General features: G+C 74.7%; 52 protein-coding genes and 7 tRNA genes (2 of these 59 running past the window's edge). 39 read left to right on the top strand and 20 right to left on the bottom strand.

What is annotated here, in order from left to right:
* On the top strand, positions 1-611 hold the 3' portion of the coding sequence (locus tag ACH4SE_RS08460; RefSeq protein ID WP_398542534.1) for a methyltransferase. 550 nt of this gene lie to the left of the window's left edge; only the last 611 of its 1,161 coding nucleotides appear in the window; its start codon lies off the left edge, out of view; its stop codon occupies positions 609-611.
* 18 nt (positions 612-629) lie between these two features.
* Here ACH4SE_RS08460 and ACH4SE_RS08455 read toward each other — a convergent pair whose 3' ends face one another.
* Complete coding sequence (locus tag ACH4SE_RS08455) at positions 630-1,259, bottom strand: DUF4232 domain-containing protein (RefSeq protein WP_398542533.1); 630 nt, start codon at positions 1,257-1,259, stop codon at positions 630-632.
* Positions 1,260-1,536: 277 nt separating this feature from the next.
* On the opposite strand from ACH4SE_RS08455, the gene argC reads away from it, so the two are divergent.
* From argC to argH, 6 genes are all read left to right on the top strand, one after another.
* On the top strand, positions 1,537-2,565 hold the full coding sequence (gene argC, locus ACH4SE_RS08450; RefSeq protein WP_398542532.1) for an N-acetyl-gamma-glutamyl-phosphate reductase: 1,029 nt from the start codon (positions 1,537-1,539) through the stop codon (positions 2,563-2,565).
* A 118-nt stretch (positions 2,566-2,683) separates the two neighbouring features.
* On the top strand, positions 2,684-3,838 hold the full coding sequence (gene argJ, locus ACH4SE_RS08445; protein WP_398542531.1) for a bifunctional glutamate N-acetyltransferase/amino-acid acetyltransferase ArgJ: 1,155 nt from the start codon (positions 2,684-2,686) through the stop codon (positions 3,836-3,838).
* Complete coding sequence (gene argB, locus ACH4SE_RS08440; protein WP_398542530.1) at positions 3,835-4,809, top strand: acetylglutamate kinase; 975 nt, start codon at positions 3,835-3,837, stop codon at positions 4,807-4,809. Before argJ ends, argB begins: the two co-directional genes overlap by 4 nt.
* Positions 4,806-6,035 (top strand): acetylornithine transaminase, encoded by a 1,230-nt coding sequence (locus ACH4SE_RS08435; protein WP_398542529.1) that lies wholly within the window; start codon positions 4,806-4,808, stop codon positions 6,033-6,035. The genes argB and ACH4SE_RS08435 overlap by 4 nt, the downstream gene beginning before the upstream one ends.
* A 24-nt stretch (positions 6,036-6,059) precedes the next feature.
* The gene (locus ACH4SE_RS08430) at positions 6,060-6,593 is read left to right on the top strand and encodes an arginine repressor (protein ID WP_398542528.1); all 534 of its coding nucleotides are present in this window, start codon (positions 6,060-6,062) and stop codon (positions 6,591-6,593) included.
* A 98-nt stretch (positions 6,594-6,691) separates the two neighbouring features.
* A complete protein-coding gene (argH, locus tag ACH4SE_RS08425) occupies positions 6,692-8,119 on the top strand; it encodes an argininosuccinate lyase (protein ID WP_398542527.1) in 1,428 nt (475 codons plus the stop codon).
* Between the two features lie 100 nt (positions 8,120-8,219).
* Here the strand turns inward: argH and ACH4SE_RS08420 are convergent, their stop codons facing one another.
* On the bottom strand, positions 8,220-8,888 hold the full coding sequence (locus ACH4SE_RS08420) for a lysophospholipid acyltransferase family protein (protein WP_398542526.1): 669 nt from the start codon (positions 8,886-8,888) through the stop codon (positions 8,220-8,222).
* 190 nt (positions 8,889-9,078) lie between these two features.
* Here ACH4SE_RS08420 and ACH4SE_RS08415 point away from each other — a divergent pair, with 190 nt between their 5' ends.
* The 3 genes from ACH4SE_RS08415 to ACH4SE_RS08405 all read left to right on the top strand — a co-directional run bounded on the left by ACH4SE_RS08415 (position 9,079) and on the right by ACH4SE_RS08405 (position 11,628).
* On the top strand, positions 9,079-10,272 hold the full coding sequence (locus ACH4SE_RS08415) for a glycerophosphodiester phosphodiesterase (protein WP_398542525.1): 1,194 nt from the start codon (positions 9,079-9,081) through the stop codon (positions 10,270-10,272).
* A 68-nt stretch (positions 10,273-10,340) separates the two neighbouring features.
* Entirely contained in the window at positions 10,341-10,916 is a 576-nt protein-coding gene (locus ACH4SE_RS08410; RefSeq protein ID WP_398542524.1) for a sigma-70 family RNA polymerase sigma factor, read from the top strand.
* A gap of 205 nt (positions 10,917-11,121) precedes the next feature.
* Positions 11,122-11,628, top strand: a complete 507-nt coding sequence (locus ACH4SE_RS08405; protein WP_398542523.1) for a GNAT family N-acetyltransferase — start codon at positions 11,122-11,124, stop codon at positions 11,626-11,628.
* A gap of 79 nt (positions 11,629-11,707) precedes the next feature.
* On the opposite strand, the gene ACH4SE_RS08400 is transcribed toward ACH4SE_RS08405, so the two are convergent.
* Entirely contained in the window at positions 11,708-12,196 is a 489-nt protein-coding gene (locus tag ACH4SE_RS08400; RefSeq protein WP_398542522.1) for a hypothetical protein, read from the bottom strand.
* Positions 12,189-12,557 carry a hypothetical protein gene (locus ACH4SE_RS08395; RefSeq protein ID WP_398542521.1) on the bottom strand — a complete coding sequence of 123 codons (369 nt, stop codon included), beginning with the start codon at positions 12,555-12,557 and terminating at the stop codon, positions 12,189-12,191. Before ACH4SE_RS08395 ends, ACH4SE_RS08400 begins: the two co-directional genes overlap by 8 nt.
* Before the next feature lie 427 nt (positions 12,558-12,984).
* Here ACH4SE_RS08395 and ACH4SE_RS08390 point away from each other — a divergent pair, with 427 nt between their 5' ends.
* The 3 genes from ACH4SE_RS08390 (at position 12,985) to ACH4SE_RS08380 (ending at position 15,710) form a co-directional block, all read left to right on the top strand.
* Positions 12,985-14,019 (top strand): methionine ABC transporter ATP-binding protein, encoded by a 1,035-nt coding sequence (locus ACH4SE_RS08390; protein WP_398542520.1) that lies wholly within the window; start codon positions 12,985-12,987, stop codon positions 14,017-14,019.
* On the top strand, positions 14,016-14,753 hold the full coding sequence (locus ACH4SE_RS08385; RefSeq protein WP_398542519.1) for a methionine ABC transporter permease: 738 nt from the start codon (positions 14,016-14,018) through the stop codon (positions 14,751-14,753). Before ACH4SE_RS08390 ends, ACH4SE_RS08385 begins: the two co-directional genes overlap by 4 nt.
* Before the next feature lie 84 nt (positions 14,754-14,837).
* Entirely contained in the window at positions 14,838-15,710 is an 873-nt protein-coding gene (locus ACH4SE_RS08380) for a MetQ/NlpA family ABC transporter substrate-binding protein (RefSeq protein ID WP_398542518.1), read from the top strand.
* A 28-nt stretch (positions 15,711-15,738) separates the two neighbouring features.
* Here ACH4SE_RS08380 and ACH4SE_RS08375 read toward each other — a convergent pair whose 3' ends face one another.
* Positions 15,739-16,542: a class I SAM-dependent methyltransferase gene (locus tag ACH4SE_RS08375; RefSeq protein WP_398542517.1), complete on the bottom strand. Its 804-nt coding sequence runs from the start codon at positions 16,540-16,542 to the stop codon at positions 15,739-15,741.
* Between the two features lie 188 nt (positions 16,543-16,730).
* Between ACH4SE_RS08375 and ACH4SE_RS08370 the strand changes: the two genes are divergently transcribed.
* From ACH4SE_RS08370 to galE, 6 genes are all read left to right on the top strand, one after another.
* Positions 16,731-17,417, top strand: a complete 687-nt coding sequence (locus ACH4SE_RS08370; RefSeq protein ID WP_398542516.1) for a GNAT family N-acetyltransferase — start codon at positions 16,731-16,733, stop codon at positions 17,415-17,417.
* Positions 17,418-17,641: 224 nt separating this feature from the next.
* Complete coding sequence (gene cbiE / locus ACH4SE_RS08365) at positions 17,642-18,895, top strand: precorrin-6y C5,15-methyltransferase (decarboxylating) subunit CbiE (protein ID WP_398542515.1); 1,254 nt, start codon at positions 17,642-17,644, stop codon at positions 18,893-18,895.
* Between the two features lie 302 nt (positions 18,896-19,197).
* Positions 19,198-22,803, top strand: coding sequence for a nicotinate-nucleotide--dimethylbenzimidazole phosphoribosyltransferase (gene cobT / locus ACH4SE_RS08360; RefSeq protein WP_398542514.1), 3,606 nt, complete (start codon positions 19,198-19,200; stop codon positions 22,801-22,803).
* Positions 22,804-23,069: 266 nt separating this feature from the next.
* Complete coding sequence (cobA, locus tag ACH4SE_RS08355) at positions 23,070-24,323, top strand: uroporphyrinogen-III C-methyltransferase (RefSeq protein ID WP_398542513.1); 1,254 nt, start codon at positions 23,070-23,072, stop codon at positions 24,321-24,323.
* A complete protein-coding gene (locus ACH4SE_RS08350; RefSeq protein ID WP_398542512.1) occupies positions 24,316-25,128 on the top strand; it encodes a TrmH family RNA methyltransferase in 813 nt (270 codons plus the stop codon). Before cobA ends, ACH4SE_RS08350 begins: the two co-directional genes overlap by 8 nt.
* 188 nt (positions 25,129-25,316) lie before the next feature.
* Complete coding sequence (gene galE / locus ACH4SE_RS08345; protein WP_398542511.1) at positions 25,317-26,324, top strand: UDP-glucose 4-epimerase GalE; 1,008 nt, start codon at positions 25,317-25,319, stop codon at positions 26,322-26,324.
* Between the two features lie 53 nt (positions 26,325-26,377).
* Here galE and ACH4SE_RS08340 read toward each other — a convergent pair whose 3' ends face one another.
* The 3 genes from ACH4SE_RS08340 to ACH4SE_RS08330 form a co-directional block, all read right to left on the bottom strand.
* The gene (locus tag ACH4SE_RS08340) at positions 26,378-27,544 is read right to left on the bottom strand and encodes an acyl-CoA dehydrogenase family protein (protein ID WP_398542510.1); all 1,167 of its coding nucleotides are present in this window, start codon (positions 27,542-27,544) and stop codon (positions 26,378-26,380) included.
* Positions 27,541-28,731 carry an acyl-CoA dehydrogenase family protein gene (locus tag ACH4SE_RS08335; RefSeq protein WP_398542509.1) on the bottom strand — a complete coding sequence of 397 codons (1,191 nt, stop codon included), beginning with the start codon at positions 28,729-28,731 and terminating at the stop codon, positions 27,541-27,543. The genes ACH4SE_RS08340 and ACH4SE_RS08335 overlap by 4 nt, the downstream gene beginning before the upstream one ends.
* Before the next feature lie 549 nt (positions 28,732-29,280).
* Positions 29,281-30,501 (bottom strand): serine/threonine-protein kinase, encoded by a 1,221-nt coding sequence (locus ACH4SE_RS08330; RefSeq protein ID WP_398542508.1) that lies wholly within the window; start codon positions 30,499-30,501, stop codon positions 29,281-29,283.
* A gap of 276 nt (positions 30,502-30,777) precedes the next feature.
* On the opposite strand from ACH4SE_RS08330, the gene ACH4SE_RS08325 reads away from it, so the two are divergent.
* The 4 genes from ACH4SE_RS08325 to ACH4SE_RS08310 all read left to right on the top strand — a co-directional run bounded on the left by ACH4SE_RS08325 (position 30,778) and on the right by ACH4SE_RS08310 (position 33,630).
* A complete protein-coding gene (locus ACH4SE_RS08325) occupies positions 30,778-31,038 on the top strand; it encodes a hypothetical protein (protein ID WP_398542507.1) in 261 nt (86 codons plus the stop codon).
* Positions 31,039-31,294: 256 nt separating this feature from the next.
* Positions 31,295-31,477: a hypothetical protein gene (locus ACH4SE_RS08320; RefSeq protein ID WP_398542506.1), complete on the top strand. Its 183-nt coding sequence runs from the start codon at positions 31,295-31,297 to the stop codon at positions 31,475-31,477.
* 715 nt (positions 31,478-32,192) lie between these two features.
* Positions 32,193-33,287, top strand: a complete 1,095-nt coding sequence (locus ACH4SE_RS08315; protein ID WP_398542505.1) for a phosphotransferase family protein — start codon at positions 32,193-32,195, stop codon at positions 33,285-33,287.
* Positions 33,288-33,321: 34 nt separating this feature from the next.
* Positions 33,322-33,630, top strand: a complete 309-nt coding sequence (locus ACH4SE_RS08310) for a zf-TFIIB domain-containing protein (RefSeq protein WP_398542504.1) — start codon at positions 33,322-33,324, stop codon at positions 33,628-33,630.
* Positions 33,631-33,745: 115 nt separating this feature from the next.
* Here ACH4SE_RS08310 and ACH4SE_RS08305 read toward each other — a convergent pair.
* The 5 genes from ACH4SE_RS08305 to ACH4SE_RS08285 all read right to left on the bottom strand — a co-directional run bounded on the left by ACH4SE_RS08305 (position 33,746) and on the right by ACH4SE_RS08285 (position 34,217).
* Positions 33,746-33,820 (bottom strand) — tRNA-Val (locus ACH4SE_RS08305).
* 36 nt (positions 33,821-33,856) lie between these two features.
* A tRNA-Val gene (locus ACH4SE_RS08300) sits at positions 33,857-33,928 on the bottom strand.
* A 34-nt stretch (positions 33,929-33,962) separates the two neighbouring features.
* Positions 33,963-34,034, bottom strand: a tRNA-Val gene (locus tag ACH4SE_RS08295).
* A 1-nt stretch (position 34,035) separates the two neighbouring features.
* Positions 34,036-34,109, bottom strand: a tRNA-Cys gene (locus ACH4SE_RS08290).
* A 35-nt stretch (positions 34,110-34,144) separates the two neighbouring features.
* Positions 34,145-34,217 (bottom strand) — tRNA-Gly (locus ACH4SE_RS08285).
* A 290-nt stretch (positions 34,218-34,507) separates the two neighbouring features.
* Between ACH4SE_RS08285 and ACH4SE_RS08280 the strand changes: the two genes are divergently transcribed.
* The 3 genes from ACH4SE_RS08280 to ACH4SE_RS08270 all read left to right on the top strand — a co-directional run bounded on the left by ACH4SE_RS08280 (position 34,508) and on the right by ACH4SE_RS08270 (position 37,593).
* Positions 34,508-35,656: a chorismate-binding protein gene (locus tag ACH4SE_RS08280; RefSeq protein ID WP_398542503.1), complete on the top strand. Its 1,149-nt coding sequence runs from the start codon at positions 34,508-34,510 to the stop codon at positions 35,654-35,656.
* Positions 35,653-36,474, top strand: a complete 822-nt coding sequence (locus tag ACH4SE_RS08275) for an aminotransferase class IV (protein WP_398542502.1) — start codon at positions 35,653-35,655, stop codon at positions 36,472-36,474. Before ACH4SE_RS08280 ends, ACH4SE_RS08275 begins: the two co-directional genes overlap by 4 nt.
* Before the next feature lie 315 nt (positions 36,475-36,789).
* Entirely contained in the window at positions 36,790-37,593 is an 804-nt protein-coding gene (locus ACH4SE_RS08270; protein ID WP_398542501.1) for a GNAT family N-acetyltransferase, read from the top strand.
* Positions 37,594-37,764: 171 nt separating this feature from the next.
* Here ACH4SE_RS08270 and ACH4SE_RS08265 read toward each other — a convergent pair whose 3' ends face one another.
* Complete coding sequence (locus ACH4SE_RS08265) at positions 37,765-38,280, bottom strand: DsbA family protein (RefSeq protein WP_398542500.1); 516 nt, start codon at positions 38,278-38,280, stop codon at positions 37,765-37,767.
* A gap of 123 nt (positions 38,281-38,403) precedes the next feature.
* Between ACH4SE_RS08265 and ACH4SE_RS08260 the strand changes: the two genes are divergently transcribed.
* Entirely contained in the window at positions 38,404-38,865 is a 462-nt protein-coding gene (locus tag ACH4SE_RS08260) for a hypothetical protein (protein WP_398542499.1), read from the top strand.
* A 381-nt stretch (positions 38,866-39,246) separates the two neighbouring features.
* The gene (locus tag ACH4SE_RS08255; protein WP_398542498.1) at positions 39,247-39,378 is read left to right on the top strand and encodes a hypothetical protein; all 132 of its coding nucleotides are present in this window, start codon (positions 39,247-39,249) and stop codon (positions 39,376-39,378) included.
* 16 nt (positions 39,379-39,394) lie between these two features.
* Here ACH4SE_RS08255 and ACH4SE_RS08250 read toward each other — a convergent pair whose 3' ends face one another.
* The gene (locus ACH4SE_RS08250; RefSeq protein ID WP_398542497.1) at positions 39,395-39,970 is read right to left on the bottom strand and encodes a CGNR zinc finger domain-containing protein; all 576 of its coding nucleotides are present in this window, start codon (positions 39,968-39,970) and stop codon (positions 39,395-39,397) included.
* Positions 39,971-40,170: 200 nt separating this feature from the next.
* The gene (locus ACH4SE_RS08245; RefSeq protein WP_003959770.1) at positions 40,171-40,584 is read right to left on the bottom strand and encodes an SsgA family sporulation/cell division regulator; all 414 of its coding nucleotides are present in this window, start codon (positions 40,582-40,584) and stop codon (positions 40,171-40,173) included.
* A 182-nt stretch (positions 40,585-40,766) separates the two neighbouring features.
* Between ACH4SE_RS08245 and ACH4SE_RS08240 the strand changes: the two genes are divergently transcribed.
* The 4 genes from ACH4SE_RS08240 to ACH4SE_RS08225 all read left to right on the top strand — a co-directional run bounded on the left by ACH4SE_RS08240 (position 40,767) and on the right by ACH4SE_RS08225 (position 41,974).
* Positions 40,767-41,189, top strand: a complete 423-nt coding sequence (locus ACH4SE_RS08240; RefSeq protein ID WP_398542496.1) for a TIGR02611 family protein — start codon at positions 40,767-40,769, stop codon at positions 41,187-41,189.
* 52 nt (positions 41,190-41,241) lie between these two features.
* A tRNA-Val gene (locus tag ACH4SE_RS08235) sits at positions 41,242-41,313 on the top strand.
* Positions 41,314-41,402: 89 nt separating this feature from the next.
* Positions 41,403-41,864 (top strand): SRPBCC family protein, encoded by a 462-nt coding sequence (locus ACH4SE_RS08230; protein WP_398542495.1) that lies wholly within the window; start codon positions 41,403-41,405, stop codon positions 41,862-41,864.
* A gap of 38 nt (positions 41,865-41,902) precedes the next feature.
* A tRNA-Val gene (locus ACH4SE_RS08225) sits at positions 41,903-41,974 on the top strand.
* 82 nt (positions 41,975-42,056) lie between these two features.
* On the opposite strand, the gene ACH4SE_RS08220 is transcribed toward ACH4SE_RS08225, so the two are convergent.
* Entirely contained in the window at positions 42,057-42,497 is a 441-nt protein-coding gene (locus tag ACH4SE_RS08220; RefSeq protein WP_398542494.1) for a response regulator, read from the bottom strand.
* A 225-nt stretch (positions 42,498-42,722) separates the two neighbouring features.
* On the opposite strand from ACH4SE_RS08220, the gene ACH4SE_RS08215 reads away from it, so the two are divergent.
* The 3 genes from ACH4SE_RS08215 to thrS all read left to right on the top strand — a co-directional run bounded on the left by ACH4SE_RS08215 (position 42,723) and on the right by thrS (position 47,790).
* Positions 42,723-44,354, top strand: coding sequence for an ATP-binding protein (locus ACH4SE_RS08215; protein WP_398542493.1), 1,632 nt, complete (start codon positions 42,723-42,725; stop codon positions 44,352-44,354).
* Positions 44,351-45,601: a PP2C family protein-serine/threonine phosphatase gene (locus ACH4SE_RS08210; RefSeq protein ID WP_398542492.1), complete on the top strand. Its 1,251-nt coding sequence runs from the start codon at positions 44,351-44,353 to the stop codon at positions 45,599-45,601. Before ACH4SE_RS08215 ends, ACH4SE_RS08210 begins: the two co-directional genes overlap by 4 nt.
* A gap of 206 nt (positions 45,602-45,807) precedes the next feature.
* Complete coding sequence (gene thrS / locus ACH4SE_RS08205; RefSeq protein ID WP_398542491.1) at positions 45,808-47,790, top strand: threonine--tRNA ligase; 1,983 nt, start codon at positions 45,808-45,810, stop codon at positions 47,788-47,790.
* Positions 47,791-47,811: 21 nt separating this feature from the next.
* Here thrS and ACH4SE_RS08200 read toward each other — a convergent pair whose 3' ends face one another.
* The gene (locus ACH4SE_RS08200; RefSeq protein ID WP_398542490.1) at positions 47,812-48,471 is read right to left on the bottom strand and encodes a potassium channel family protein; all 660 of its coding nucleotides are present in this window, start codon (positions 48,469-48,471) and stop codon (positions 47,812-47,814) included.
* A 66-nt stretch (positions 48,472-48,537) separates the two neighbouring features.
* On the opposite strand from ACH4SE_RS08200, the gene ACH4SE_RS08195 reads away from it, so the two are divergent.
* On the top strand, positions 48,538-49,095 hold the full coding sequence (locus ACH4SE_RS08195) for an HIT family protein (protein ID WP_398542489.1): 558 nt from the start codon (positions 48,538-48,540) through the stop codon (positions 49,093-49,095).
* Positions 49,096-49,111: 16 nt separating this feature from the next.
* On the opposite strand, the gene ACH4SE_RS08190 is transcribed toward ACH4SE_RS08195, so the two are convergent.
* Both ACH4SE_RS08190 and ACH4SE_RS08185 read right to left on the bottom strand, forming a co-directional pair.
* A complete protein-coding gene (locus ACH4SE_RS08190) occupies positions 49,112-50,782 on the bottom strand; it encodes a hypothetical protein (RefSeq protein WP_398542488.1) in 1,671 nt (556 codons plus the stop codon).
* Positions 50,783-50,940: 158 nt separating this feature from the next.
* Positions 50,941-53,157, bottom strand: a complete 2,217-nt coding sequence (locus tag ACH4SE_RS08185; protein ID WP_398542487.1) for an elongation factor G-like protein EF-G2 — start codon at positions 53,155-53,157, stop codon at positions 50,941-50,943.
* 361 nt (positions 53,158-53,518) lie between these two features.
* Here ACH4SE_RS08185 and pgsA point away from each other — a divergent pair, with 361 nt between their 5' ends.
* The 3 genes in view from pgsA to ACH4SE_RS08170 are tightly spaced (each overlapping or abutting the next) and all read left to right on the top strand, a layout consistent with a single transcriptional unit that may run on beyond the window.
* On the top strand, positions 53,519-54,184 hold the full coding sequence (gene pgsA, locus ACH4SE_RS08180; protein ID WP_398542486.1) for a phosphatidylinositol phosphate synthase: 666 nt from the start codon (positions 53,519-53,521) through the stop codon (positions 54,182-54,184).
* Positions 54,181-55,143: a phosphatidylinositol mannoside acyltransferase gene (locus ACH4SE_RS08175; protein ID WP_398542485.1), complete on the top strand. Its 963-nt coding sequence runs from the start codon at positions 54,181-54,183 to the stop codon at positions 55,141-55,143. Before pgsA ends, ACH4SE_RS08175 begins: the two co-directional genes overlap by 4 nt.
* A protein-coding gene (locus ACH4SE_RS08170; RefSeq protein WP_398542484.1) for a glycosyltransferase family 4 protein crosses the window boundary here: on the top strand, positions 55,140-55,429 show its 5' end (the start). It continues 871 nt past the right edge of the window; 290 of the gene's 1,161 nt are visible here — the first part of the coding sequence; the start codon lies at positions 55,140-55,142; the stop codon falls past the right edge of the window. Before ACH4SE_RS08175 ends, ACH4SE_RS08170 begins: the two co-directional genes overlap by 4 nt.

Raw genomic sequence — 55,429 nt, 5'->3', positions numbered from 1 at the left:
CCGATCCCGCCCTGCCGCGGACCCCCAGCCCCTGGCCGCTGCGCTACGCCCTGCCGGACGGCATCGGCCCGATGTCCGGCCGTACGGTCACCAACCACGCCGGCGTCTTCTGCGCCGACCGCCTCGACGTCGGCACCCGCCTGCTGCTCGCCCACCTCCCGCACCGCACGGGTCCTGACCGGGTCGTCGACCTCGGCTGCGGCAACGGGGTGCTCGGCACCGCGGCGGCGGTCGCCAACCCGGAGTCCGAGGTGCTGTTCACCGACGAGTCCCACCAGGCGGTCGCCTCCGCGGAGGAGACCTTCCGCGCCAGCGCCGACCCGGCCACCCGCGCGGAGTTCGTCGTCGCCGACGTGGCCTCGGGGGTGCCCGCGGGCAGCGCCGACCTCGTCCTGAACAACCCGCCCTTCCACTCCCACCGCGCCACCACCGACGCCACCGCCCGCCGGATGTTCGCCACCGCCCGCGCGGCGCTGCGGCCCGGCGGCGAGCTGTGGGTCGTCGCCAACCGCCACCTGGGCCACCACACCCGGCTGCGCCGCCTGTTCGGCAACTGCGACGTGATGTCCTCCGACCCGAAGTTCGTCGTCCTGCGCGCGACCCGCCGGTGACCCGGCCGGGGCCGGGCCTCAGCGGGACGTGACGAAGTCGAGCGCGTAGCCCTGGGCGGTCGTCCAGTAGGTGACGAGGGCGCCGTCGTCGAAGGCGGCCACCTCGGGGAGGTTGACGGAGATCGGGCCGCCCACGGTGCTGCCGGGCTCGGCGCCCTGGAGGCGCAGTGTGATGCCCTTCGTCTCGTAGGTGTCCGTCCGGTTGCCGTTGACGAGGAGGGCGGCGTAGACGTCCTCACCGGGGGAGAGGACGGCGGGGTCCACGGGGTCGCTGTCCTCGATCACCCCGACCGGCGACTTGGAGTAGGCGCCCAGCCGCACCTGGGGGTAGCCGTAGACGGCGCAGACCCTGTCACCGGTGTTGGTGAGGACCAGGAGCAGGTGCCGCAGGTCGTGGCCCTGGCCGTCCACCCCGGTCGCGGAGGACGTCAGGTCGTCCGGACCGCAGGGGCGCACCCTCTCGCCGCCGTCCGTGCGCCCGCCGGGCGCGGTGGGGGTCGCCGGGTCCGTACCGGACGGCCGCGCCGACGCCGCGGTGCCGGACCCGTCCGGCGCCCCCGCGGCGTCCCTCACCTCCGCCCCGCTCGACCGGCATCCCGCCGCGGTGAGCACCGCGGCCACCGCCGCACCCGCGAGTACGCGGGACATCGTGCGGTTTCTGCGGGCAGGTGCTGGCATGACTGTCCCCCGTGGTACGCAGTACGCGGTGCTCTCGACTCTGGTATCTCCCCGGCAAGCCGAGTATGCGATATGCCTCCGACACAACTCACGCGTGCCCGTCATCTGTTACCGACCGCGTACAGGGAACGGCGGCTTCCGCCGGCCCGGCGCTCCCGGAAGGGGTCGCGCGCGGGGGCCGGCCGCGAAGATCTTTGCATAAAAGTGCGGCTGCCCGTATAGTCATGCCATCGACGAGGAGGGTCCGATGGCATTGCGCGCGGCGGTTGCCGGAGCGAGCGGGTACGCAGGTGGTGAGGTGCTGCGGCTGCTTGTCGGGCACCCTGAGGTCGAGATCGGGGCGCTGACCGGGAATTCCAACGCCGGGCAGCGGCTCGGCGGGCTCCAGCCGCACCTGCTGCCGCTCGCGGACCGGGTGCTGGAGGCGACCTCCGCGGAGGTGCTCGCCGGGCACGACGTGGTCTTCCTCGCGCTGCCGCACGGGCAGTCCGCCGCCGTGGCCGAGCAGCTGGGGGAGGACGTCCTCGTCGTCGACATGGGCGCCGACTTCCGGCTGCAGGACGCCGCCGACTGGGAGCGCTTCTACGGCTCCCCGCACGCCGGGACGTGGCCCTACGGGCTGCCCGAGCTGCCGGGGGCGCGGGCCGCGCTCGCCGGGACCCGGCGGATCGCGGTGCCGGGCTGCTACCCGACGGCGGTGTCGCTCGCGCTCGTCCCGGCGTACGCCGCCGCGCTCGCCGAGCCGGAGGCCGTGGTCGTGGCCGCGTCCGGCACGTCGGGCGCGGGCAAGGCCGCCAAGCCGCATCTGCTGGGCTCCGAGGTGATGGGCTCGATGAGCCCCTACGGCGTCGGCGGCGGCCACCGGCACACCCCGGAGATGATCCAGAACCTCAGTGCGGCGGCCGGCACCCGGGTCGGGGTGTCCTTCACACCGACGCTCGCCCCGATGCCCCGCGGCATCCTCGCCACCTGCAGTGCCAGGGCCGTCCCCGGCGTCACCGCGGCCGACGTGCGCGCCGCGTACGAGAAGGCCTACGGCGACGAGCCGTTCGTGCACCTGCTGCCCGAGGGGCAGTGGCCCGCGACCGCCTCCGTGTACGGCTCCAACGCCGTCCAGCTCCAGGTGGCCCTCGACGAGGCGGCGCACCGGATCATCGCGATCAGCGCCATCGACAACCTGACCAAGGGCACCGCGGGCGGCGCCGTGCAGAGCATGAACATCGCCCTCGGGCTGCCCGAGACGACCGGCCTCACCACGATCGGAGTCGCTCCGTGAGCGACGGACGCGAGGCCTGCGGCCCGCGGACAGCGACGAGACCCGCGCAGGTGTGCCGAGCGGGCGGAGACGGGGGCGCCGCCGGTGCGGTGGCCCCGGGGAAGAACAGGGGAAAAAGATGAGTGTGACCGCTGCGAAGGGATTCCGGGCGGCGGGCATCGCCGCCGGGATCAAGGAGAACGGCAACCCGGACCTCGCCCTGGTGGTGAACGACGGGCCGGGCCGCGCCGCGGCGGGCGTCTTCACCTCCAACCGTGTGAAGGCCGCGCCGGTGCTGTGGTCGGAGCAGGTGCTCAAGGGCGGCGCGGTCACCGCCGTCGTCCTCAACTCCGGCGGCGCCAACGCCTGCACGGGCCCGAAGGGCTTCCAGGACACGCACGCCACCGCCGAGAAGGCGGCCGAGGTGCTGGGGCACAGCGCCGGCGAGATCGCGGTGGCCTCCACCGGGCTCATCGGCCTGCTGCTCCCGATGGACAAGCTGCTGCCCGGCGTGGAGCGGGCGGCCGCGGAGCTGTCCGAACACGGCGGCGAGAAGGCGGCCGTCGCCATCAAGACCACCGACACCGTGCACAAGACCGCGGTGGCGGCCAGCCCCGCCGGGTGGACGGTCGGCGGCATGGCCAAGGGTGCGGGCATGCTCGCCCCGGGCCTGGCCACGATGCTGGTGGTGCTCACCACCGACGCCGTCGTGGACGCCCCCGCGCTGGACGAGGCGCTGCGCGAGGCCACCCGGGTCACCTTCGACCGGGCCGACTCCGACGGCTGCATGTCCACCAACGACACCGTGCTGCTGCTGTCGTCCGCCGCGTCCGGCGTCACCCCGGACCTGCCCGAATTCGCCGAGGCGGTACGGACGGTGTGCGCGGACCTGGCCCGGCAGCTGATCGGCGACGCCGAGGGCGCGAGCAAGGACATCCGGATCGACGTCGTGAACGCCGCGACCGAGGACGAGGCGGTCGACGTCGGCCGCACCATCGCCCGCAGCAACCTGCTCAAGTGCGCCATCCACGGTGAGGACCCCAACTGGGGCCGGGTGCTGTCCGCGATCGGCACCACCTCCGCCACCTTCGACCCGGACGAGCTGAACGTCGCCATCAACGGCGTGTGGGTGTGCCGCAAGGGCCAGGTCGGCGAGGACCGCTCGCTGGTCGACATGCGCTTCCGGGAGGTCGTCATCACCGCCGACCTCGCCGCAGGCGACGCCTCCGCCGCGATCTGGACCAACGACCTGACCGCCGACTACGTCCACGAGAACAGCGCCTACAGCTCATGACGACGACACGCAGCACCCGCAAGCACGCCGCCCTCCCCAAGGCCGAGGTCCTGATCGAGGCGCTGCCCTGGCTGACCCGGCACAACGGCCGTGTGGTGGTGATCAAGTTCGGCGGCAACGCCATGGTCGACGAGGAGCTGAAGGCCGCCTTCGCGCAGGACGTGGTCTTCCTGCGGCAGGCCGGCCTCAAGCCCGTCGTCGTGCACGGCGGGGGCCCGCAGATCAGCGCGGCGCTCGACCGGCACGGCCTGGTCAGCGAATTCCGCGCGGGCCTGAGGGTCACCACCCCCGAGGCGATGGACGTGGTCCGGATGGTGCTGGCCGGGCAGGTGCAGCGCGAGCTGGTCGGGCTGCTCAACCAGCACGGCCCGCTCGCGGTCGGACTGACCGGCGAGGACGCCCACACCATCACCGCGGTCAAGCACCAGCCGGTGATCGACGGCGACGCGGTCGACATCGGCCGGGTCGGCGAGATCACCGCGATCGACACCGGCGCGATCGACGCCCTGCTGGCCGACGGCCGTATCCCGGTGGTCTCCTCGATCGCCCGCTCCGCCGACGACGGCCACGTCTACAACGTCAACGCCGACACCGCCGCCGCCGCGCTCGCCGCCGCGCTGGGCGCCGAGACGCTGATGGTCCTCACCGATGTCGAGGGCCTCTACGAGGACTGGCCGAACAGCGACGAGGTCATCAGCCGGCTCACCGCGAGCGAGCTGGAGAAGCTGCTGCCGGACCTGTCCAGCGGCATGGTCCCGAAGATGCAGGGCTGCCTGCACGCCGTGCGCAACGGCGTCCACACCGCCCGCGTCATCGACGGACGGGTCCAGCACTCGATCCTGCTGGAGATCTTCACCGACGAGGGCATCGGCACCATGGTCGTCCCCGACGAGCCGCCGGCGCCCGCCCTGCGCGCCACCGAATACGTACCCGAGCAGACGACCGCAGCACCAGAAGGGGGAGCACGGTGACCGCCACCGACACAGCCGCCACCGGGGGGACGACCGCGAACGAGGCGCTCACCGCCCGCTGGCAGGGCGCGCTCATGGACAACTACGGCACCCCCCGGCTGCCGCTGGCCGGCGGCCGGGGCGCCCGGCTGTGGGACGCCGACGGCAAGGTCTACCTGGACTTCCTCGGCGGCATCGCCGTCAACTCGCTCGGCACCGCGCACCCCGCGGTCGTCGAGGCGGTCACCCGGCAGATCGGCGAACTCGGCCACGTCTCCAACATCTTCGTCGCCGAGCCCGCGGTCGCCCTCGCCGAGCGGCTGCTGGGCCTCTTCGGCCGGCCGGGCCGGGTCTACTTCGGCAACTCGGGCGCCGAGGCCAACGAGGCGGCCTTCAAGCTGGGCCGGCTCACCGGCCGCCGGAAGATGGTCGCCACCGAGGGCGCCTTCCACGGCCGCACCATCGGCTCGCTCGCGCTGACCGGCCAGCCGAAGAAGCGGCAGGCCTTCGAGCCGCTGCCCGGCGACGTCGTGCACGTCCCGTTCGGCGACGCCGAGGCGCTGCGCGCCGTGGTGGACACGGACACGGCGCTGGTGATCGTCGAGCCGATCCAGGGCGAGAACGGCGTCGTCATGCCTCCCGCCGGCTATCTGCGGGAGATCCGGGAGATCACCGCCGCGACCGGCACGCTGTTCGTGCTGGACGAGGTGCAGACCGGCATCGGCCGGACCGGCCACTGGGCCGAGTGCCTGGCCCAGGGAGTGCAGCCGGACGTGGTGACGCTCGCCAAGGGCCTGGGCGCCGGGCTGCCGATCGGCGCGGTCCTGGCCTTCGGGCCCGCGGCCGAGCTCTTCACGCCGGGCGCGCACGGCTCCACCTTCGGTGGCAACCCGGTCTCCTGCGCGGCGGCGCTCGCGGTGCTGGACACCATCGAGGCGGACGCGCTGCTGGACAACGTCAAGCGGCAGGGCGAGAAGCTGCGCGAGGGGATCGCGGGACTCGGGCACCCGCTGGTCGATCATGTGCGCGGTGCGGGTCTGCTGATCGGTATCGTGCTCACCGAACCCCTGTCCGCCCAGATCCAGCAGGCGGCTCAGGACGCCGGTTTCCTGGTCAACGCCGCCGTGCCGGGGGCGGTCCGGCTCGCGCCGCCGCTGATCGTCGGCGACGCCGAGACGGACGCGCTGCTCGAGGCGCTGCCCGGCATCCTGGACCGGGCGCACGCGGCGGGCCGGCAGAGCAAGTAGCGACGGACGGAGAATGACCCGACGATGAGCGAGGCGCAGCAGCACGGCGGCAGCCATTCGGTGCCGCAGACCCGCACGGCCCGGCACCGCAGGATCGTGGACATCCTGGGCCGGCAGCCGGTGCGGTCCCAGAGCCAGCTCGCCAAGCTGCTCGCCGACGACGGGCTGAGCGTCACCCAGGCGACGCTCAGCCGCGACCTGGACGAGCTGGGCGCGGTCAAGATCCGCACCAACGACGGGGAGCTGATCTACGCCGTCCCGTCCGAGGGCGGCTTCCGCACGCCGCAGGCGCCGCTCGGCGAGTCGGTGAAGGAGGAGCGGATGCGCCGGCTGGCCGGCGAGCTGCTCATCTCCGCGGAGGCGTCGGCGAACCTGGTGGTGGTGCGGACCCCGCCGGGCGCCGCGCAGTTCCTCGCGTCGGCCATCGACACCGCCGAGGTCTACGACATCCTCGGCACCATCGCGGGTGACGACACGGTCGTCCTCATCAGCCGGGACCCCGGCGGCGGCCAGAAGCTCGCCGACCACCTGCTGCGCCTGGCGCAGGGCGAGGTCTGAGCCGGCGCGGGTCCCGGCCCGCCATTTTTGACTATTCATACGGTGCAGTGCATACTTATACCAACGAGCGTATGCACCGTCGAGAGGGAGCTGGCACTGTGAGCGCCGAACAGCAGGGCGGCAAGCTGTGGGGAGGGCGGTTCGCCGACGGACCGTCCGCCGCGCTGGAGAGGCTGTCGGCCTCCGTCCACTTCGACATGCGGCTCGCGCCGTACGACATCGCGGGCTCGCGCGCGCACGCCCGGGTCCTCTACCGGGCCGAGCTGCTCAGCGCGGACGAGCTGGACCGCATGATCGCCGGGCTCGACCGGCTGGAGGGCGACGTCGCCGCGGGCGACTTCACCGCCACCGTCGCCGACGAGGACGTGCACACCGCGCTGGAGCGCGGCCTGATGGAGCGCGTCGGGCCCGACCTGGGCGGCAAGCTGCGGGCCGGCCGGTCCCGCAACGACCAGATCGCCACCCTCTTCCGGATGTACCTGCGCGACCACGCCCGGACCATCGGCGGCCTGCTCGCCGACCTCCAGGACGCGCTGGTGGGCCTGGCCGAGGCGCACCCCGACGCCGTCATGCCGGGCCGCACCCACCTGCAGCACGCCCAGCCGGTGCTCTTCGCCCACCACGTGCTCGCGCACGCCCAGGCCCTCTCCCGGGACGCCGAGCGGCTGCGCCAGTGGGACGAGCGCACCGCCGTCTCGCCGTACGGCGCGGGCGCGCTCGCCGGCTCCTCCCTCGGCCTGGACCCCGAGGCGGTCGCCCGCGACCTGGGCTTCGAGGGCGGCTCGGCGGGCAACTCCATCGACGGCACCGCCGCGCGCGACTTCGCCGCGGAGTTCGCCTTCGTCACCGCCATGATCGGCGTGGACCTCTCCCGGATCGCCGAGGAGGTGATCCTGTGGAACACCAAGGAATTCTCCTTCGTGACGCTGCACGACGCCTTCTCGACCGGCTCGTCGATCATGCCGCAGAAGAAGAACCCGGACATCGCCGAGCTGGCGCGCGGCAAGTCCGGACGGCTGATCGGCAACCTGACGGGCCTGATGGCCACCCTCAAGGCGCTGCCGCTGGCCTACAACCGCGACCTCCAGGAGGACAAGGAGCCGGTCTTCGACTCCGTCGACCAGTTGGAGGTGCTGCTCCCGGCCTTCACCGGGATGATGGCCACGCTGACGGTGCACACCGACCGGATGGCCGAGCTGGCCCCCGCCGGCTTCTCGCTCGCCACCGACATCGCCGAGTGGCTGGTACGGCAGGGCGTGCCCTTCCGGGTCGCGCACGAGGTCGCGGGCGAGTGCGTCAAGACGTGCGAGGCCGAGGGCATCGAGCTGCACGAGCTGACGGACGAGCAGTTCGCGAAGATCTCCCCGCACCTGGAGCCCGAGGTCCGCGAGGTGCTCGACGTCCGGGGGGCGCTCGCCTCCCGCAGCGCCCGCGGCGGCACCGCCCCCAGCGCGGTCGCCGTGCAGCTCGCCGAGGTCAAGGCCGATCTGGCCGGCCAGTACGCGTGGGCGCGGGCCAAGCAGTAGCCCGCGGCACGCGAAGCCGGGCGGTCCCCCGCGGGGGACCGCCCGGCTTCGTCGTCGTGCGCGGCGTGCGCCGTGCCCGGTGCGTCCGGCGCCGCCCGGCTCAGGCGGCCTTCGCCTTGGTGGCGTACATGTCCACGTACTCCTGGCCGCCGAGGCGCATGACCTCGCTCATCACCTCGTCGGTCACGGCCCGCAGCACGTAGCGGTCGCGGTCCATGCCGTCGTAGCGGGCGAAGTCCAGCGGACGGCCGAAGCGGATGGTGACCGGGGCGATGCGCAGCATCCCGGAGCCGCCGGGCTGCACCTTGTCGGTGCCGATCATCGCGAACGGCACGACCGGCGCGCCGGTCATGAGCGCGAGCCGGGCGACACCGGTACGGCCGCGGTAGAGGCGGCCGTCGGGGGAGCGGGTGCCCTCGGGGTAGATGCCGAAGATCCGGCCCTCCTCCAGCACCCGGCGGCCGGTCATGAGCGCGGCGACGCCGCCGTGCCCGCCGTCCCGGTCGACGGGGATCATGCCGCACGTGGTGAAGAACCACGCCATCAGCCGGCCCTTGAGGCCCTTGCCGGTGACGTACTCGTCCTTGCCGATGAAGTACACCTGCCGCTTGACCGCCAGCGACAGGAAGATCGAGTCGACGAAGGTCACGTGGTTGCCCGCCAGGATCACCGGCCCGTCGCCCGGGATGTCCTGCGCGCCCTCGACGACCGGGCGGTAGAGGACCCGCATGACCAGTCCGAGAATCACCTTGAGCACACTGCGGGACACCGCGTTCCTCCGCTTCGCACCGTCGGGCCGGCCGGACCTTACCGGTCCGTATGTACACCAGGACGATACTTGCGCCACCGGGCCGGCCGCACGTCGGGTTCACGCGAACGGCATCCGGCGTCGGTCCCCGTTACGGATGCGTTCGGCATGCCGTGGGCCGTACGCAAGGTGCTCGCGGCACGATGCCCGCATGACGGATGACCAGCACACCACGGGACCCGGCAGGCGCGCCCTGCTGTCCGCCGCGGCGCTCGGCGCCGGCGGCGCGGTGATCGGCACGGCGACCCCGGCCGCGGCCCGGCCCGGCCCCGCGCGGGGCGGGGACAGGGGGCACGGCGCCCCGGAACTGCCGGTGCCGGTGATCGTGGGCCACCGCGGCAGCGCGGGATACCGGCCCGAGCACACCTTCGGATCGTACGAGTACGCGCTCGCGATCGGCGCGGACGTCGTCGAGCAGGACGTCGTCCCCACCCGCGACGGGCACCTGGTGTGCCGCCACGAACCCGAGATCGGCGGCACCACCGACGTCGCCGACCACAAGGAGTTCGCGGACCGCCGGACCACCAGGACCATCGACGGCACCCCCACCACCGGATGGTTCACCGAGGACTTCACGCTCGCCGAACTCAAGCGGCTGCGCGCGGTCGAGCGGCTGCCCGCGGTGCGGCCGCACAACACCGTCTACAACGGACGCTGGGACGTCCCCACCTTCGCCGAGGTCCTGGAGTGGGCCGAGAAGGAGGGCCGCAGGCGCGGCAGGCCGGTGTGGCTGCACACCGAGACCAAGCACCCCACCTACTTCCGCGGCATCGGCCTGCCGCTGGAGGAGCGGCTCGTCGCGCAGCTGAGGCAGTACGGCCGGCACCGCGCGGACGCCCCGCAGTTCCTCCAGTCCTTCGAGGCGCAGAGCCTCCAGCGGCTGGGGCGGCTGGGCGCGCAGGCGGCGAAGATCTTCCTGCTGAACGGACCGGCCTCGCGTCCCTGGGACTTCGTCGTGGCCGGCGACACGCGCACGGTGGCCGATCTCGTCACGCCCGCGGGCCTGGAGTGGATCGCCGGCTTCGCGCAGGGCATCGGCCCGACCACCGACGTCGTCATCCCGCGGGACGCCGACGGCCGGCTCCAGCAGCCCACCACCGTGGTGCGCGACGCGCACCGCGCGGGCCTGGTGCTGCACCCCTTCACCGCGCGCAACGAGAACCAGTTCCTGCCCGCGGACTTCCGGGTGGGCACCGACCCGAACGCGTACGGCGACCCGATCGCCGCCTTCAGGACCTGGTTCGCGACCGGCATCGACGGACTGTTCACCGACAACGCCGACACCGCGGTGCTCGCCCGTGAGGACTACCTGTCCTCCCGGCCCGTACCGCGGGCCACTCCATGAGGTGAAGCCCGGCCGTGCCGGGTGCCCGTCCGCGGCGCCCGGCACGGCCGAGCGGATATGCACGGGGCATGACTCCCGAAGCGCACCCCGCGGCCCCTCCCGCGGGCCCGCCGCCCGCCGCCGCCCCGGGCCTGCCGGCCGGATACCGCCCGCTGCTGGCCGCGGAGGCCGCCGCCTGGGCGCTGGGCGGCGCCACCGAGGCGGACGACCTCGAACAGGACGTGTGGCTGCGGCTGCTGGAGGCCCGGCACGCGCCCGCCGAGCCCGCCGCGTGGGTCGCCGCGCAGGTGCGCACCGCGGCGCTCGCGGCCGAGGCGCGCACCGCCCGCGAGGACCCGTACGCCGACCGGGCGGCCGGGCCGCCGCCGCGCGCCGGGCACGGGCGGCACGGCGTCGAGGACCGGGCCGAGACCGCGGTCGCGCTGCGCGCGGTCCTGGCGGCGGTACCGGCGCTGCCGGGCGACTGCCCGCGGCTGCTGGCCGCGCTGCTCTCCGGCACCGATCCCACATACCGGGAAATCTCCCGGGAGTTGGGAATCTCACAGGGGAGCGTGGGGCCGCTGCGCTCGCGTTGCCTGGGATGCCTGCGATCCGTCCTGAAATCGAGGGTTCGATCCCCGGTCCAAAGGGGTAGTGCACGGTAAACAGTCGGCGGCAGTGGGCACCCTTTGCACGCCCGGACGCGCCTGGAACGGGCAGTGGCAAGTCACTGACCGGCAGGGATCTTTGTGCGATCATCAGCGCCACGGAGGCGGCGCCGATCGCGCCGACCCCGTTCAGGCACAACGTCCCGGGCGCACACCTCACCCTCAAACTGCCCGGACGGATTCGAAGGGGAGGCCTGCGCGCATGGGCATGAGCGTGACCATCTCTACGGCGGAGGAAAGCGACGCCGAGAAGATCCTGAAACTCCAGTACCTCTGCTACCAGAGCGAAGCCGAGATCTACGGCGACTACACCATCGAACCCCTGACCCAGACCCTGGACGAGCTGCGGGCCGAACTGGCCGGGGGCTGCGTCCTGGTGGCGCGCCTCGGCCCCGAGGTCGTCGGTTCCGTGCGGGGAACCGTCGACGGGGACGGGACGGCCGTGATCGGCAAGCTCATCGTCCACCCGCGGCTCCAGCGGCACGGCCTCGGCGGGCGGCTGCTGGCCGCCCTGGAGGACCGCCTCGCGGCCGAGCGGGAGGCCAAGGTCTACCAGCTCTCCACCGGCCACCGCAGCGAGGTCAACCTGCGGATGTACCGCAAGCTCGGCTACTCCCAGGTGGGCGCCGCCCGCCCGGTCAACCGGCGGCTGAGCATGGTGACCCTCGAAAAGCCCGCGGAGCAGGCGCCCTTCGCCGCCTCCGCCTGACCCGCACGGTCCCGGGCGCGGCGCCGACGCCGCCGCCGCGCCCGGTCCGTGGAAACGTGCGGCCCGCGCCCGGCGGGCCTCAGGCCGCGGCGGACGCCTCGCGCGCCTCGCGTGCCGAACGGCGCAGCCACAGCAGGCCCATGACGGGCAGCAGCAGCGGCAGGAAGACGTAGCCGGCGCCGAAGTCCGACCACACGGTCTGGTCGGGGAAGGCCGAGGAGTCCGTCACGGTGAGGATGCCGACCGCGACGACGCCGGCCAGCTCGGCGGAACACGACACCAGCGCGACCCTGCGGGCCTGGTCGCCGCCCCGCCACAGCGCGACGGTGATGACCGCGTAGACGACGCCGGCCGCGAGCGACAGCACGTACGCCAGCGGCGCCTCGTGGAACTTGGTCGAGATCTGCACGAGCGAGCGGGAGAGCGCCGCCACCGTGAAGACACCGTAGAACCACAGCAGCAGCCGGCCGGGGCCCTGCCCGAGCCGCCCGCCCGCGGGCGGCGCCGCGTCCTTCTCCGCCTCCGGCCCGGCCTGCGTGCCGTCCGTGGTGGTGGTGTGCTCAGCCATGACCGGCTCCCCAGATGTCGTACAGCCGCAGCTCCAGCACGGCCAGGATCACCCCGCCGGCCGCGACGACCGCGGTGCCCCAGCGGCTGCGCTCGGCCAGCGACATGAAGGCCGCGGCCGGGACGGTGCAGACCGCGCCGACGAGGTAGCCGACGAAGACCGGCACCCCCTGCTCGGGGCGGTCGCCGTGGCCGAGCTGCACCAGCGAGATCACCAGCTGCACGAGCGTGGCGAGCGTCACCACGGCCATGCCGGCGAAATGCCGGTCGTTGGTCGGCTCGTCGCGGTACGCGGACCAGGCGCACCACGCCGCGAGCAGCAGCGCCATGACCGAGACCGTGATGGTGACCGCGTCGAGCATGCGCCGACTGTATTACGGCGGCGCGCCCGCCCGTTCGCCCACCCCCCGCCCCGCCGGCCGGCTCCCGGCGCCCGCCCGTTCCGCCCGGCACCCGGCGACCGTCCGGATAGTGGACATCCCGCCCGGATTTCGGAACCGGGCGGGATGTCTGGTTTACTGGGGTCCATGACCACGACGAACCGCCGCAGCCGCGCGACCGAGGCGACCACGCCCGGTGTTCGTCGTATGTGTCGAATGTGTCGAATGTGTGCCTGACCTGAGGCCCTGAGCGGTCGCCCCCGGCGCCCGCCGCCCGCGTCACACCCCCGTCCCGGTGCAGCGCCGTGCCGCGCCCGGGACGGGGTGCCGCCCCGTGCGCCACGCCCCGACAGCACACCCCCTGCGCGGTGGTCCGTCCGCCGCGCGCCCGACCAGATGGACCACCCCTGTGATCACCACCACCGACCTGCGCAAGGTCTACCGCTCGCGCGACCGCGAGGTCACCGCACTCGACGGCGTCGACCTGGCGGTGCGCGAAGGCGAGGTCTTCGGCGTCGTCGGCCGCAGCGGCGCCGGCAAGAGCACCCTGATCCGCTGCGTCAACCTGCTGGAGCGCCCCACCTCGGGCACGGTCGAGGTCGCCGGGCGCGACCTGACCGCGCTGGCCGGCCGCTCCGACCGGGCCCCCGCGGCCCTGCGCGCCGCCCGGGCCGGCATCGGCATGGTCTTCCAGCACTTCAACCTGCTCTCCTCGCGCACCGTCCAGGACAACGTCGAGCTGCCGCTGGAGATCCAGGGCGTCACCCGCCGCGAGCGCGCGGCCCGCTCCCGCGAGCTGCTCGACCTCGTCGGCCTCGGCGACAAGGCGCGCGCCTACCCCGCGCAGCTGTCCGGCGGCCAGAAGCAGCGCGTCGGCATCGCCCGCGCGCTGGCCGGCCGCCCCAAGGTGCTGCTCTCCGACGAGGCCACCTCGGCGCTCGACCCGGAGACCACCCGCTCCGTCCTGGAGCTGTTGCGCGACCTCAACCGGCAGCTCGGCCTGACCGTGCTGCTCATCACGCACGAGATGGACGTCGTCAAGGCCGTGTGCGACTCGGCGGCCCTCATGAAAGGCGGACGAGTGGTGGAATCCGGCACCGTCGCGGAACTGCTGGCCACACCCGGCTCCGAGCTGGCCGGCGAGCTGTTCCCGCTCGGCGGCGTGGCCTCCGGCCCGGACCGCACCGTGGTGGACCTCACCTTCCACGGCGACAGCGCGAGCCGCCCGGTGATCTCCCAGCTGGCCCGCACCTACAACGTCGACGTGTCGATCCTCGGCGCCGCGATGGAGACCTACGACGGGCGGCAGATCGGCCGGATGCGCATCGAGCTGCCCGGCCGCTTCGAGGACAACGTCGTGCCCATCGGCTTCCTGCGCGAGCAGGGCCTCCAGGTCGACGTCGCGCCGTCCGCGCCGTCCGCGGTCCCGGCGGTGGCCAAGTGACCTGGTCGCAGATGCACCCGCTGATCACCCAGGCGCTGTGGGACACCCTGCGGATGGTCGGCTGGTCCACCGCGGTCACGGTCGCCGCCGGGCTGCCGATCGGCGTGCTGCTCGTCCTCACCGACCGCGACGGGCTGCTGCGCAGCGCCGCCGGCTCGGTGGTCAACAAGGTGCTCGGCGCGGTCGTCAACCTCGGCCGCTCACTGCCGTTCGTCATCCTGATGATCGCGCTGATGTCCTTCACCCGCGCGGTCGTCGGCACCACCATCGGCTGGCAGGCCGCGGTCGTCCCGCTGTCCGTCGGCGCCGTCCCCTTCTTCGCCCGGCTCGTCGAGACCTCGCTGCGCGAGGTCGACCGCGGGCTGGTGGAGGCCGTCCGGTCGATGGGCGGCAGCACCTGGACGGTGGTGCGCAAGGTACTGCTGCCCGAGGCGCTGCCCTCGCTCGTGGCGGGCGCCACGACCACCGTGATCGCGCTCGTCGGCTACTCGGCCATGGCCGGCGTGGTCGGCGGCGGCGGGCTCGGCGACCTCGCGCTGCGCTACGGCTACCAGCGCTTCGAGACCGGCTTCATGTGGGTCATCGTCGCCGTCCTCGTCGTGCTCGTGACCCTCGTGCAGCTGGCCGGCGACCTCGCCGCCCGCGCCGTCGCCCGCCGCGGGCGCTCCGCGGCCGCGCCCCGGCTGCGGCTGCTGAAGGCGCGCCCCGCGGACCCCGCGCCCTCCGCCCCCTGACGTCCGGCCGCCCCGCAGCACCCGCGCGGGGCGGGCGGAACCCTGAGAACAGGCACCACAGAACACAGGAAAGAGGCACTTTTCGTGCGTAAGACCCTCCAGATCACCGCTGCCGCCGCTGCCGTGGGCGCCCTCGCGCTCGGCCTGTCCGCGTGCGGCTCCGACTCCGGTTCCAAGGCCGGCGGCTCCGCCGACGGCAAGGCCGCCGGGGACGCCTCCGCGCCGCTCGTCGTCGCGGCCAGCCCCACCCCGCACGCGCAGATCCTGGACTACGTCCGCGACCACCTCGCCAAGAGCGCCGGACTCGACCTCCAGGTCAAGGAGTTCTCCGACTACGTCCTGCCCAACACCGCCACCGAGCAGGGCCAGGTCGACGCGAACTTCTTCCAGCACAGGCCCTACCTCGACGACTTCAACAAGAAGAACGGCACCCACCTGGTGTCCGTCGCCGACGTCGAGCTCGAACCGCTGGGCCTGTACTCCCACAAGGTCGGCTCGCTGTCCGAGCTCAAGGACGGCGCGACCGTCGAGGTGCCCAACGACACCACCAACGAGGCCCGCGCGCTCGGCCTGCTCGCCGCCAACGGCCTTGTCACGCTGCGCGAGGGCACCGAGCAGACCGCGACCCCCGCGGACGTCACCGGCAACCCGAAGCACCTGCACTTCAAGGAGCTGGAGGCGGCCCAGCTGCCGCGCTCGCTCGGCGACGTCGACGCGGGCGTCATCAACGGCAACTACGCCATCGAGGGCGGTCTGAACCCCGTCAAGGACGCCCTGGTCACGGAGAAGGCGACCGGCAACCCGTACGCCAACATCCTGGTCGTCAAGAAGGGGCAGGAGAACGACCCGCGGGTGGTCACCCTCGTCAAGCTGCTGCACTCGCCGCAGGTCGAGCAGTACATCAAGGACACCTTCAAGGGCGCGGTCATCCCCGCGTTCGGCACCCCGGCCGCCTGAGCCCCCCGCCCCGCCCGGCCGGCGACGGTCAGGCGGGGCGCACCCAGTACACGTCCGTGGTGTACGGCATCTCGATCGCGCCGCTGACCCGGGTCGCGTCGTGCGCCCCGAGCACCGCCTCCACCTCCGCGCGCACCCGGGCCTGCGCGTCCGCGTCCAGCACCGCGATGTGGCTGGACGACATCATGCGCTCCACGACGTCCGCGACGGTCGTGGAGTGCGGGTTGGGCCAGTGCCGCTCGTGGATCTCGCCCCAGCCCGACCCCGGTGCCTCGAACGCCCGCCGCCAGCCGTACGCCGGCCGGTGGTCGTCGACCGGGACGGCGGTGAGCGGCGGGCTCGGCAGGTCGCGGGGCGCGAGCCGGAAGTAGATGTCCTGGAAGTCCCGCACCCACGGCACCGACGTGTCGTACGTGTTCCACACCAGCGCCAGCGCGCCGCCCGGCCGCAGCAGCCGCCGCACCTCGGCGAGCGCCTCACCCTCCACGAACCAGTGCCAGGACTGCGCGGCCACCACCGCGTCCGCGCACCCCCCGGGCAGTCCGGTCGCCTCCGCCGTCCCCGCGTTCACCGCGACCCCCGGCAGCAGACCGGCGAGCGTCTTGCGCATCTCCCGCACCGGCTCCACGGCGAGCACCTCGGCACCGGTCAGCGCCAGCAGCCGCGTGAACTTGCCCGTGCCCGCGCCCAGATCGACGACCGTGCGGCCCGCCTCCAGCGGCAGCGCGTCCGCGAGCGCCGCGAGCGCGGCGAGCGGATAGGACGGCCGGGAGCGCTCGTAGACCCCCGCCGCCCGCTGGTAACCGACTCCTGCTGCGTGGTGCACCGTCACGCGGGCAGACGGTAGCAGGATCGGGTGACGTCCACGGATACCCGCGAAGACCGCCATCCGCCCTACTCTGAAAGGACGTTCAGGCCCTGAGCACCCCGCGGCAACCCCTGGCCCACCCTGCCCGGCGGCCGCCGCCCGCGATGCTGCATGCTGTGCAGTCCACCCACGCGCTGGTTACGGAGCAGTGAATGACCGCCACCTTTCCGGACATCTCCCTCAGTACGGAGCGGCTGCTGCTGCGCCCGTACGACGAGGACGACATCCCCGAGCTCGTGGAGATGATGAACGACGACCTGGTGACCGCGTGGACCGGCTCCCCGCGGCCGTACACCGAGGCCGCCGCGCGGTCGTTCGTCACCACCGGGGCGGCGGGGGAGCGGACGAGCGGCCGGGGCCTGGTGCTGGCCGTCTCCGAGCTGCTCACCCAGCGGCTCGTCGGCACCGTCCAGCTGCAGAACACCGACTGGCGCATCCGCGGCACCGAGATCGGCTACCTCACCGCCTCCTGGGCGCGCGGCGAGGGATACGCCGGCGAGTCGGTGCTCGCCGTCGTCCGCTGGCTCTTCCGCAACCAGGGCTTCGAACGGGTCGAGCTGCGCACCGCCGCCGACAACAGCGCCTCGCAGCAGGTGGCGCAGAAGATCGGCTGCATCAGCGAGGGCGTGCTGCGCGGCGCCGGCCTCGTCCGCAGCCGGGCCGGCGACGACCCCGCCGGGCGCTGGATCGAGACCCGCACCGACCTGCTGGTGTGGAGCCTGCTGCCGGAGGACCTCGACGACCTCGGCGAGCCCGGTGCGGACGGGTCCGGGGACCGCTACGACGCGTACGCCCCCTACCCCGACTACGCCGACTACTCCGCGGCCCGCCGCCGCTGACTCCGCCGCCGGCGGCCCTGCGGACGTGCCGCTCCGGCGCCCGCCCCCGCCGCCCGACGGCCTGCGGGGCGCGCCCGCGCAGCGGCCGGAACACCTGCGCGTATCCACGTACCCGCGGCACCCGCCGCCGGGTTAGGGTTCTCACCCGGGCCTCGCCTCCGCCCCGCCGAGGAGGGCTCCGCCGCACCCCGCGACCCACCCCCACGGCTTGGAGGCAGACGACGATGGCCGACCGGGTCACCGTGATCGGATGGGACGGCTCACCCCCGTCCGAGGCCGCCCGTGCCGCGCTGGACGCCGCCACGCTCGTCGCCGGCACCCGCCATCACCTGGCCCTGCCGTACGTCCCCGCGCAGGCGGAGAACATCGTCCTCGGCAGCATCGACATCGCCGCCCGCCGCATCGCCGGGCACCGCGGCACCGCCGTCGTCCTCGCGGACGGCGACCCCGGCTTCTTCGGCGTCGTCCGCGCGCTGCGCGACCCCGAGCACGGCCTGGAGGTCGAGGTCATCCCCGGCGTCTCCGCCGTGGCGCGCGCCTTCGCGCGGGCCGGCATGCCCTGGGACGACGCCCGGGTCGTCGTCGCCACCAGCCGCACCCTGCGCCGCGCCGTCAACGTCTGCCGCTCCTACCCCAAGGTCGCCGTGCTCACCGCGCCCGGCGCCGGCCCCGCCGAACTCGCCCTGCTGCTCACCGGCGTGCACCGCACCTTCGTCATCTGCGAGGCGCTCGGCTCGGACCGCGAACAGGTCACCGTGCTCACCTCCGACAAGGTCGCCGACCACATATGGCGCGACCCCAACATCGTGCTCGTGGTGGGCGGCAGCACCGGCGCCCCGGGCCTGGCCGTGCTCGGCTCCGCCGCCCCGCCCACCGCGCCCGGCGGCCGTCCCGCGACCTCCCGCGGCGGCGGCTGGATCGCCGGCCGCGACCCGGGCTTCCCCGGACCGGTCCGCGGCTGGGCGCTTCCGGCGGCCGAGTACGGCGGCGACGTACCGGCGCCCGTGCGCGCCTGGCAGCTGGCCCGGCTCGGCCCCCGCACCGGCGACCTGGTGTGGGACATCGGCGCCGCGGACGGCGCCGTCGCCCTGGAGGCCGCGCGCTTCGGCGCCGCCGTCATCGCCGTCGACAGCGACGCCCAGGCCTGCGACTGGGTGACGGCCGCCGCGCGCCGTGCCGGCGTCCAGATGCAGGTGGTGCACGGCACCGCTCCCCAGGTGCTGGAGGACCTGCCCGAGCCCGACGTGGTGCGGATCGGCTGCGCCGACCCCGCGGTCGTCGCCGCGTGCGCCGCGCGCCGCCCCGAGCGGATCGTCGCCGCGGCCGCCACCCGGGAGTCCGCGGCGGCCCTCGACCGGGCGCTGGCGGAAGGCGGTTACACCGTCGAACGCATGTTGCTGCGGTCCGCGGAGGCGGACTCCGGATGGGTGGGGCGGGAGGAGCCGGAAGCCTTCCTGCTGTGCGGCAGCCGGCCCTGAACCGGGCCCGCCCGCACGGCCGGCGGGCGACCCCCCGGCACGGCGTTTGCCCATGTGGGAGCGCTGCCGCGGGTCCCCGTGTGAGATACGTCCCGCGGTGCGGACTTCAGGGCGGCAGGCGCGGCGGGTGAGGGTAGGCTGACGGATCGTTGTGCCGTCGTCGTGCGTTGACGGGGTGTCGACACGTCGACGTCCCCGTGGGTGACGTGCCGCATCCCGGACCCGCTCGTTGGAGTCGGTGAGGGGTGGGTGTGCGCGGCGCAGCGGCTGGAAGGAGCGAAACCGATGGGCGAGGGGCACGCATGACGGACACCGGTCAGATCCCCGGCGAGGGGCTGCCGGAGAACGCGGTCGGCGACGCGGCTCACCAGCCGCACACCGGCGCACTCGGCGCACCGCAGGCCACCGCCAACGGCTGGGCGACGCAGCCGGCCGCGGGCCTCGACAACCCCCCCTACGGCTACCTCGACCAGCCCCCCGTCCCCGGTGCCGGGCTCGACGACGAGGACGACGTGCTCCTCATGCCCGGCCCCCAGGGCACCTGGAGCGACCCCCAGCCCGTGCCGCCCCAGCCGGAACCGCCGCAGGCACCGCTCCCCGAGGGGCACTTCGCGCAGGGCTACGCGCACGGCATGCCGCAGGGCACCGAATCCGCGCCCGGCCTTCCCGTGCCGGGCGCGGCCCATGAGCAGGGGTTCGCGGCGCCGGGCCAGCCGGGAGGCGGCGAGGCCGCCGGGTTCGCCGCGCAGGAGCAGGGGTTCACGCCGCCGGGTGCCGCGGAAGCGGGCTTCGCGCCGCAGGGACCCGGATTCGCCGTGCCGGGCGCGGGCGTTGCCGGGGCGCCGGACCAGGTGGCGGCCGAAGGCTTCGCGCCGGGTGACGTGGTGTCCGGGACGGCGCCGGGCCAGGCCGCGGGAGACGCGGGGCCAGGCTTCGCGCAGGGGCAGCAGGCCGCCGCGGCCGCGCCGGGCGCTGAGTCCGCGCCGGGCGTTGCCGGGCAGGAGCCGCAGGGCGCCGAAGGAACCGCCGGTCCAGCGGCCCAGGACGGGCCGTCGCAGGGCGCGGAATCCGCCGTGCCCGGTGGGGCGCAGGCCCTTCCGGGGCAGGCGCAGGCCGCTGCGGCGGGCACACCCGCGTCCGGTGGGGCCCCGGGAGCCGAACAGACCGCCGAGGGCGCCGGATCCGGGCAGGTGGCGGGCGGCACACCGGTCGCGGCCGCCCCGCCGCGCCGCCCGCTGCACATGGGCCCGCCGGTCCAGGACACCCCGAGCGGCGGCGTGTCCGTCCGCTCCCTCGCCGACCGCGGGCCCGCTCAGGGCGGTCCCGTGCCGCCGCCGGTCCGGGTACAGGGCCCGCCGACGTCGGGACCCGAATACCTCGACGTGCCGCCGGAGGGCCCGCACACCATCCCCGCCCAGCAGAACGGGGAGCCCGGCGACGCCTCCGCGGGAGCGCACGGCGGATGGCCCGCGGCCGACCGGACGCCCTCCCAGCAGTCGCTCATCCCGCACGCCGACAGCGTCGTCCCGTCACCGTCCCCGTCCCCGAACCCGCCCGGGCCCGTCACCGCCCTTCCGCAGGCCGGGCCCGCCCCGGCGCCCGGCGCGGGCCCGGAGGCGCCTGCCGCCGAGGCCGCTGTGCCTGCTGCCGAGGCCGTACCCGCCGCCGTACCCGCCGCCGAGCCCGCCGAGCCCCCTGCTGAGGCCCCAGCGCCTGCCGTCGAGGCCGCCGTGCCCGCCGTCGAGGCCGCAGCGCCTGCCGCCGAGCCCGCCGTACCTGCCGCCGAGGCCGCGGCGCCCGCCCCGGGGGAGGACGCGGGGGCGACCCCGCCGCAGGGCACCGTTGTGCCCGCCCCCGCCCTCGCCGGGCCCGCCGCCGCGCCGCCCGCCCCGGGCCGGCCTGCCGCCGCGCCCATCGGCCTGGACCTCGCCGCCCCGCCGTCCGGCCCGGCCTTCGACGAGCAGGCGGCCGCGCCCGCCGTGCCCGCCGCTCCCGCCGAGCAGCCCGCCGCCGAAGTCCCGGCCGTGGAGGCCGGGGTGGCGGCCCCGCAGGCGCAGCCCGAGCCGGAGGCGCCCGCCGAGCAGCCCGCCGCCGAAGTCCCGGCCGTGGAAGCCGCCGAGGCACCCGCCGCCGCGGCCGAGCCGGAGGACGCCGCCGCGCCCGCCCCCGCCGGGGAGCCCGCGGAGGCCTACGAGCCGGCCGTACGCGACGCCGTCCACCGCGTCATCCGCGAGCGCCGCGACATCCGCAACGGCTTCCGCTCCGACCCCATCCCGCCCGAGGTGCTGCTGCGCGTCCTGGAGGCCGCGCACACCGCGCCCAGCGTCGGCCACTCCCAGCCGTGGGACTTCGTCGTCATCCGCTCCGAGAAGACCCGCGAGAAGATGCACGAGCTGGCCATGGCCCAGCGCGAGGCGTACGCCAAGTCGCTGCCGAAGGCCCGCGCCCGGCAGTTCCGCGAGCTCAAGATCGAGGCCATCCTCGACACGCCGGTCAACATCGTCGTCACCGCCGACCCCACGCGCGGCGGCCGGCACACCCTCGGCCGGCACACCCAGCCGCAGATGGCGCCGTACTCCTCCGCGCTCGCCGTCGAGAACCTGTGGCTCGCCGCCCGTGCCGAGGGCCTCGGCGTCGGGTGGGTCAGCTTCTTCGACGAGCGCCAGGTCGTCGCGGAACTCGGCCTGCCCGAGCACCTGGAGGTCGTCGCGTACCTGTGCGTCGGGTACGTCGACGAATTCCCCGAGGAGCCCGAGCTGATGCAGGCGGGGTGGTCGCAGCGCCGCCCGCTGTCCTGGGTCGTCCACGAGGAGGAGTACGGCAACCGGGCGCTGCCCGGCGAGGAGCCGCACGACCTCCTGGAGGAGACGCTGCGCGCCATCCGCCCGCTCGACGCGAAGGCGCTGGGCGAGGCGTGGGAGCGGCAGAAGCGGATGACCAAGCCCGCCGGGGCACTGGGCATGCTGGAGATCATCTCCGCGCAGCTCGCCGGGCTCTCCCGGGTGTGCCCCGCGCCCGTCCCCGAGCCCGCGGCCGTGGCCATCTTCGCCGGCGACCACGGCGTGCACGCCCAGGGCGTCACCGCGTGGCCGCAGGAGGTCACCGGGCAGATGGTCGCCAACTTCCTCGGCGGCGGGGCGGTCTGCAACGCCTTCGCCAACCAGGTCGGCGCCGAGGTCTGCGTCATCGACGTCGGCGTCGCCACCGAACTGCCCACCACGCCCGGCCTGCTGCCCCGCAAGGTGCGCGCCGGGACGGCCGACTTCACCGCGGGCCCCGCCATGACCCGCGAGGAGGCGCTGCGCGCCGTCGAGGTCGGCATCGAGACCGCCCGCGACCTGGTCGCCGCGGGCAACAAGGCGCTGCTCACCGGTGAGATGGGCATCGCCAACACGACGACCTCCGCGGCGCTCATCGCCGTCTTCACCGGTACGGACCCGGCGGAGGTCACCGGGCGCGGCACCGGCATCAACGACGAGATGCACGCGCGCAAGGTGGAGGTCGTACGGCGCGCGCTGGAGCTGCACCGGCCCGATCCGGCGGACCCGATCGCCGTCCTCACCGCGATCGGCGGCCTCGAACACGCCGCGCTCACCGGCCTGCTCCTCGGGGCGGCGGCTCTGCGCACCCCCGTCATCCTCGACGGGGTCTCCGCCGGGGCGGCGGCGCTCGTGGCCCGCGCCATCGCGCCCGAGGTGCTGGCCGCGTGCATCGCCGGCCACCGCAGCGCCGAGCCCGGCCATGTCGCCGCACTCACCGCGCTCGGACTGCGCCCGCTGGTGGACCTCGACCTCCGCCTCGGCGAGGGCACGGGCGCGCTCCTCGCCCTCCCCCTCGTCCAGAGCGCCGCCCGCGTCATGCACGAGGTCGCCACCTTCGACGCGGCGGGCGTCACCGAGAAGTCCTGACCCCCTGACCCGGGGCGGCACCCGCCGCCCCGGGCAGCCCCCGTGCCGTGCCGTGCGGTCCTCCCGCCCTCGTCGCCGGGCGCCCCCGGTGTGCGCCCTGCGCGGCCGCGGCCGCCTCCTGCCGTGCAGGCAGGCGCTTCCTTGGGCGCGCGCGTCCGGCCCCCGCCGGCGGCGGAGCGCGGAGAGCATCCCACGGGGCGGCCCGAAGCGCGCTCCGCGGTGCAACGTAAGATCAGAGTTCGCCGTGACATGTCATAAGGAGCGCGATGGATCGCAGGGACGACGCCCCCGCCTACCCCGTGGGACTGCGCCTGGCGGGTCGCCGGGTCGTGGTGGTCGGCGGTGGCCAGGTCGCCCAGCGGCGGCTGCCCGCGCTGCTGTCGGCCGGCGCCGACGTCGTCGTCGTCGCGCCGGAGGTGACCCCCTCCGTCGAGGCGATGGCCGATGCCGGTGAGCTGCGCTGGGAGCGCCGCCCCTACCGTTCGGGCGACCTCGCCGAGGCCTGGTACGCGCTGGTCGCCACGCGCGACCCGGCGGCGAACGCGGCGGCCTCCGCGGAAGCGGAGGAGCGCCGCGTGTGGTGCGTGCGCAGCGACAACGCGCGCGAGGCCTCCGCGTGGACACCGGCGACCGGCCGCACCGACGGCCTGACCGTCGCCGTCCTGAGCGGCGGTGACCCGCGCCGCAGCGCCGGCGTGCGGGACGCCGTGGTCGAGGGGCTGCGCGACGGCACCCTCGTGTCGCCCCGGTACCGCGACCGCACCCCGGGTGTCGCGCTCGTCGGCGGCGGCCCGGGCGACCCGGACCTGATCACCGTGCGCGGCCGCCGCCTCCTCGCCGCGGCGGACGTCGTGATCGCCGACCGGCTCGGTCCGCGCGACCTGCTGGACGAACTGCCGCCGCACGTCGAGGTGATCGACGCGGCGAAGATCCCGTACGGCCGGGCGATGGCCCAGGAGGCCATCAACGCCGCCCTGATCGAGCACGCGAAGGCCGGGAAGGCCGTCGTGCGGCTCAAGGGCGGCGACCCGTTCGTCTTCGGCCGCGGCATGGAGGAGGCGCAGGCCCTCGCCGCCGCGGGCATCCCGGTGACCGTCGTCCCCGGCATCTCCAGCTCGATCAGCGTGCCGGGCGCGGCGGGCATCCCGGTCACCCACCGGGGCGTGGCGCACGAGTTCACCGTGGTGAGCGGCCACTTCGCCCCGGACGACGCCCGCTCGCTCGTCGACTGGCCCGCGCTGGCGCGGATGCGCGGCACGCTCGTGCTGCTGATGGCCGTGGAGCGGATCGGCGCGATCGCGGACGCCCTGATCGCGGGCGGCCGGCCGGCGGGTACTCCGGTCGCGGTGGTGCAGGAGGGCACGACAGCGGCGCAGCGCCGGGTGGACGCCACGCTCGCCTCGGTGGCCCGCACCGTCACCGAGGAGGGCGTGCGGCCGCCCGCGGTCGTGGTCGTCGGCGACGTGGTGACGGTGGGCGGGCCGGGCGGCGCGTACACCGAGGGCAACGTCCATGGCTGAACCGGTCGCGGTCACCGACCCGGACGACCCGCGGCTGCACGACTACACCGGCCTCACCGACGTCGAGCTGCGGCGCCGCCGCGAGCCCGCGGAGGGCCTCTTCATCGCCGAGGGGCAGAAGGTGGTGCGGCGCGCCCTGGCGGCCGGGTACCCGATGCGCTCGATGCTGCTCACCGAGAAGTGGGTGGAGGCGCTGCGGGACGTCGTCGACGAGGTGCCCGCGCCCGTCTACGTCGTCGACGACGCGCTCGCCGAGCGCGTCACCGGCTACCACGTCCACCGCGGCGCGCTCGCCGCGATGCAGCGCAAGGCCCTGCCGGACGCGGCGGAGGTGCTCGCGGGCGCGCGCCGCGTCGTCGTGATGGAGGCCGTCAACGACCACACCAACATCGGCGCGATCTTCCGCAGTGCCGCCGCCCTCGGCATGGACGCCGTCCTGCTCTCCCCGGACTGCGCCGACCCGCTCTACCGCCGGTCGGTGAAGGTCTCGATGGGCGCGGTCTTCTCCGTGCCCTACGCCCGGCTGGAGGCCTGGCCGCGCGATCTGTACGGCACCGTGAAGGAGGCCGGCTTCCGGCTGCTGGCGCTCACCCCGGCGGAGCGGGCGACCGCGCTGCCGGAGCTGCCGGTCGCCGGAATCCCGCGGCTGGCGCTGCTGCTGGGCGCCGAGGGCCCGGGCCTCAGCACGAAGGCGCTGGCCGCGGCCGACACCCTCGTCCGCATCCCGATGTCCCACGACATCGACTCGCTCAACGTGGGCGCGGCCGCCGCGGTGGCCTTCTACGCCGTGGCCGCCGGCGCGTAATTCCGTAAGGAATACGCCTCGCACAAAGAATTGCCGGTGCCCATTACCCGCCCCGGCCGCGCGATATTGCGCCGCACCCCCATAAGCGATCGCCCTGTGCGCAGGCTGTGGATTCCTCCCCCTGCCGTCCGGGGCCGTGGTGCTAGGGTTGCCGTAATCCTGGTACGGGGCAGCGGAGATGGGTGCACATGAAAATTCTTGTCACCGGCGGCGCGGGCTATATCGGCAGTACGGTCGCGAGCGCGCTGCTGGACGAGGGGCACACCCCGGTCATCCTGGACAGCCTGGTCACCGGGCTCGAAGAGTTCACCGAGGGCCGGGTGTTCTACCGCGGGGACATCGCGGACGGCGCGCTCCTGGACCGTATTTTCGGCGAGCACCCGGACATCACCGCGGCGGTGCACTGCGCGGCGCTGATCGTCGTCCCCGATTCGGTGGCCGAACCGCTGCGCTACTACCGGGAAAACGTGGCGAAGACCATCGCGCTTCTCGAACACCTGGAACGCAACGGCTGCCGCCGCGTCCTCTTCAGCTCGTCGGCCTCGGTCTACCAGCCGGACGCGGACTTCACCGTCGACGAGGATTCGCCGGTGGCGGCCGGCAGCCCCTACGCGCAGACCAAGGCCGTCATCGACCGCATCCTCGCCGACACCGCCGCCGGCACGGACCTGCGCGCGGTGTCGCTGCGCTACTTCAACCCCATCGGCGCCGACCCGCGCATGCGCACCGGCCTCCAGATCCGCGAACCCTCGCACGCGCTCGGCAAGATGATCGCCGCATGGGAGGGCGGCGACGTCTTCCGCGTGACGGGCGTGGACTGGCCCACCGCCGACGGCAGCGGCATCCGCGACTACATCCACGTCTGGGACCTCGCGCGCGCCCACGTCGCCGCGCTCACCCGCTTCGACGACATCGTCGGCGGCGACCGGCCCCCGTACCTCGTCGTCAACCTCGGTACGGGCAAGGGCACCACCGTGCGCGAGCTGGCCGCGGCCTTCGGCGAGGTCACCGGCACCCCGCTGCGCACCGAGGACGCACCGAGCCGGCCCGGGGACGTGGCAGGCGCGTACACCCGCACCGGCCGCTCCGCCCGGCTGCTCGGCTGGAAGCCGGAGTACGACGTGCGCGACGGCATCCGCGACTCCCTCACCTGGCGCGGCAGGCTGCTGGAACTGCTGGGCCCGGTCGAGGACTGAGCCGGAGCCGGGAGCAGGCCGGCGGGGAGCCCCCCCGCCGGCCCGCCCGCGCGTCAGGGCGCCGGCGGCAGGCCGACCCGGGCCGCCAGCAGGCGGCGGTGGTGGCCGGGGGAGCCCAGCGCGATCTGATCGGCCTTCGCGCGCTTGAGGTACAGATGCGCGGGGTGCTCCCAGGTCATGCCGATGCCCCCGTGCAGCTGTACCGCCTCCTCCGCGGCGTGCACCGCGACGGGCGAGACGTACGCCTGCGCCACCGCCACCGCCACCGCGATCTCCGCCTCGGCCGTCTGCGCCGGCGACTCCCCGGCCGCCAGCGCGGCGGCCGCGCTGCGCGCCGCGGCACGCGCCGACACCACCTCCAGCCACAGATCGGCCAGCCGGTGCTTGAGCGCCTGGAAGGAGCCCACGACCCGGCCGAACTGGTGGCGCTGCTTCAGGTAGCCGACCGTCTCGTCCAGGCACCACTGCGCCGTGCCCAGCTGCTCCGACGCCAGCAGTCCCGCCCCGGTCAGCAGCGCCCGCTCCAGCGCCGCCCGCGCCGTGTCCCCGGCGGCCAGCAGCCGCCCCGGCACGCCCTCCAGCGTCACGTCGGCCAGCGGCCGGGTCAGGTCCAGGCTCACCGGCCGCCGCACCTGCACCGCCTCCGCGGCCACCTCGTGGAGCGCGGGCCCGTCCGGGCCCTCCGCCGGCACCACGAGGACGCCCGCGGTGAGCGCGTCGGCCACACTCGTCACCGTGCCCGACAGCCGCCCCGCCGCGTCGGCCCGCACGCCCGCCGGGAAGCCGCCGCCCGGCGCGGCCGGCAGCGGCACCGCAAGGGCCGCCGTGACCTCGCCGCACGCCAGCCGGCCGAGCAGCGGGGCCGCCGCGTCACCGGCGCCCGCGCAGCCCAGCAGCGCCGTGGCGGCGAGCACCGCGCTGCCGAGGAAGGGCGTCGGGGCCACCGCGCCGCCCAGCTCCTCCAGGACCACTGCGGCCTCCCGGGCCGAGGCCCCCTGCCCGCCGTACTCCTCGGGCACCAGCAGCCCGGCCAGACCCAGTTCGCTGGCCAGCACGCGCCACAGCGCGGGGTCGTACGGCTCGTCCGTCTCGATCCGGCCCAGCACCGCGGCCGGGCCGCAGCGGTCGGCGAGCACCGAGCGGACCGCCGCGCGCAGGTCGTCCTCGACCTCGGAGTACAGCAGGCCGGGCGCCGCGGGGGAGTGCGTCGTGGCGGTCATCGGGGCAGGTCCTTCCACGGGACGTCCTTGTCGTTGCGCGGCTCGGCGGGCAGCCCGAGCACGCGCTCGGCCACGATGTTCCGGAGGATCTCGGACGTGCCGCCCTCGATCGAGTTGCCCTTCGCCCGCAGGTAGCGGTAGCCCGCGTCACGCCCGTAGAAGTCGACACTGTCCGGGCGCACCATCGTCCAGTCGCCGTAGCGCAGCCCCTGCTCGCCCAGCAGCTCCAGCTCCAGCCCGCTGAGCTGCTGGTTCAGCCGGGCCATCGACAGCTTCAGACCCGAGCCCTCGGGGCCCGGGGTGCCCGCCGCCATCTGCTGCCGCACCCGCTCGGCGGTCAGCCGCGCCACCTCCGACTCCACCCACAGCGTCAGCAGCCGGTCGTGCAGCTCGGGGGTGCGCAGCTCCGGGCGCTCCCGCCAGGTCGCCGCGACCGGCCCGATCATGCCGCTCTCGCGCGGCACCGACGAGCCGCCGCCGATCGCGACCCGCTCGTTCATCAGCGTCGCCTGCGCCACCCGCCAGCCGTCCCCCACCGCGCCCAGCCGGTGCGCGTCCGGGATCCGCACGCCGGTCAGGAAGACCTCGTTGAACTCCGCCTCCCCGGTGATCTGCCGCAGCGGCCGCACCTCCACGCCGGGATCGGTCATGTCACACACGAAGTACGTGATGCCGCGGTGCTTGGGCGCCTCCGGGTCGGTGCGGGCGATGAGGATCGCCCAGCGCGCGGTGTGGGCACTGGACGTCCACACCTTCTGGCCGTCCACGACCCACCCGTCCCCGTCCCGTGCCGCGCGCGTCCGCAGCCCCGCCAGGTCCGAGCCCGCGCCCGGCTCGCTGAAGAGCTGGCACCAGACCTCCTCGCCCGTCCACAGCGGCCGCAGGAAACGGGCCTGCTGCTCGGCGGTGCCGTACGCGAGGATCGTCGGGGCCGCCATGCCCAGGCCGATGCCGATCCGCCGCGGTTCGTTGTCCGGCGCCCCGGCCGCCACCAGCACCTCGTCCACCACCCCCTGCAGCGCCCGGGGCGCCCCCAGCCCCCCGAGCCCCACCGGGAAGTGCACCCAGGCCAGCCCGGCGTCGAACCGCGCCCGCAGGAACTCCAGCGCCGGCGTACTCCCCGGCGGATGCGCCGCGAGCAACGCCCGCGCCCGCTCCCGCACCTCGCCCGCCTCAACACTCCCCATAGCGCAGCCGCCCCTTCCACTCCACCGACTAAGCAAGCGCTTGTTTACGTTACTCCTCCCCGACCCTCCACGTCGCGCCCGGAGCCACCCCTTTTCCCCGACGCCCGGGCACGGTCGCCCTCCCACGCCAGACGGCCCCGCCGCTGGGGGCCGGACTGCGCGCTCGTCCGTGGGCGGGGCGTGGTCGACCGCCCGTGGCAGTGGCACCTCGTGGGGGACGGGGGTGCGTTCGCCGTGGTGGGGGGTGTGTCGGCCGCGCACGTCAGGTGGGGGCCTCCGGGGGGCGGGGGACTGTGCGCTCGTCCGTGGTGGGGGCGCAGCCGACCCCCGTCTGGTGGCACCCCGTTGGGGCGAGGGGCGCGCGTTCGCCGTGGTGGGGGGGGGCGTGTCGGCCGCGCACGTCAGGCGGCACCCGGGGGTGCGCGGGGAATTGCGCACGCAGCGTCGACGGCGGGCGCAGCCGTCCGCCCGCGTCAGGGGGCACCTGGCCGGGGGTGCGGGAACGCTCAGCCGCGGTGAGGGCCCCGCCGTGGCGACGGCAACCACCCCTCAGAAGTGATGACACCCCTGCACCGTCGCGATGATGGCCGCCGCCAGCAGCGTCACGACCACGAACACCGCGAGCCGCTGCCGCATGAGGCGCCGCCTCCCGGCCCCCGGCGTCCCGGGCCGCCGCCCGCCCGGCGTCCGTCCCGGCGTCCGCGCCGGTGTCCGCGCCGCCCCCGTGCGGGCCGACGGCATCGTGGCCTTCACCGTCGGCTTCGCCCCGCCCGTGGCGGGTCCGGCGGCGCGGCCCGCCGCCCCACCCGCGCCGGGGGAGTCGAGCCGCGGCGGCGTCCGCCGCTGCGTCCGCTGCTGCGCGTACTCCTCCGCCCGGCGCCCGACGGGCCGTTCCGGCCGCGGCCCGGCCGCCTTGGGCAGCCCCTCGCGGCGCGGCGCGCCGATGCCGCGGGCCTCGCGCGCCGCGATCTCGGACAGCCGCTCCGAGAGCTGCGTCGTGCTCGGCCGCTCCTCCGGGTCCTTGGCCAGGCAGGCGTAGACGAGCGGTGCGAGCGCGTCCGGCACGGCCCCGAGATCGGGCTCCTCGTGGACGACCCGGTAGAGCATGACCTCCGAGCTGCCCTGCCCGAAGGGTGAGTCCGCGGTGGCGGCGTACGCGAGCGTCGCGCCGAAGGCGAAGACGTCGGTGGCCGGTGTGACGGGCATTCCGCGCACCTGCTCGGGCGCGAGGAACCCGGGCGAGCCGACCGCCGTCCCGACGTGCGTGAGCGTGCTCGCGCCCGTCGCCCAGGCGATGCCGAAGTCGATGATGCGCGGGCCTTTGGGGGACAGCAGGATGTTGGACGGCTTGAGGTCGCGGTGGACGACCCCGGCCTCGTGCACCGCGACCAGGCCCTCGGCGAGCGCCGCGCCCATCGAGGCGGTCTCCGTGGCGGAGAGCACGCCGTGCTCGGCGACCTTGTCGTGCAGCGAGGGCCCCGGCACGTACTGCGTGGCGAACCAGGGGCGCTCCGCCTCCAGGTCCGCCGCGACCAGCCGCGCGGTGCAGCCGCCGCGGATCCGCCGGGCGGCGGACACCTCGCGGGCGAAGCGCGACCGGAACTCCTGGTCCTCCGCCAGCTCCGGCCGGATCACCTTCAGCGCGACCCGCTGGCCGCGCTTGTCCGCCCCCAGGTAGACCACGCCCATGCCGCCCGCGCCGAGCCGCCGGTGCAGCCGGAAGGCGCCCACGACCCGCGGATCTTCGCGCCGCAGCCGCATCATCGCCATGTCCGTACCCCTGCCTCCGGTGGGGGCGGACCCCACTGCTGCTCCACTGCCGCCGCGTCCGCCGCTGCTGCCCGGCGGGCCGGGCCGGCGGCCGCGCGGGCCGCCCACAGCTTACGGACTCACCTCCCGTCGCGCGGTGAAGGCCCGCAGGCGACGGGCCGTGAATTGTCAGTGCCGGGTGGGAAGCTGGAAGCAACGGTGAGGTGCCGGCCCGACAGGGGGCCGCCGCCTGGCCGCGATCCGCCAACGGTCCATCCTGCGAAGGGGAATGACGCCGTGAAAGGTGATCGCGTGGAGATAGTCGTCGACGCGGGGGACAGCACCCGCACGTATGAGGTCGTCGCCACCCGGGCCGGCCGCCGGGTGGAGTCCGCGGTGCGCCGCGGGGTCGTGGAAGTGAGCGAGGTCACGAGGAGCGGGACGGTCGTGCGGACCGCGCGCTTCATGGCCACGCGGGTCCTCGCGCTGGTCGAGCAGCCCGTGCCGAGGGACGACGAGCGGGCCGAGGAGAGCGCGCAGGAGCGGGCCGCCGGGTAGCGGGCGGCTCAGGTATCACCCTGGGTGCCGGGGGAGCGGGATCCACCCAGGGGAGTAGACGAGGCGGCCGTCGTCATCCTCCGGGAGGCCGTCGAAGGGGTACCAGGGCCTGACGACCGGGGCCCTGGGCGCGCCTAGTGTGGAGATCAAGCGGCGGGCGGAGCACTCGTCCCCCGAGGTCAAGCGCCCGCCGCCCAAGACGTACAGCCAGATTGCACAGCGAACGACCACACGGCGGATCCCGGAAGGGGCGGGTATGGCGAACACGGTCACGCGCACGGCGCGCGGCGTGCGCGCCCCCCGGCGGAACGGGTCCCGGCACCCGCTGGTGGCGGCGGCCATGGTGCTGCCGCTGGCCGCCCTGCTCGCCTACCTCTTCGGCGGGGTGGACGCGGTGGTCGTACAGGCGTCGTCCGTGGCCGGCCTGCTGGGGCGCTGAAAGGCGCTCCGACCCGGAAGAGCGGTCCGGGTCAGGGACTCACCGGCGGACCCCGTGGGGACGGGGGTAGGACGGACGACTGCGCTTGCCCGGGCATCCCTTGCGGATGCCCGGGCACTGCGCTGTCCGGCTCCGCCCGGCGTGAGCGACGACCGATACCGGCGCGCCCTCCCCGGGCTCCGGGCCCCCGGGCCTCCCCGGCTCTCGGCTTCCCGGGTCACCGGCCTCCCCAACCCCCGGGCCATCCGGGCCTCCGGGCCGGTCTCCCCGGCCTCCGGCCCCCCAGCCCTCCGGTCCGGCGGCCCCCGACCCTCCCCGGTTCTTGGGGCCCCCCGGCCCCCCGGCCCGGCGGCCCCGGGCCCCCGCCCTCCGGGCCATCCCGCCGCCACTGCGGCCCGCCGGGCCTCCCCAGCCCCCAACCCCCGGGCCATCCGGGCCTCCGGGCCGGTCGCCCCTGGGCCCCCGGGCCTCCGGCTTCCCGGCCCGCGGCCTCCGGGCCCCCAGCCCTCCGGTCCGGCGGCCCCCGGGCCCCCGACCTCCCCCCGGGTCACCGGCCTCCCCGGCCCCCGCCCCCGCGGCCGGGAGGACAGCCGGGCCCACCCGGACACGGCGCATGCCGGGTGTCCGCGGCGGGCGTTTCCGGGGGCAACCCGGACGGCCCCCGGGCGACCGGCTTCGCCGGGCCGCAGTGGCGGCGGGATGCTTGACTGGGCCAATGACGACCACGGGGGAGCAGTCCGGAGCCGCCCGGCGGGGCGGGACGGTCCGTATCGACCGGCAGGCGGTACGCCGTCGCAGTGCCGTCCCGGTCGCCGACGACGCCCTCGTCACCGCCCTCGCCGCGACGGCGGCGGCCGCCGCCCGGCGCACCCCGCAGGCGGCCCGGCGGGCAGCCGGGCCGCTGGCCGCCCAGCCCACCGTGCCCGCCGCCACCACCGTGCTCGCCGACCGCCCCGACGGCACGGTCGTACGGGTCGGCGCGGTCGTGGCCAAGGCGCACGCGCCCGGTACGGACGCCGCCGCGCTCGCCGTCCGTGTCGGCGTCGCCGGCCACCCGGCGGTGCGCGGCATCCTGCTGGCCCCCCTGCCGCAGGGCGCGCCCGCGCAGGGGGCCGGTGCGGGTCCCGCGGTCCTGTCCGTGGCCGCGGGCGGCCGCCCCGTGAGTGCCTGGCCCTACGGTGTGCCGGTCGACCGGCACGACCCGGGGGCCGCGCCCTGGGCGGAGGCGGCGGCGCTGCTCGCCCGGCTCCACCAGGTGCCGCCGGGCGTCCTGCCGGGCCCGCTGCCGCCGATGCGCGGCCCCGCGAAGGCCGCGCTCGCCGTGGCCCGGCTGCGTGGCGTCGCGGACTCGGCGGCGGCCCGTACCGTACGGCGGGCGTGGCGGCGGCTCCCCGCGTGGGCCAGGGACGAGGCCCCGCGCCCGGGGCCCGCCGCGCTCTGCCACGGTGATCTGCACCTGGGCCAGCTCGTACGGCACCCGGCGCCCGACGGTCCCTGGCAGCTCATCGACGTCGACGACCTGGGCACGGGGCCGGCCGCGTGGGATCTGGCGCGCCCCGCGATGTGGTTCGCCGCGGGCCTGCTGGAGCCGGAGGCGTGGGCGCGTTTCCTGGCCGCCTACCGCGCCGCGGGCGGCCCCGCCGTGCCGCCGGAGGGCGACCCCTGGGGGCAACTGGACGTGCCCGCGCGGGCGCTGGCGGTCCAGACCGCGGCGATCGGCGTCGCCAAGGCGGCCCGCGACGGGCGCGAGCTCGACGAGGCCGAGTCCGAACTCGTGGCCACCTGCGCCCGTATCGCCCATCTAGAGTGAACTCACGTGTTCGAAGCGAGGAGTTGATTCGACGATGGTCTGTCCCAAGTGCCACGGCCAGATGCAGACGTTCAACCGCAGTGGCGTCCAGATCGAGCAGTGCCTGAACTGCCGCGGCATCTTCCTCGACTACGGCGAGCTCGAGGCCCTGACGCAGCTCGAAGGCAAGTGGAACCAGCCCGCCCCGCCGCCGCAGGCCTACCCGGCCGCCCCCGTCCCGCCGCCCGCCTACCCGCAGGCCCCCGGCTGGGGCGCCCCGCAGTACGGCCACGGGCACGGCCACGGCCACGGGCACAAGCACCACGGCCACGGCGGCTTCGCACACATGCTCTTCTCGTCCTGACCCGGCGGCCGGCCCACCCGGGCCGGCCGCGTCCCGCCAGGCCCACGGCAGAGGGCCCGGAAGCCGATGCTTCCGGGCCCTCTGCCGTACGCTGCGTGCCGCCGTCACCGGCTGCTGGTGGACGATACTGGGATTGAACCAGTGACCTCTTCCGTGTCAGGGAAGCGCTCTCCCGCTGAGCTAATCGTCCGGGATGGCGTGCGCCCACGAGGGGCGCCGAACCGCGTGCGCGATACTGGGATTGAACCAGTGACCTCTTCCGTGTCAGGGAAGCGCTCTCCCGCTGAGCTAATCGCGCGGGAAGGTGCTGCTCAGAGCCCTGTAGGGCTCAGTGGACGATACTGGGATTGAACCAGTGACCTCTTCCGTGTCAGGGAAGCGCTCTCCCGCTGAGCTAATCGTCCTTGGAGGTGGAGACGGGATTTGAACCCGTGTAGACGGCTTTGCAGGCCGTTGCCTCGCCTCTCGGCCACTCCACCAACAGCGGAGGCTCCCAGAGGGATCCCCCACATCGAGCGGACGACGAGATTCGAACTCGCGACCCTCACCTTGGCAAGGTGATGCTCTACCAACTGAGCCACGTCCGCAGGTCTGCTCCGCAACAACTCCGGGGCGACGCGTTGAACTCTAGCGGATTCCGGGTCCAGCTCAAAAACCGGTTTCCGCAGCGTGCCGGGCCAATGACGGCGAGTTGGCGCCGCGGCGGTCCCCGGGCCGCCCCGCGCGAGCGCTCCGCGGGCCGTGTGCGGGAGGGGTGAAAGCCCTGCGTGCGTGCCGTGCGCGGCTCCCCGCACGCCCCGCCGGGGCCCTCCCGGCCGTGACGGCCCGCCCACCTTAGACTCGGGTTCCGACCGCTCCAGCCTCCCGGGGAAGCACCGTGCGCGATCTCGTCCCGCTGGCCCGCTTCCACGGGCTGGTCGCCACCGGGCTGCGTGACGTCACCGCGGATCCGGCGGCGCTGGACTCCGCGGGCTTCTGGGCGGTCGTCGCGGACTTCGAGGGCCGCGTGCGCTGCGCCCGCTTCGCCGACGTCCGCCGCCTCCCGCGCTCCGGCATCGGACCGGACACCGGCGCCGCGGCCGCCGCCCGGGCCGCCCACTGGCGCGGCCCCGACGCGGCCGCCTGGACGTCCTCCCTGGACCGCGGCGCCTACGAGTCCGGTGTGCGCGCCATCCGCGCCCGTATCGCCGCCGGCGACGTCTACCAGGTCAATCTCTGCCGCGTGCTGCGCGCCCCGCTGCCGGCCGGCCCCGGCGGCGGGGCACCGGACGTCGACGCGCTCGCGGCCGTCCTGGAGCTGGGCAACCCCGCGCCCTACGCGGCGACCGTCCGGCTGCCCGCCCACGGCGTCGAGGTCGCCACCGCCTCGCCCGAGCTGTTCCTGCGCCGCAGCGGCACGACCGTCGAGTCCGGCCCGATCAAGGGCACCGCGCCCACCGCGGACGACTTCCTGCCCAAGGACCACGCGGAGAACGTGATGATCGTCGACCTCGTGCGCAACGACCTGGGACGGGTCTGCACCACCGGCTCGGTCACCGTCCCCGCGCTGTGCGCGGTCGAACCGCACCCCGGGCTGACCCATCTCGTCTCGACGGTGCGGGGCGAGCTGCGTCCCGGCGCGGGCTGGCCCGAGCTGCTCGCCGCCGCCTTCCCGCCCGGCTCCGTCACCGGTGCGCCCAAGTCCAGCGCCCTGCGGGTCATCGGCGAGCTGGAGACGGCGCCGCGCGGCCCGTACTGCGGCGCGGTCGGCTGGGTCGACGCCGACCGCCGCACCGCCGCGCTCGCCGTCGGCATCCGCACCTTCTGGATCGGCCGCGACGCCGCCGGCCGCCCCGAACTGCGCTTCGGCACCGGCGCGGGAGTCACCTGGGGGTCCGACCCCGCGGGCGAGTGGGAGGAGACCGAGCTGAAGGCCCGGCGGCTGCTGGCGGTAGCGTCGGAGGTGGCGGGTCCGCAGCCCTCGCGCGAGAACGGCGCCGGGGCCGGCGGCACCAACGACAGCGGCAGTGGGAGGACACAGCGGTGAGGATCTGGGTGGACGGCGGGCTGCGGGACACCGCGGACGCCACCGTGTCGGTGCTCGACCACGGCCTGACCGTCGGCGACGGCGTCTTCGAGACGCTCAAGTCCACCGACGGCCACGCCTTCGCCCTCGACCGGCACCTGCGGCGGCTGACCCGCTCCGCGCTCGGCCTCGGCCTGCCCGAGCCGGACACCGCCGAGGTCGTCCGCGCGTGCGAGGCCGTTCTCGCCGCCAACCCGCTGCCGCACGGGCGGCTGCGGATCACGTACACCGGCGGCATCTCCCCGCTCGGCTCCGACCGCGGCGAATCCGGCCCCACCCTCGTCGTCGCCGCGAGCCCGTCCCCCGCGCACCCCGCGTCCGGCGCCGTCGTCACGGTGCCCTGGACGCGCAACGAACGCGGCGCCCTCACCGGCCTGAAGACCACCTCCTACGGCGAGAACGTCGTCGCCCTCGCCCGGGCCCGCGAGCAGGGCGCCACCGAGGCCGTCTTCGCCAACACCACGGGTCGGCTCTGCGAGGGCACCGGCTCCAACGTCTTCGTCGTCCTCGACGGCCGCCTCCTCACCCCTCCGCTCTCCTCCGGCTGCCTCGCCGGCATCACCAGGGAGCTCGTGATCGAGTGGTGCGGCGCCCTGGAGGAGGACCTGCCGTACGAGGCCCTGGGCGAGGCGGAGGAGGTCTTCATCACCTCCTCCCTGCGCGACCTCCAGCCCGTCGACCGGGTCGACGCCCGCGAACTGCCCGCCGCACCCGGCCCGGTGACGGCCAAGGCCATGGAGGTCTTCGCCGAGCGGGCCGCGGCGCACCCCAACCCGTAGCACCGCACGGTCCCGGGGCAACCCCCACCCGGCTGCGCCCGGGATTCGCGGCCACGGGTACCACCGGCCGTTCCGCGGCGCCCGGGTGGGCCCGGGGGCCGAATTCGCCCGCAGCCGCCCGGGTGGTCGGCATCGCGACCGCCACGGCCGCCGGTCCCGACCGGGCGTCCCGCGCGCCGAGAAGCGGGCCCCCTGCGCCGGGCGGGCCGGGCCCCCACGGCCGGGTGCCTTCCCGGCACCCGGCCCGGAGCCGCGCCGTACACTCGGCCGCACCCCCGCCGGACGCCGCGCGGGGGCGGCGAAGGGGGAAGGTTCATGACGACGACCCTCAGGCCGGCCGGGGCCGAGCGCGCGCAGCCCGGCGGCGGGAGGTCGCGCGACTTCACCGTGTGCGTCAACGGCCGTCCCGTCGGCGGGCTCCGGCTGACCGCCGAGGCGCCGGGCGGCTCGGGCCGCATCGAGGCGCTCACCGTCGACGGGCCCGACCGGCGGCGCGGCCGCGGAACGGTCGCCGCGCTCGCCGCCGAGGAAGTGCTGCGCCAGTGGGGCTGCACGCGTGTGACGGCCGCGGTCCCGCCGGCCGCGGCGTACGGGCTGCGCATCGTGCGGGCCCTCGGCTACACCGAGGCCAACCGCACCCTCGGCAAGGAACTGCCCGCCGCGCCCGGCCCCGCGCCCCTGCCGCCGGGCCTGCGCCTCCACGAGCCGGACGCCGCCTGCGTGGCGCAGTGGCTCGCGGAACAGCAGCGCGCGTACGCCGAGGCGCTCGCCGGGACGGGTCTTACCGCCGAGCGGGCGGCGCAGCAGGCCGCGGCCTCGGCCGCCACCGCGCTCCCCGGCAGCCGCGTCCTCACCCTCGACGCCGCCGGCGCCACGGTGGGCCGCCTCTGGCTGCGCACGGACCCGCCGCCCGCGTGGGTGCTCGCGGTGGAGGTCGCGCCCGCCCACCGCGGCCGCGGTCTCGGCCGCACGCTCATGCTGGCCGCCGAACCCGCGTGCCGCTCCGCGGGGGCGCGGGAGATCAGGCTGGACGTCCTCACCGGCAACACGGCGGGGCTCCGCCTCTACGCCGCGCTCGGCTACGACGTGCGGACCCGTCACTTCTGGAAGGGCCTGTAGGCCGTCCCCGGACGCTCCGCCGCCGCCCGCGCGTCTTCCCCGCGCCCCGCGGTTGGGTGCGGTGGCCTTCGGTGGGCGGGGGCGGGGCGGGCCGTCCCCGCGGCCCTGGTCCGTGCGTGCGCGGCACGCTCCGGCGCCTTCCGGACGGGCCCGGGACGGCGCGGGCGCGCCCTAGGCGAGGAGGCCGTCCGCGAGGGACTCGATGCGGGCGCGCAGGCCCTCCTGCGACTTCCCGCCGTCGAGGCGCCGGCCGGCGATGACGTACGTCGGGGTGCCGGTCACGCCGATCGCGCGGCCCTCGGCCTCGTCGGCGTCGACGACGAGCAGGTGCCGCCCGTCGACGAGCGCGGTGTCGACCTCCTCCGCGTCGAGCCCGAGTTCGCGTGCGACCTCGACGAGCAGCGGCTCGCCGACCGTGCCCAGCTCCTCCGCACGGGCGAGCACCGCCTCCGCGTACTCCCAGCCGCGGCCCTGCGCGTGGGCCTCCTCGTACGCCTGGGCGGCGGCCAGCGCGTGCTGGTGCTTGGGCAGCGGGAAGTGCCGCAGCTGGACGTCGAGCGCCGCTCCGTACCGCTCGCGCAGGGCGGCGATGTCGCCGAGGGCGGTGCGGCAGTCGGGGCACTGGAGTTCGCACCAGACTTCGAGCACGACGGTGGGGGCGGAGGCGGCTGGGCCGGGGCTTTCCATGCGCCCAGTCTCCCACTCGCGGAGGAGGCGCCCCGGAGATCCCCCTGAACATCCGCGCCGACCGTGGCCGTCCGCGAGCGGGGAGAGGCACGATGGGAGGGACCGACGGACGGGAGCCGCGGAATGCTGACCACGACGCTATGTGCCGCCCTGTCCGCGGGCGGTCTGGGCATCGCCGTGATGACGGCCTACCGGCGCCGCTTCCTCGCGGCGGCCAGGATCGCCGCGGTGTCGCTGGTGCCGGTCGGGCTGGCCCTGGCCGGCCTGGTGACGCTGGGCCGCAAGATCGGCACGGCCACCGCGCACTGGGCGGCCGACCTGGTCTTCAAGCCCACCGTGTGGATGGGCTTCGGCGTGCTCGCCGTCGCCGCGCTGCTGTACGGGGTGACGCGGCTGATCTCCGCCCGCGTCCCGGAGGGCGGCGGCGCGGCCGGGCGCGGCCCGGCGGCGGTGCGGGGCGGGCCGGAGGCCCCGGCGATCGCCGCGGACCGCCCGGCGGCGTCAGGCCGCCGCTCGCGCGGCGCGGACGGCGGCCTGTCGGAGTTCGCCGACGTCGAGGAGATCCTCAAGCGCCGCGGCATCTGACGCGGCCCCCGTCCGGGCCGGCGCACCCGCCTGCCCGGCCCGCGGAGGGCGCGGGCCCGGGCGGGGGGCCGACCGCCGTTCGACGGAGGGCGAACGCCTGCCCCCGGAGTGCTGAAGATCACGGCGAAGTCCGCGGGTTGGGCCGCGGGCGGCCGCGGGCTGGGCGAAGATCATCGTGTGCTGCCCACCATTGGCGACCGCGTCGCCGCTGAGCGGCGGCCGGACCGTGCCGTGCCGGCTGCCTCCGACGCCGTCCCCGTCCCTGCTCCGCGCGCCCCGCGGCCCACCCGGACCGCTCCGCGTCCCGCCCCCGGCCGGACGCGCCCGGCGCGGCCCGCGGGGAGCCCCCGGTCCGCGCCGGCTGAGGGCGACGGGGACTGCGTGGCGTCCGGGCCCGCGGCGGAGGCGCAAGGGTGCCTCTACGCGCTCTCGCAGCCGCCGCTGATGCTCTTCCTGCTGGTGGTGGGCGGCCTGCTGGGCCTGGGGGCCGCGTACGACCTGATCTTCCTGTGAGCCGCCGGGCGTCCCGCTAGGCGTTCGCCTCGGCGGGGTCGCCCGCCTCGCGCCGCCGGGCGCGGTAGGCGGCGACGTGCAGCCGGTTGCCGCACGTACGGCTGTCGCAGTAGCGCCGGGAGCGGTTGCGGGAGAGGTCGACGAAGGCCCTGCGGCAGTCGGGGGCGTCGCAGCGGCGCAGCCGCTCGCGCTCGCCGGCGACGATCAGGAAGGCGAGCGCCATGCCGCAGTCCGCCGCGAGGTGGTCGGCCAGCGAGGCGCCGGGCGCGAAGTAGTGCACGTGCCAGTCGTAGCCGTCGTGGTCGGTGAGCCGCGGCGTGGTGCTCGCGGCGGCGATCAGCGTGTTGAGCAGGCCCGCGGCGGCGGCGTCGTCCGGTGCGGCGAAGACCTCGGCGAAGCGGGCGCGTACGGCCTGGACCGCGGCGAGGTCCTGCCGGTCGAGCCGGCCGACCTCGCTGATGTCGCGCCGGTCGACGAAGGCCCGCAGATCGGCGACCTCGGCGAGCCGCTCGCGGCCGTCGCTCGCGGGCGCGGTGTTGAGCAGGTCCACCACGCTGTCGAGCGCGCACCTGGTGTCATGGTTGATCAGCACGAAACGCTCCCTGCCGGCGTCGTCGTTCGGCTGCGTTCCGGTGACTCTAGCGTGCGAGAGCCGCCGCCGTGGGGCGTCTCGGCCCCACCGCGGCGGCTCTCGTTCCTGCGGTGTCAGGCGGCCGGCGCGGGCCTGCGCCGCCTTGGGTGTCCGGGCGGTCCCCCCGAGTAGGACCGGCCGCGGACGGTCGGTGACCTCTGCTAGCTCTCGGCGAGGATGTGCGAGAGCTCGGTGTCGAGGTCGAAGTGGCGATGCTCGGTACCCGGCGGGACCGCGGCGTCCGTCCGCTTCAGGAAGGACTCCAGGGCCCGCGCCGGGGCCTCGAGCAGGGCTTCGCCCTCCGGGGAGCTGAGGGCGATGCACACGACGCCCTGACCGTGGCTGCGGGACGGCCAGACTCTGACGTCTCCGGTGCCCGTGGGGCGGTGCAGCCCCTCGGCGAGCAGGTCGCGGGCGAAGACCCATTCGACCGTCTCTTCGGCTCCGGTGTGGAAGGTGGCGTGCACGGCATACGGATCGGCCGTGTCGTACCGCAAGCCCGCGGGGACGGGCAGTGAGGATTCGCTCGACACAACGAGGCGCAGGTGCAGCTCGCAGCTGACCGTGGTGTTCATAAGCGCCAGGGCCTTTCGCTCAGTGTGCGCTCGGGGATTCGCACGTCGGCGAAATCGACATGCCACTTGCGGGGACGTTGTAAACCCCTCTGAGGGGTTTGTGAGGCTTCTGGTAGCTCGTCCGGACTAGTGATGAGAAGGGTGGAAGGGTCGTTTCGGCTCGTGCCGCGTCGTCCGGTACGTTGGCATATGTGATAGCGGAGAGTGACCAGAATGCTGAAGCCGTGGCCAAAGATTCCCGGCTCGGCTCGCGTGCCCCCGGCTTCGTCCAGCGGTCACGGACGCTGCACGCCGTGTGGCGCGTGGGGATCTTCGTCGTCGGCCTGGCGGTGATCGGCGGCGGCGTCGTCCTGCTGCCGCTGCCCGGCCCCGGCTGGCTGATCATCTTCGGCGGCATGGCGATCTGGGGGACCGAGTTCGTCTGGGCGCAGAAGGTGCTGCGCTGGACGCGCCGCAAGGTCGCCGACTTCGCCAGGGCCGCCGCCGACCCCCGGGTCCGCCGCCGCAACCTGCTGATCGGCACGGTGCTCGTGCTCGCCCTCGCCGGCCTGGCGGTCTGGTACGTGCTCGCCTTCGGCTTCACGATGCCGTGGAAGGCGATGTGACGGCGGCTGGTCGGGAGGGCCGTGCGGGTGCGGTAAAGTGGTCCGCACGCCGGGGCGATTAGCTCAGCGGGAGAGCACTTCGTTCACACCGAAGGGGTCACTGGTTCGATCCCAGTATCGCCCACCCGGACCGAGGGTCCCGGAGCCGTCACAGGCTCCGGGACCCTCGGCGTTTCCGCCCCCGCGGCGCGGCACCGCGCGCACACTGGCTCCATGGACTGGAGTCACTACAGATTCCGCAGCCTCTGGCGGCTGGCCGCGGGCCCCGAAGCCGTCTACCGCGTGCTGGAGCGCCCCGACGCCTACCCCGAGTGGTGGCCGCAGGTCCGCGAGGTGCGGCCCACCGGCGAGACCACCGGCGTGCTCGTCTTCCGCTCCCTGCTCCCGTACGACCTCGTCGTGACCGCCCGCGCCACCCGGCAGGACCCGCGGCGCCGTGTCCTCGAAGCCGCGCTGGAGGGCGACCTGGAGGGCTGGGTCCGCTGGACCGCCGGTCCCGCCGGCCACGGCACCCGGCTGGTCTTCGAGCAGGAGGTCGTCGTCCGCAAGCCCCTGATGCGCCGCCTCGCCGTTCCGGGCCGCCCCCTCTTCCTCGCCAACCACACGCTGATGATGTACGCGGGCCTGCGCGGCATGCGCGCCCGCCTGGCCGGGGGCGGCGGCCATGTCGTTTGAACGCGTGGCGCGTTCACCTGTAAGGTTCTCGATGTCCCGGGCGATTAGCTCAGCGGGAGAGCACTTCGTTCACACCGAAGGGGTCACTGGTTCGATCCCAGTATCGCCCACCGCACAGCACGACTGAGGGCCGCCTTCCGAGGCGGCCCTTTCGTCGTTCCCGGGGTCCGGGCCGGGGGCCCGGACGGCGGATCAGTCCTCCTGGCGCGGGACGGTCGCGGTCTCCAGGAAGAACTGGTCGATGCTGCGCACGGACTCCAGGAAGTCGTCGAGGTTGACGGGCTTGGTGACGTACGCGTTGGCGTGCCGCTCGTAGGCCGAACTCACGTCCGCCGGGGTCGCGGAGGTGGTGAGCACCACGACCGGGATGGTCCGCAGGTCGCCGTCCTCCTTGAGGACGCCGAGGAGTTCACGGCCGTTCATCCGGGGCATGTTGAGGTCCAGGACGATCAGGTCGGGACGGGGGTTGTCGGGATTGCGCAGGTGGTCGAGTGCTTCGATGCCGTCGTCGGCCCGGGTGATCTCGCGCTCGATGCCGCGGCCGGTGAGCGCCTCCTCGACGAGCAGCGCGTCCGCGGGATCGTCCTCGACGAGGAGCACGTGATAGGCGTGGCGCGGGGCGAGGGAGTTCACTGCGGTGCTCCTGACGTTGTGGACGGGGCGGCGTCCGTCCGGTCAGGGGCAGGATATGCAGCCTCGCGCGCACGGACAATCGAGCCTCTGCGGAGCGCCCGCCCGGGCCCGCCCCGACCTGTCGCAACGGGTACGATGGCGGGCGCCGAACCGGACGCCGTACGTGCGGGACCGGTCGGAGCCGGCGTCACGCGGCACAGGCGCGGCAGGCTGTGAGGAGCAGGGGTGCACACTGACGTACCGCAGCAGTCCACGGGGCCCCGGCGGGTTCCGGCCCCGACAGCGTCCGCGCCGCCCGCCGTGGTGGTCGCCGGGCGCTGGACCACCCGGCGGTGGCTCACCCTGGGTGTCGCCTCCTTCCTCGGCGTCCTCCTGGTGCTCGGCGCGGCCGGCGGCTGGGTGCTGGCCCGCTCCGCGACGCTGACCGACCACGTGCTGACGGCGGACACCGCCTTCGTCGCCGCCGTCCGGCTGGAGTCGGCCCTGACCGACCAGGAGACCGGCATCCGCGGCTACGGCCTCGCCGGCCAGTCCGAATTCCTCGACCCCTACCACAGCGGCGTCACCGACCAGCACACCTACACCGCCCGGCTGCGTTCGGCCATGGGTGACCGCGCGGACGTCATGCGCGACCTGGACGCGCTGGAGCAGCGGGCCGGGGTCTGGCAGCGGCGCGTCGCCGACCCGATCGCCGCCGCCCCGCCCGGCGCGCCCGTCGCGCTGGCCGCGGACCGCGCCGACGAGGGCAAGAGGGAATTCGACGCCGTACGCGCCGCGGCCGGACGGCTGCAGCAGACCATCCAGCACGCCCGCGACGGCGCCCGCGCCCAGCTGCACTCGGCCACCACCGAGCGGGACGCCCTCTTCGCCGCCATCGGCGCGGTCATCCTCGGGCTGACCACCACCGTCTTCGTCGGCCTGCGCCGCGGTGTGACGCGCCCGCTGGAGCAGCTGTCCGGCGACGTGCGGTTCGTCGCCGACGGCATCTTCGACCACCCGGTCACCCCCACCGGGCCGGCCGACGTGCGGCAGGTGGCCGCGGGCGTCGAGTCGATGCGCGTCCGGCTGGTCCGCGAGCTCGCCCGTACCGACGCCAACCGGCTGCAACTGGACGAGCAGGCCACCGAGCTGCGCCGCTCCAACGCCGAGCTGGAGCAGTTCGCCTACGTCGCCTCGCACGACCTCCAGGAGCCGCTGCGCAAGGTCGCCAGCTTCTGCCAGCTGCTGCAGCGCCGCTACGCCGACCAGCTCGACGAACGCGCCGGGCAGTACATCGGCTTCGCCGTCGACGGTGCCAACCGCATGCAGACCCTCATCAACGACCTGCTCGCCTTCTCCCGTGTCGGGCGGCTGAACGCCGAGACCACCGAGGTCGACCTGGAGCAGATCTTCGCCCGCACCACCGACGCGCTGAGCGTGGTGATCGAGGAGTCCGGCGCCGAGGTGGAGCACGACCCGCTGCCGACGGTCATGGGCGACGCCACCCAGCTGGGCATGCTGCTGCAGAACCTGCTCTCCAACGCCGTCAAGTTCCGCAGCCCCGAGCGCCCGCTGCGGATCCGGCTCACCGCCCACGCCGACGACGACGGCCTGTGGCACTTCGCCGTCAGCGACAACGGCATCGGCATCGGGCCGGAGTTCGCCGAGCAGGTCTTCGTCATCTTCCAGCGGCTGCACACCCGCGAGACCTACCCGGGCAACGGCATCGGCCTGGCCCTGTGCAAGAAGATCGTCGAATTCCACGGCGGGACCATCGCCGTCGACCCCGCTCACACCCCCGGAACGCGTATCGCCTTCACGCTGCCCGGGCCGGCCCCCGTCGCGGCGGCCGCCGCGACCCAGGAGAACCAGCGGTGAACCTTGCGGCAACCGGGCCGGCGGAGACGCCGGCCCAGACCCGTCTGCGCGTCCTGCTCGTCGAGGACGACCCGGGCGACGCGCTGCTCGTCGAGGAGTACCTCGCCGACACCATGCTCGACGTCGACCTCCAGTGGGTGCAGAGCCTGCACGAGGGCATCGTGCAGGCCACCCGGCACGCGCCCGACTGCGTCCTGCTGGATCTGCACCTGCCCGACGCGCGGGGCGTGGGCGGGGTCCGCCGGGTGCAGGAGGCCTGCGGCGAGGCGGCCGTCATCGTCCTGACGGGCCTGGCCGAGGACACCGCGGGCGCCGAGGCGGTGGCCTCCGGCGCCCAGGACTACCTCGTCAAGGGCGCGGTCACCGGCGAACTGCTGGACCGCGCGATCCGCTACGCCGTGCACCGCAAGCAGGTCGAGCACACCGCCGCGCAGTTGCGCGCCAACCAGCAGCGCGCGCAGGAGAACCAGCGGCTGGAGCGCGGCCTGCTGCCGGTGCCGATGCTGCCGTCCGACCCGCGCGTCGTACCGGCCTCCCGCTACCTGCCCGGCCGCGAGGGGGCGTTGCTGGCCGGGGACTTCCTGGACGTCGTGGAGACCGCGGACGGGGTCGTGCACGCCGTCATCGGCGACGTCAGCGGCCACGGCCCGGACGAGGCCGCGATGGGGGTCTGCCTGCGCATCGCCTGGCGCACCCTGGTCCTCGGCGGCTACCGGGACGCCGCCCTGCTCGCCCTCCTGGAGCGGATCCTGGTCGCCGAGCGCACCGACCCGGCGATGTTCGCGACCGTCGCGACGCTGCGGCTGGACCCGGCGGGCGGTTACGCCGACATCACGCTCGCCGGGCACGAGGCGCCGCTGCTCGTCGAGAAGGGCCAGGCGGTCCAGGTAGCGGCGCGGCCCGGCATCGCCCTCGGCTTCCTGCCCGGCGCCGAGGACTGGCGCACCTCGCGGACAGCGCTGCCCACCGCCGGCTCGCTGCTGCTGTACACCGACGGGCTCACCGAGGGCCACGCCGGCAGCGGCCCGGAGCGGCTCGGCACCGAGGGCCTGATCAGCGTCATCGCCGCCGCCCCCGAACCGAACGGCCAGGCCCTCCTGGACCACCTCACGTCCGCCACCCGGGCCCTGGACGGCGGGCGGCACCTCGACGACGTCGCCGTCCTGCTGCTCACCTGGACGGCCACCGGCCGCCTGCCCGCGCCCCGGACGCCGCGGGGCACGCACGAGGTCGGCCACGGCGGCTGAGGGCCCCTTCCTCCCGGGTTCTCCCGGCCGCGGCGGCTCACCCGCGGCGTGCCGTCCCCGTCACCGGCACGCCGCGCGCCCCGCGCCCGGCGGCCCGGCCCCGGGCGCCTGTGGACGGCCTGCGCGGGCGGACCTCCCGGCTCGGTACGATTCAGGCGTGCGGCGACCCCCGCCGCGGTCCGTAGACCTCAGTCAGGAGCAGACCGGTGTCAGACCTCCGTGTGATCATCAGACGCGATTCCGCCGAACCGGAAGAGCGGACGGTCACGACGGGCACGACGGCCGCCGGGCTCTTCGAGGGCGAGCGGTCCGTCGTCGCGGCCCGGGTCGGCGGCGAGCTGCGCGACCTGACGTACGTCCTCTCCGACGGCGAGACCGTCGAGCCGGTCGAGATCACCAGCGAGGACGGCCTGAACATCCTGCGCCACTCGACCGCGCACGTCATGGCGCAGGCCGTGCAGGAGCTGTTCCCCGAGGCGAAGCTCGGCATCGGCCCGCCCATCAAGGACGGCTTCTACTACGACTTCGACGTGGACAAGCCCTTCCACCCCGACGACCTCAAGGCCGTCGAGAAGAAGATGCAGGAGATCCAGAAGCGCGGCCAGCGCTTCTCCCGCCGGGTCGTCACCGAGGACGAGGCCCGCGCGGAACTCGCCGCCGAGCCGTACAAGCTGGAGCTGATCGGCCTCAAGGGTTCCTCGGCCGGCAGCGAGGACGGCGCGGACGTCGAGGTGGGCGGCGGCGAGCTGACCATCTACGACAACCTCGACGCCAAGACCGGCGAGCTGTGCTGGAAGGACCTCTGCCGCGGCCCGCACCTGCCGAGCACCCGCCTCATCCCGGCCTTCAAGCTGATGCGCAACGCGGCGGCGTACTGGCGCGGCAGCGAGAAGAACCCGATGCTCCAGCGCATCTACGGCACCGCCTGGCCGACCAAGGACGAGCTGAAGGCCTACCTGGACTTCCTGGAGGAGGCCGCCAAGCGCGACCACCGCAAGCTCGGCAGCGAGCTGGACCTCTTCTCCATCCCCGAGCAGATCGGCTCGGGCCTGGCGGTCTTCCACCCCAAGGGCGGCATCGTGCGCCGGGTGATGGAGGACTACTCGCGCCGCCGGCACGAGGAGGAGGGCTACGACTTCGTCTACACCCCGCACGCCACCAAGGGCACGCTGTTCGAGACGTCGGGCCACCTGGACTGGTACGCCGACGGCATGTACCCGCCCATGCAGCTGGACGAGGGCACGGACTACTACCTCAAGCCCATGAACTGCCCGATGCACAACCTGATCTTCGACGCGCGCGGCCGCTCCTACCGTGAACTGCCCCTGCGGCTGTTCGAGTTCGGCACGGTCTACCGCTACGAGAAGTCGGGCGTGGTGCACGGCCTGACCCGGGCCCGCGGCTTCACCCAGGACGACGCGCACATCTACTGCACCAAGGAGCAGATGGCCGAGGAGCTCGACAAGACCCTCACCTTCGTGCTCAACCTGCTGCGCGACTACGGCCTCACCGACTTCTACCTGGAGCTGTCCACCAAGGACGAGGACAAGTACGTCGGCTCCGACGAGGTGTGGGAGGAGGCCACCGAGACGCTGCGCCAGGTGGCCGAGAAGCAGGGCCTGCCGCTCGTGCCCGACCCGGGCGGCGCCGCCTTCTACGGGCCGAAGATCTCCGTGCAGACGAAGGACGCGATCGGCCGCAGCTGGCAGATGTCCACGGTGCAGCTGGACTTCAACCTGCCCGAGCGCTTCGACCTCCAGTACACCGCCCCGGACGGCTCGCGGCAGCGGCCGGTCATGATCCACCGGGCGCTCTTCGGCTCGATCGAGCGCTTCTTCGCGGTGCTGCTGGAGCACTACGCGGGCGCCTTCCCGGCGTGGCTCGCGCCCGTCCAGGCCGTCGGCATCCCGGTGGGCGACGCGCACGTGCCCTACCTGGAGGAGTTCGCCGGCGAGGCGAAGCGCAAGGGGCTGCGGGTCGAGGTGGACGCCTCCTCGGACCGGATGCAGAAGAAGATCCGCACGCACCAGAAGCTCAAGGTCCCGTTCATGATCATCGTCGGCGACGAGGACATGACGAACGGCACGGTGTCCTTCCGCTACCGCGACGGCTCGCAGGAGAACGGCATCCCGCGCGACCAGGCGCTGGCGAAGCTGGTGGACGTGGTGGAGCGCCGCGTCCAGGTGTGAGGATCCGCTGCCCCCGGCCGCTCAGCGGTCCGGGGGCAGCTCGCCCTCGCGGGCGAAGACCTGGAAGAGCCAGGAGGAGAAGGAGCCGGTCACCGCGCCCAGCAGGGCCAGGCCCATCGCCATCAGGAAGGCCGCGATGGTCCGGCCGCCGGCCGTGACGGGCGTGACGTCGCCGTAGCCGACCGTCGTGAGCGTCTCGCACACCCACCACACCGCGTCCCCGAAGGTGACGATGGTGGCGCCCGGCGCGCCCCGCTCCTGCTGGTAGACGGCGAGCGCGCCCGCGAAGCCCAGCAGCACCGTGGCGAGACCGGCGTAGGCGATGACCCGGCCGTAGAGGCTCAGCCGCGGCTGGGCGTGGCGGCGCTGGAGCACCTGGTAGATCTGCACCGCCCGCAGCGGGCGCAGCAGCGGCAGCAGCAGGACGACGGTGTCCAGCAGGTGGTGCGCGACGTACCGCGGGCCGAACCGCCGGCCGCTGAGCCGGACCCGCACCACGTAGTCGGCCAGGAAGCCCGCCCAGGCCGCGCCGATCAGCGCGAGCAGCGCGGTGTGCGCGGCCCGCGGCAGCCCCGGGGCCAGGACGTGCACGGCGTACGCGGCGAGGAAGAGCGTCGACAGCAGGAACAGCGGGGTCTCGCTGCGGTTCTGCCAGCGCTGCAGCCGGTCGTGGTCCTCCATCGGGCCAGGATCGCCGTACGGGCCCGGGCCGGGGCCCGGCGACACGCCCCCTGCCGGGGAAGTCCTATGCTGAGCGGCATGACGAGTGAGCCGGAGCACATGCACGGAGCGGGGGTACCGGACGCGTTCCAGCGGCTGTGGACCCCGCACCGGATGGCGTACGTCCAGGGAGAGAACAAGCCCACCGGCCCCGGCGCCGGCGACGGATGTCCCTTCTGTGCGATCCCGGCGGAGTCGGACGAGGACGGGCTGGTCATCAGGCGCGGCGAGCACGTGTACGCGGTCCTCAACCTCTACCCGTACAACAGCGGGCACCTGATGGTGGTGCCCTACCGGCACGTGGCCGACTACACCGACCTGGACGCCGCCGAGACGATGGAGCTGGCGGAGCTGACCAAGCGGGCGATGGCGGCGCTGCGCAGCGCCTCCGGCGCGCACGGCTTCAACATCGGCATGAACCAGGGCGCCGTGGCGGGCGCGGGCATCGCCGCCCACCTGCACCAGCACGTGGTGCCGCGGTGGGGCGGCGACGTGAACTTCATGCCCGTCGTCGGCCACACGAAGGTGCTCCCGCAGCTCCTGGCCGACACGCGCAAGCTCCTCGCGGACGTCTGGCCCCGCTGAGGGGCCGGGCGCGGCGTCAGGCGTCGTAGGCGTCGGCCCTCTTGGGCTCGGCGCTCTGCACCGCGCCGCTGAGGGAGGACGAGCGGCTGCTGAAGTGGGTGGTGTCCACGCCGTTCTCGGCCATGACCTGGATCGCGGCGGCGTGCACCGCGCGCAGCACGGGGGTGGCGGCGCGCAGCGCGTCGTCGGCCATGAAGCGGTGGCCCCACGGCTTGTCGGCCCAGGTGTGGCGCAGCCCGAACGGCTCGGGCAGCGTGATGCTGCCGCCGAGGTGGTCCAGGACGGGCGGGAACCAGGTCAGCGGGGCGCGGGCGGCGAGCCGGACGACCTCGGTGGAGTCGATCAGCGGCAGGTTGACGGTCCTGGTCTCCCAGAACCTGACCGACTTGCTGACGGTCTTGGTCTTGGCCGACGGGCCCGAGGTGAACAGCCCGTTGACCGGGCCGAGGGCGTGCGCGGTGACGTCGACCCGCAGGGTGTGGGCGAGCACGGTCACCGTCGTCATGAGGGTGATGACGAGGTTGCCGTCCCACAGCGTGAACTGGATGCCCAGGTAGTGGCGGTTGCCCTTGCCGAACTGCTGGGTGTTGCAGATCCGCTGGATCTCGAAGTCCTTGACGGTGAACGCGTCGACCTCGGCGCCGGTCGGCCGGGAGATCTTCGTGGCACCCTCGCCGGTCGGGACGACGATCCAGTGCCGTATCGACGGCTTGGTGAAGCCGCCGGTGTGCAGCGGGGTGCGCTCCAGCATCCGCAGCCGGTCGTGGATCGCGCGGATGACGTCCCAGCTGCGGAAGGGGTTGATGTCCGTGACGCCCTCGGCGGGCACCAGCTCCTCGGCCATGTGCCAGCTGCCCCAGCGGCTGCCCATGCCGAGTATCCCCCTGGGGCCGGCGTAGAAGACGACGTTGCTGCGCTGCTCGGCGGAGAGCTTCGCGAGCGACTGCCGCAGTGTCTCGGCCTTGATCTGGGCGGGGTTGCGCGGCACCGCCTCGGGGATCTTCGCGCCGACGCCGCTGCCCTTGACCAGGCCGTCCCAGCGGTCGCGCAGGTCCTTGGCGGTGCGCTCGCAGATCCGCTTGGCATAGAACCAGCCGATGACCGGGGCGATCATCATGACCCGGAAGTACTGGCGCCAGAAGCCGGAGAACGGCGGTTTGACCGCCAGTAGCACGGCCAGCGCGACGGCGACGAAGAGCACCGCGCCGCCCAGCACGCCGTACTTCTTGCCGCCGGCCCTCGCGTTGCCCAGCGACTTGCGCAGCTGGAAGGCACCGAGCCACACCAGCACGCCGGGCAGGAAGAGCACACCGAACACGCCCATCACGACCGTCAGCCGGGTGTCGCGCTCCTGCCGGATGCGGTTGGCGGCCAGGCAGTGCTCGACGACGGTCTGCGGCTCGACGCCGAAGGACTGGACGAGCTCGCCGCGGGCGCCGCCGAGCATCCGTGACTGCACGGCCCGCGACCAGGCCTCGCCGAGGTTGGGCTCGAAGAGCGTCAGGCGGGGCGGCTTGATCTTGGTGGCGTCGTTGATGTCGACCAGCGCCTGCATGGGGGAGTCCCGGTACGCCGCGGAGGCGAGGGCCTGCGTCGCGCCGGTCTCGCCGTCGGTGCCCGTGAGCGGGACCTGAGCCCCGGGGCTGAAGTCGAATCCGTCCGTCACCGATTGCCCCCAGTCCGCCATGCCGCCGCACCACCCGGCTCCGACCGGCCCATTCCCCGCCGGAGTGCGTGTCACACGTTCGGAGCAGTCACCAGATTACCGGCGCGGCGGCCCGCGGTGGGCCCGCGAGCCGCCGATGCGACGCCAACGCTCCGGCGTGCGCCGGGTGTTGGGCGCAGTCACCGGGCAGCGGCCGACGTGGCCCCCTGCTCGCGCAGCTTCGCCGCGAGCGCCGCGGGCATCGGCTCGTGCCGGGCGTAGTGCCGGCTGAAGCGCCCGGTGCCGTGCGCCAGCGACCGCAGGTCCACCGCGTAGCGGCCGATCTCGATCTCGGGGACGTCGGCCCGTACGAGCGTGCGCCCCGGCCCGGCCGGCTCGGTGCCGAGGACCCGCCCGCGGCGCGCCGACAGGTCGCTCATCACCGGGCCGACGTACGCGTCCGGTACCAGCACCCCCACCTCGGAGACGGGTTCCAGCAGGTCGATCCGGCACCCGGCGGCGGCCTCCCGCAGCGCGAGCGCGCCCGCGGTCTGGAAGGCGGCGTCGGAGGAGTCGACGGAGTGCGCCTTGCCGTCCGAGAGCGTGACGCGGATGTCGACCACCGGGAAGCCCATCGCGACCCCGCGGGCGGCCTGGGCGCGCACCCCCTTCTCCACGGACGGGACGAACTGCCGCGGCACCGCCCCGCCGACGACCCTGTCGACGAACTCGATGCCCGAGCCGGCCGGCAGCGGCTCCACCTCGATCTCGCAGATCGCGAACTGGCCGTGCCCGCCGGACTGCTTGACGTGCCGCCCGCGTGCGGCGGCCGGCCGGCCGAAGGTCTCGCGCAGCGGCACCCGGTAGGGCACCGCGTCGACCCGCACGCCGTAGCGGCCGCGCAGCCGCTCCAGGGCCACGTCCGCGTGCGCCTCGCCCATGCACCACAGCACGACCTGGCCGGTGGCCCGGTTCTGCTCCAGCCGCATCGTCGGGTCCTCGGCGACCAGCCGGGACAGGCCCTGCGAGAGCTTGTCCTCGTCGGCCTTGCTGTGTGCCTCGATCGCGACGGGCAGCAGCGGGTCCGGCATCTGCCAGGGCTCCATCAGCAGCGGCCGGTCAGCGCCCGACAGCGTGTCGCCGGTTTCGGCGCGCGCCAGCTTCGCCACGCACACCAGGTCGCCGGCCGCGGCGGACGGCACCGGGCGCTGGTGGCTGCCGAACGGCGAGGTCAGCGCCCCGACCCGCTCGTCCACGTCGTGGTCCTCGTGGCCGCGGTCCTCCATGCCGTGGCCGGCCACGTGGACGGTGTCGTCGGGCCGCAGCGTCCCGGAGAAGACCCGCACCAGACTGAGCCGCCCCACGTACGGGTCGGACGAGGTCTTGACCACCTCGGCGGCCAGCGGCCCGTCCGGGTCGCAGGTCACGGTGGTGCGCCCGCCGTCCCGCGCCGTGACCGGCGGCACGGTGCGCTCCAGCGGCGTCGGGAAGCCCCCGGTGACCAGCTCCAGCAGTTCGACGGTGCCGAGCCCCTGCCGGGCGCCCGCGGCGGCGGGGGCCGCGGCCAGCACCGGGTGGAAGGTGCCGCGGGCGACCGCGCGCTCCAGGTCCGCGACCAGCGTGCCGACGTCGACGTCCTCGCCGCCCAGGTAGCGGTCCATGAGGGTCTCGTCCTCGCTCTCGGCGATGATCCCCTCGATCAGCCGGTCGCGGGACCGCGCCAGCAGCGGCAGCAGCTCCTCGGGCGGTTCCCGCTCGGCGCGCTCGCCGGAGGAGTAGTCGTACACCCGCCGCGTCAGCAGCCCGGCCAGGCCCGTCACCGGGGCGTGCCCGTCGGGGCCGGCGGGGCCGTGCACCGGCAGGTAGAGCGGCAGCACCGCGTCCGGGTCGTCGCCGCCCAGCTCGCGGGCGACCTGGGCCGCGGTCTCCTCGAAGCCGGCCCGCGCCGACTCCAGGTGCGTGACGACCACCGCGCGCGGCATGCCGACCGCGGCGCACTCCTCCCACACCATGCGCGTCGCGCCGCCGACGCCCTCGCCGTCCTGTGCCGCCGACACGACGAAGAGGGCGGCGTCCGCCGCCCGCAGCCCGGCCCGCAGCTCCCCGACGAAGTCGGCGTACCCGGGCGTGTCCAGCACGTTGACCTTGATGCCGTCCCATTCGACGGGCACCAGCGACAGCTGCACCGAGCGCCCCTGCCGCTGCTCGATCTCGTCGTGGTCGGAGACCGAGCCGCCGTCCTCGACCCGGCCCGCGCGGTTCACCGCGCCGGTGGTCAGCGCCAGCGCCTCCACCAGCGTCGTCTTGCCCGCTCCGCTGTGGCCGACCAGCACCACGTTGCGCACCTTGCCGGGGTGGTCGGCCGCCGGTGCCCTTCCGGCGGCCCCTGGCTGTCCGTTCCTGTCGGCTGCACCCATGCGCACTCGCCTCCCGGATCCTGCCCGTACGGGGTCCGCGCCCCGTCACGGGGGCGCGCTCCGGGACACCGCGTCACGACCGCGCGTACTCGTCCGAGGCGGCCCCAAGGCGACGCCCGCGGTCTTTCGACCTTCCCACGGCCCTCCGGCGCCGTCCATACGTCGTACGCGGGCCCGTCGCCGGGGGCCGTGCCCCGGGGCCGCGGGCGCCGGAGGGGCGCTCACGGCGGTGCCTGGCGCGTCCGCTCCACGGCGGCTGGCTACGATGGGCCATCCGGCGGCGGACCACGGACCGCCACCGCCGGCGGCCGTACGACGTACGAGGCGCCGCGCTCACGTTCTCCGACCTGTCGGGAAGGCCATGCTGAACAAGTACGCGCGTGCTTTCTTCACGCGTGTTCTCACGCCGTTCGCCGCGTTTCTGCTGCGCAAGGGGGTGACCCCGGACATGGTGACGCTGGTCGGCACCGCGGGCGTGGTCGCCGGCGCCCTGGTGTTCTACCCCAGGGGGCAGTTCTTCTGGGGCACGGTCGTGATCACGCTCTTCGTCTTCTCCGACCTGGTCGACGGGAACATGGCACGCCAGATGGGCCGCTCCAGCCGCTGGGGCGCCTTCCTCGACTCCACGCTCGACCGCGTCGCCGACGGCGCGGTCTTCGGCGGCCTGGCCCTGTGGTACGCGGGCACGGGCGACGACCTGGTGCTGTGCGCCGTCACGATCTTCTGCCTCGCCAGCGGCCAGGTGGTGTCGTACACCAAGGCGCGCGGCGAGGCGATCGGGCTGCCGGTCAACGTCAACGGCCTGGTCGAGCGCTCCGAGCGGCTGGTCATCACCCTGGTGCTGTGCGGACTGTCCGGCTTCCACCGCACCTTCGGGGTGCCCGGCATCCAGTACCTGCTGCCGGTCGCGCTGTGGGTGGTCGCCGTCGGCAGCCTCGTCACGCTGGTCCAGCGGGTCGTCACGGTCCACCGCGAGGCCGCGGAGGCCGACGCCGCGGTGCCGGCCGACCAGGGGAGCAGCGTGTGAAGAAGGGGGAGGCCTCCCGGGCCGCCGAGCTCAGGGGGAGCCTCGTCGACAGCCTGTACGGGGCGGGCTGGGGCGCGGTGAAGACGCTGCCGGAACCCGCGGCGCGGGCGCTCGGCCGTACCGTCGCCGACGCCGCGTGGCGCAGGCGCGGCAAGGGCGTGCGGCGGCTGGAGGCCAACCTCGCCCGGGTCGTGCCGGACGCGGACGAGGCCGCGCTGCGCGAGCTGTCCCGCGCCGGGATGCGCTCGTACCTGCGCTACTGGATGGAGTCCTTCCGGCTCCCGGCGTGGAGCAAGGACCGCGTCCGCGGCGGCTTCGCCCCCTCCAACGTGCACTACCTGACCGGCGGGCTGGCCGCGGGCAAGGGCGTCGTGCTCGCGCTGCCGCACATGGCCAACTGGGACCTGGCGGGCGCCTGGGTCACCACCAAGCTGGAGACGCCCTTCACCACCGTCGCCGAACGCCTCAAGCCCGAGACGCTCTACGACCGCTTCGTCGCCTACCGCGAGGGCCTGGGCATGGAGGTGCTGCCGCACAGCGGCGGCAGCGCCTTCGGCACACTCGCCCGGCGGCTGCGCGACGGCGGCCTGGTGTGCCTGGTCGCCGACCGCGACCTGTCCTCCTCGGGCGTCGAGGTCGACTTCTTCGGCGCCAGGACGCGCATGCCGGCCGGTCCCGCGCTGCTCGCCCAGCACACCGGCGCACTGCTGCTGCCGGTGACCCTCTGGTACGACCGGTCGCCGGTGCTCCAGGGCACCGTGCACCCCCCGGTCACGGTGCCGGAGGACGGCACGCGCGCGCAGCGCACCGCCGTGATGACGCAGTCGCTCGCCGACACCTTCGCGGCCGGCATCGCCGCGCACCCGCAGGACTGGCACATGCTCCAGCGGCTGTGGCTCGACGACCTGGAGCCGCGCCCCGCCGCCGCGGGAGCCGACGAGGGAACGGGGACCGCGTGAGGATCGGGATCGTCTGCCCGTACTCCTGGGACGTCCCCGGCGGCGTCCAGTTCCACATCCGGGACCTGGCCGAGCACCTGACCGGGCTCGGCCACCACGTCTCCGTCCTCGCGCCCGCCGACGACGAGACACCGCTGCCGCCGTACGTGGTCTCCGCCGGGCGCGCCGTCCCGGTGCCGTACAACGGGTCGGTGGCCCGGCTGAACTTCGGCTTCCTGTCCGCCGCCCGGGTCCGGCGCTGGCTGCACGACGGCGGCTTCGACGTCGTCCACATCCACGAGCCCAG

It is taken from the genome of Streptomyces sp. NPDC020983 (assembly GCF_044333485.1).
Lineage (GTDB): Bacteria > Actinomycetota > Actinomycetes > Streptomycetales > Streptomycetaceae > Actinacidiphila.
This window is presented reverse-complemented; position numbering and strand designations above follow the sequence as displayed.

Coding starts and splice junctions, on each gene's coding strand:
- ACH4SE_RS08455 (WP_398542533.1), bottom strand. CDS start 1,259: ATGTCCCGCGTACTCGCGGGTGCGGCGGTGGCCGCGGTGCTCACCGCG.
- argC (WP_398542532.1), top strand. CDS start 1,537: ATGGCATTGCGCGCGGCGGTTGCCGGAGCGAGCGGGTACGCAGGTGGT.
- argJ (WP_398542531.1), top strand. CDS start 2,684: ATGAGTGTGACCGCTGCGAAGGGATTCCGGGCGGCGGGCATCGCCGCC.
- argB (WP_398542530.1), top strand. CDS start 3,835: ATGACGACGACACGCAGCACCCGCAAGCACGCCGCCCTCCCCAAGGCC.
- ACH4SE_RS08430 (WP_398542528.1), top strand. CDS start 6,060: ATGAGCGAGGCGCAGCAGCACGGCGGCAGCCATTCGGTGCCGCAGACC.
- ACH4SE_RS08415 (WP_398542525.1), top strand. CDS start 9,079: ATGACGGATGACCAGCACACCACGGGACCCGGCAGGCGCGCCCTGCTG.
- ACH4SE_RS08410 (WP_398542524.1), top strand. CDS start 10,341: ATGACTCCCGAAGCGCACCCCGCGGCCCCTCCCGCGGGCCCGCCGCCC.
- ACH4SE_RS08405 (WP_398542523.1), top strand. CDS start 11,122: ATGGGCATGAGCGTGACCATCTCTACGGCGGAGGAAAGCGACGCCGAG.
- ACH4SE_RS08400 (WP_398542522.1), bottom strand. CDS start 12,196: ATGGCTGAGCACACCACCACCACGGACGGCACGCAGGCCGGGCCGGAG.
- ACH4SE_RS08395 (WP_398542521.1), bottom strand. CDS start 12,557: ATGCTCGACGCGGTCACCATCACGGTCTCGGTCATGGCGCTGCTGCTC.
- ACH4SE_RS08370 (WP_398542516.1), top strand. CDS start 16,731: ATGACCGCCACCTTTCCGGACATCTCCCTCAGTACGGAGCGGCTGCTG.
- cbiE (WP_398542515.1), top strand. CDS start 17,642: ATGGCCGACCGGGTCACCGTGATCGGATGGGACGGCTCACCCCCGTCC.
- cobT (WP_398542514.1), top strand. CDS start 19,198: ATGACGGACACCGGTCAGATCCCCGGCGAGGGGCTGCCGGAGAACGCG.
- cobA (WP_398542513.1), top strand. CDS start 23,070: ATGGATCGCAGGGACGACGCCCCCGCCTACCCCGTGGGACTGCGCCTG.
- ACH4SE_RS08350 (WP_398542512.1), top strand. CDS start 24,316: ATGGCTGAACCGGTCGCGGTCACCGACCCGGACGACCCGCGGCTGCAC.
- galE (WP_398542511.1), top strand. CDS start 25,317: ATGAAAATTCTTGTCACCGGCGGCGCGGGCTATATCGGCAGTACGGTC.
- ACH4SE_RS08340 (WP_398542510.1), bottom strand. CDS start 27,544: ATGACCGCCACGACGCACTCCCCCGCGGCGCCCGGCCTGCTGTACTCC.
- ACH4SE_RS08335 (WP_398542509.1), bottom strand. CDS start 28,731: ATGGGGAGTGTTGAGGCGGGCGAGGTGCGGGAGCGGGCGCGGGCGTTG.
- ACH4SE_RS08330 (WP_398542508.1), bottom strand. CDS start 30,501: ATGGCGATGATGCGGCTGCGGCGCGAAGATCCGCGGGTCGTGGGCGCC.
- ACH4SE_RS08320 (WP_398542506.1), top strand. CDS start 31,295: ATGGCGAACACGGTCACGCGCACGGCGCGCGGCGTGCGCGCCCCCCGG.
- ACH4SE_RS08315 (WP_398542505.1), top strand. CDS start 32,193: ATGACGACCACGGGGGAGCAGTCCGGAGCCGCCCGGCGGGGCGGGACG.
- ACH4SE_RS08310 (WP_398542504.1), top strand. CDS start 33,322: ATGGTCTGTCCCAAGTGCCACGGCCAGATGCAGACGTTCAACCGCAGT.
- ACH4SE_RS08270 (WP_398542501.1), top strand. CDS start 36,790: ATGACGACGACCCTCAGGCCGGCCGGGGCCGAGCGCGCGCAGCCCGGC.
- ACH4SE_RS08265 (WP_398542500.1), bottom strand. CDS start 38,280: ATGGAAAGCCCCGGCCCAGCCGCCTCCGCCCCCACCGTCGTGCTCGAA.
- ACH4SE_RS08260 (WP_398542499.1), top strand. CDS start 38,404: ATGCTGACCACGACGCTATGTGCCGCCCTGTCCGCGGGCGGTCTGGGC.
- ACH4SE_RS08245 (WP_003959770.1), bottom strand. CDS start 40,584: ATGAACACCACGGTCAGCTGCGAGCTGCACCTGCGCCTCGTTGTGTCG.
- ACH4SE_RS08230 (WP_398542495.1), top strand. CDS start 41,403: ATGGACTGGAGTCACTACAGATTCCGCAGCCTCTGGCGGCTGGCCGCG.
- ACH4SE_RS08200 (WP_398542490.1), bottom strand. CDS start 48,471: ATGGAGGACCACGACCGGCTGCAGCGCTGGCAGAACCGCAGCGAGACC.
- ACH4SE_RS08195 (WP_398542489.1), top strand. CDS start 48,538: ATGCTGAGCGGCATGACGAGTGAGCCGGAGCACATGCACGGAGCGGGG.
- ACH4SE_RS08190 (WP_398542488.1), bottom strand. CDS start 50,782: ATGGCGGACTGGGGGCAATCGGTGACGGACGGATTCGACTTCAGCCCC.
- ACH4SE_RS08185 (WP_398542487.1), bottom strand. CDS start 53,157: ATGGGTGCAGCCGACAGGAACGGACAGCCAGGGGCCGCCGGAAGGGCA.
- pgsA (WP_398542486.1), top strand. CDS start 53,519: ATGCTGAACAAGTACGCGCGTGCTTTCTTCACGCGTGTTCTCACGCCG.